39 protein-coding genes and 1 tRNA gene (1 of these 40 running past the window's edge) are annotated in these 57,671 nt (G+C 32.7%); 19 read left to right on the top strand and 21 right to left on the bottom strand.

The features are described 5' to 3' along the window. Positions 1 to 4,017, bottom strand: partial view of a DNA polymerase III subunit alpha gene (gene dnaE, locus MK851_RS08700; RefSeq protein WP_320243187.1) — the 5' portion only. 357 nt of this gene lie to the left of the window's left edge; only the first 4,017 of its 4,374 coding nucleotides appear in the window; its start codon is at positions 4,015 to 4,017; the stop codon falls past the left edge of the window. A 240-nt stretch (positions 4,018 to 4,257) separates the two neighbouring features. Between dnaE and MK851_RS08695 the strand changes: the two genes are divergently transcribed. The 3 genes from MK851_RS08695 (at position 4,258) to rimM (ending at position 5,669) form a co-directional block, all read left to right on the top strand. Next, positions 4,258 to 4,449: a cold-shock protein gene (locus tag MK851_RS08695; RefSeq protein WP_028891302.1), complete on the top strand. Its 192-nt coding sequence runs from the start codon at positions 4,258 to 4,260 to the stop codon at positions 4,447 to 4,449. A 171-nt stretch (positions 4,450 to 4,620) separates the two neighbouring features. Then, entirely contained in the window at positions 4,621 to 5,124 is a 504-nt protein-coding gene (locus MK851_RS08690) for a 30S ribosomal protein S16 (protein ID WP_320243183.1), read from the top strand. Between the two features lie 17 nt (positions 5,125 to 5,141). Continuing rightward, entirely contained in the window at positions 5,142 to 5,669 is a 528-nt protein-coding gene (rimM, locus tag MK851_RS08685) for a ribosome maturation factor RimM (protein ID WP_320243283.1), read from the top strand. Here rimM and MK851_RS08680 read toward each other — a convergent pair. Then, the gene (locus MK851_RS08680) at positions 5,666 to 6,169 is read right to left on the bottom strand and encodes a GNAT family N-acetyltransferase (RefSeq protein WP_320243181.1); all 504 of its coding nucleotides are present in this window, start codon (positions 6,167 to 6,169) and stop codon (positions 5,666 to 5,668) included. The two genes, rimM and MK851_RS08680, sit on opposite strands and share 4 nt — an antisense overlap. A gap of 51 nt (positions 6,170 to 6,220) precedes the next feature. Between MK851_RS08680 and MK851_RS08675 the strand changes: the two genes are divergently transcribed. After that, positions 6,221 to 6,811 carry a PhnA domain-containing protein gene (locus tag MK851_RS08675; RefSeq protein ID WP_303507690.1) on the top strand — a complete coding sequence of 197 codons (591 nt, stop codon included), beginning with the start codon at positions 6,221 to 6,223 and terminating at the stop codon, positions 6,809 to 6,811. A gap of 71 nt (positions 6,812 to 6,882) precedes the next feature. Here MK851_RS08675 and MK851_RS08670 read toward each other — a convergent pair whose 3' ends face one another. Together MK851_RS08670 and MK851_RS08665 are read right to left on the bottom strand one after the other, a co-directional pair. Further along, a complete protein-coding gene (locus tag MK851_RS08670; RefSeq protein ID WP_303507688.1) occupies positions 6,883 to 7,938 on the bottom strand; it encodes a nucleoid-associated protein in 1,056 nt (351 codons plus the stop codon). A gap of 33 nt (positions 7,939 to 7,971) precedes the next feature. Further along, positions 7,972 to 8,571: a ribonuclease HII gene (locus MK851_RS08665; RefSeq protein ID WP_320243179.1), complete on the bottom strand. Its 600-nt coding sequence runs from the start codon at positions 8,569 to 8,571 to the stop codon at positions 7,972 to 7,974. A gap of 70 nt (positions 8,572 to 8,641) precedes the next feature. Here MK851_RS08665 and MK851_RS08660 point away from each other — a divergent pair, with 70 nt between their 5' ends. Both MK851_RS08660 and MK851_RS08655 read left to right on the top strand, forming a co-directional pair. Continuing rightward, on the top strand, positions 8,642 to 10,600 hold the full coding sequence (locus MK851_RS08660) for a putative porin (protein WP_303507684.1): 1,959 nt from the start codon (positions 8,642 to 8,644) through the stop codon (positions 10,598 to 10,600). 1 nt (position 10,601) lies between these two features. Then, on the top strand, positions 10,602 to 10,838 hold the full coding sequence (locus MK851_RS08655; protein WP_303507682.1) for a hypothetical protein: 237 nt from the start codon (positions 10,602 to 10,604) through the stop codon (positions 10,836 to 10,838). Here the strand turns inward: MK851_RS08655 and MK851_RS08650 are convergent. From MK851_RS08650 to MK851_RS08635, 4 genes are all read right to left on the bottom strand, one after another. Then, on the bottom strand, positions 10,815 to 11,273 hold the full coding sequence (locus MK851_RS08650; RefSeq protein WP_303507681.1) for a GNAT family N-acetyltransferase: 459 nt from the start codon (positions 11,271 to 11,273) through the stop codon (positions 10,815 to 10,817). The two genes, MK851_RS08655 and MK851_RS08650, sit on opposite strands and share 24 nt — an antisense overlap. 37 nt (positions 11,274 to 11,310) lie before the next feature. Continuing rightward, entirely contained in the window at positions 11,311 to 12,798 is a 1,488-nt protein-coding gene (gene nhaC, locus MK851_RS08645; RefSeq protein WP_320243175.1) for a Na+/H+ antiporter NhaC, read from the bottom strand. Positions 12,799 to 12,869: 71 nt separating this feature from the next. Beyond that, the gene (locus tag MK851_RS08640; protein WP_303507677.1) at positions 12,870 to 13,508 is read right to left on the bottom strand and encodes a MarC family protein; all 639 of its coding nucleotides are present in this window, start codon (positions 13,506 to 13,508) and stop codon (positions 12,870 to 12,872) included. Positions 13,509 to 13,517: 9 nt separating this feature from the next. Next, positions 13,518 to 14,717, bottom strand: coding sequence for an aminotransferase class I/II-fold pyridoxal phosphate-dependent enzyme (locus MK851_RS08635; protein ID WP_320243173.1), 1,200 nt, complete (start codon positions 14,715 to 14,717; stop codon positions 13,518 to 13,520). A 163-nt stretch (positions 14,718 to 14,880) separates the two neighbouring features. On the opposite strand from MK851_RS08635, the gene MK851_RS08630 reads away from it, so the two are divergent. Continuing rightward, positions 14,881 to 15,339 (top strand): Lrp/AsnC family transcriptional regulator, encoded by a 459-nt coding sequence (locus tag MK851_RS08630; RefSeq protein WP_303507673.1) that lies wholly within the window; start codon positions 14,881 to 14,883, stop codon positions 15,337 to 15,339. On the opposite strand, the gene MK851_RS08625 is transcribed toward MK851_RS08630, so the two are convergent. Both MK851_RS08625 and MK851_RS08620 read right to left on the bottom strand, forming a co-directional pair. Next, entirely contained in the window at positions 15,334 to 16,434 is a 1,101-nt protein-coding gene (locus tag MK851_RS08625; protein ID WP_320243171.1) for a DUF4407 domain-containing protein, read from the bottom strand. The two genes, MK851_RS08630 and MK851_RS08625, sit on opposite strands and share 6 nt — an antisense overlap. A gap of 312 nt (positions 16,435 to 16,746) precedes the next feature. After that, complete coding sequence (locus MK851_RS08620; protein WP_303507669.1) at positions 16,747 to 18,135, bottom strand: dipeptidase; 1,389 nt, start codon at positions 18,133 to 18,135, stop codon at positions 16,747 to 16,749. Positions 18,136 to 18,236: 101 nt separating this feature from the next. Between MK851_RS08620 and MK851_RS08615 the strand changes: the two genes are divergently transcribed. Further along, positions 18,237 to 18,318: transfer RNA gene (locus MK851_RS08615), tRNA-Leu, on the top strand. Positions 18,319 to 18,468: 150 nt separating this feature from the next. Then, positions 18,469 to 19,911, top strand: a complete 1,443-nt coding sequence (cls, locus tag MK851_RS08610) for a cardiolipin synthase (RefSeq protein WP_320243168.1) — start codon at positions 18,469 to 18,471, stop codon at positions 19,909 to 19,911. Positions 19,912 to 20,002: 91 nt separating this feature from the next. Here cls and MK851_RS08605 read toward each other — a convergent pair whose 3' ends face one another. Genes MK851_RS08605 through MK851_RS08595 form a run of 3 tightly spaced genes read right to left on the bottom strand, consistent with a single transcriptional unit; the run spans position 20,003 to position 30,259 of the window. Further along, positions 20,003 to 21,955, bottom strand: a complete 1,953-nt coding sequence (locus MK851_RS08605) for an OmpA family protein (protein WP_320243166.1) — start codon at positions 21,953 to 21,955, stop codon at positions 20,003 to 20,005. Positions 21,956 to 21,967: 12 nt separating this feature from the next. Next, complete coding sequence (locus MK851_RS08600) at positions 21,968 to 22,903, bottom strand: type IX secretion system membrane protein PorP/SprF (RefSeq protein WP_320243164.1); 936 nt, start codon at positions 22,901 to 22,903, stop codon at positions 21,968 to 21,970. Between the two features lie 15 nt (positions 22,904 to 22,918). Next, a complete protein-coding gene (locus MK851_RS08595; protein ID WP_320243162.1) occupies positions 22,919 to 30,259 on the bottom strand; it encodes a gliding motility-associated C-terminal domain-containing protein in 7,341 nt (2,446 codons plus the stop codon). Between the two features lie 765 nt (positions 30,260 to 31,024). Here MK851_RS08595 and MK851_RS08590 point away from each other — a divergent pair. The 8 genes from MK851_RS08590 to MK851_RS08555 all read left to right on the top strand — a co-directional run bounded on the left by MK851_RS08590 (position 31,025) and on the right by MK851_RS08555 (position 47,492). Further along, entirely contained in the window at positions 31,025 to 31,519 is a 495-nt protein-coding gene (locus tag MK851_RS08590; RefSeq protein WP_115901884.1) for a GbsR/MarR family transcriptional regulator, read from the top strand. Positions 31,520 to 31,535: 16 nt separating this feature from the next. Beyond that, positions 31,536 to 32,660 (top strand): efflux RND transporter periplasmic adaptor subunit, encoded by a 1,125-nt coding sequence (locus MK851_RS08585; protein WP_320243158.1) that lies wholly within the window; start codon positions 31,536 to 31,538, stop codon positions 32,658 to 32,660. An 11-nt stretch (positions 32,661 to 32,671) separates the two neighbouring features. After that, complete coding sequence (locus MK851_RS08580) at positions 32,672 to 35,809, top strand: efflux RND transporter permease subunit (protein ID WP_320243156.1); 3,138 nt, start codon at positions 32,672 to 32,674, stop codon at positions 35,807 to 35,809. A 2-nt stretch (positions 35,810 to 35,811) separates the two neighbouring features. Then, positions 35,812 to 37,212 (top strand): efflux transporter outer membrane subunit, encoded by a 1,401-nt coding sequence (locus MK851_RS08575; RefSeq protein WP_303510828.1) that lies wholly within the window; start codon positions 35,812 to 35,814, stop codon positions 37,210 to 37,212. Positions 37,213 to 37,222: 10 nt separating this feature from the next. Beyond that, positions 37,223 to 37,792, top strand: coding sequence for a TetR/AcrR family transcriptional regulator (locus tag MK851_RS08570; protein WP_320243154.1), 570 nt, complete (start codon positions 37,223 to 37,225; stop codon positions 37,790 to 37,792). Positions 37,793 to 37,938: 146 nt separating this feature from the next. Beyond that, complete coding sequence (locus MK851_RS08565; RefSeq protein ID WP_320243152.1) at positions 37,939 to 39,489, top strand: AraC family transcriptional regulator; 1,551 nt, start codon at positions 37,939 to 37,941, stop codon at positions 39,487 to 39,489. Positions 39,490 to 39,709: 220 nt separating this feature from the next. Then, a complete protein-coding gene (locus MK851_RS08560; protein ID WP_320243150.1) occupies positions 39,710 to 46,573 on the top strand; it encodes a BspA family leucine-rich repeat surface protein in 6,864 nt (2,287 codons plus the stop codon). Position 46,574: 1 nt separating this feature from the next. Next, complete coding sequence (locus MK851_RS08555) at positions 46,575 to 47,492, top strand: PorP/SprF family type IX secretion system membrane protein (protein WP_303510820.1); 918 nt, start codon at positions 46,575 to 46,577, stop codon at positions 47,490 to 47,492. Positions 47,493 to 47,505: 13 nt separating this feature from the next. Here the strand turns inward: MK851_RS08555 and MK851_RS08550 are convergent, their stop codons facing one another. The 5 genes from MK851_RS08550 to MK851_RS08530 are packed head-to-tail and all read right to left on the bottom strand — an operon-like array spanning position 47,506 to position 51,821. Beyond that, positions 47,506 to 48,315 (bottom strand): DNA/RNA non-specific endonuclease, encoded by an 810-nt coding sequence (locus MK851_RS08550; protein WP_303510819.1) that lies wholly within the window; start codon positions 48,313 to 48,315, stop codon positions 47,506 to 47,508. Beyond that, a complete protein-coding gene (locus MK851_RS08545; protein ID WP_320243147.1) occupies positions 48,316 to 48,759 on the bottom strand; it encodes an acyl-CoA thioesterase in 444 nt (147 codons plus the stop codon). A 34-nt stretch (positions 48,760 to 48,793) separates the two neighbouring features. Then, positions 48,794 to 49,861, bottom strand: coding sequence for an ABC transporter permease (locus MK851_RS08540; RefSeq protein WP_320243145.1), 1,068 nt, complete (start codon positions 49,859 to 49,861; stop codon positions 48,794 to 48,796). After that, entirely contained in the window at positions 49,854 to 51,119 is a 1,266-nt protein-coding gene (locus MK851_RS08535; RefSeq protein ID WP_320243144.1) for a mechanosensitive ion channel family protein, read from the bottom strand. The genes MK851_RS08540 and MK851_RS08535 overlap by 8 nt, the downstream gene beginning before the upstream one ends. 12 nt (positions 51,120 to 51,131) lie before the next feature. Continuing rightward, positions 51,132 to 51,821, bottom strand: coding sequence for a queuosine precursor transporter (locus tag MK851_RS08530; protein WP_320243142.1), 690 nt, complete (start codon positions 51,819 to 51,821; stop codon positions 51,132 to 51,134). Between the two features lie 65 nt (positions 51,822 to 51,886). Between MK851_RS08530 and fabD the strand changes: the two genes are divergently transcribed. After that, positions 51,887 to 52,771: an ACP S-malonyltransferase gene (gene fabD, locus MK851_RS08525; RefSeq protein ID WP_320243281.1), complete on the top strand. Its 885-nt coding sequence runs from the start codon at positions 51,887 to 51,889 to the stop codon at positions 52,769 to 52,771. Between the two features lie 79 nt (positions 52,772 to 52,850). Here the strand turns inward: fabD and MK851_RS08520 are convergent, their stop codons facing one another. The 3 genes from MK851_RS08520 to MK851_RS08510 all read right to left on the bottom strand — a co-directional run bounded on the left by MK851_RS08520 (position 52,851) and on the right by MK851_RS08510 (position 54,862). Then, a complete protein-coding gene (locus tag MK851_RS08520) occupies positions 52,851 to 53,045 on the bottom strand; it encodes a hypothetical protein (RefSeq protein ID WP_028891267.1) in 195 nt (64 codons plus the stop codon). A 270-nt stretch (positions 53,046 to 53,315) separates the two neighbouring features. Continuing rightward, positions 53,316 to 53,717: an MFS transporter gene (locus MK851_RS08515; RefSeq protein WP_303510806.1), complete on the bottom strand. Its 402-nt coding sequence runs from the start codon at positions 53,715 to 53,717 to the stop codon at positions 53,316 to 53,318. A 17-nt stretch (positions 53,718 to 53,734) separates the two neighbouring features. Further along, on the bottom strand, positions 53,735 to 54,862 hold the full coding sequence (locus MK851_RS08510) for a DegT/DnrJ/EryC1/StrS family aminotransferase (protein ID WP_303510805.1): 1,128 nt from the start codon (positions 54,860 to 54,862) through the stop codon (positions 53,735 to 53,737). Between the two features lie 157 nt (positions 54,863 to 55,019). On the opposite strand from MK851_RS08510, the gene MK851_RS08505 reads away from it, so the two are divergent. Further along, positions 55,020 to 57,443, top strand: a complete 2,424-nt coding sequence (locus MK851_RS08505; RefSeq protein ID WP_320243137.1) for an ATP-binding protein — start codon at positions 55,020 to 55,022, stop codon at positions 57,441 to 57,443. The last annotated feature ends 228 nt before the right edge of the window (positions 57,444 to 57,671 follow it).

Genomic DNA, 57,671 nt, shown 5'->3' with positions numbered 1-57,671 from the left:
AACTAAAAAGTGTTTAAATTTTAAATAATCTTCTCCAAAAATTCTAAATTCAAAACTTTCGTTATAATCTTCTATGATAAATGAAGCCCAACCTTTTCCTGCTTTTGAAACACGGTGTTGTACATCCGTAACAATTCCTGCAAAAGAAAGCCCTAAACCTTCATACTGCGCAATATTTTTAAAATGAGCTAAGGAAGCGTTACAGAACTTTAGTTCATTTTTAAAATCATCTAATGGATGCGCAGAAATGTACATCCCCACAACTTCTTTTTCACGAGCCAATAATTCCATAGTTCCCCAAGTTTCACATTCAGGAATTAAAGGTTCAGGTAAATCAACTTCCGAAGCTTCTCCAAATAAAGATACTTGAGATGAGTTTTGATTTTCTTGAAACTTATTTCCAAAGCGAATAGCCTTTTCTAAAAAAGTTTGTCCTTTTTCATCTTTCACATAATACTGAGCTCTGTGAGTATCTGTAAAGGAATCAAAACCACCAGCTAATACTAAACCTTCAAAAGCTTTTTTGTTGGCGACACGTAAATCAACACGTTTAGCAACATCAAAAATGGAAGAATAATGCCCATTTTCTTTACGTTCATCAATAATTGCTTTTACAGCAGAACCACCAACACCTTTAATTGCCGCCATACCAAAACGAACAGCACCATCCTTATTTACTGAAAATTTAGCATACGATTCGTTTACATCAGGTCCTAGTACCTCTAACCCCATACGTTTACATTCCTCCATGAAAAACGAAACCGTTTTAATATCGTTCATGTTGTTGGAAAGTACTGCCGCCATGTATTCGGCAGGGTAGTGGGCCTTTAAATAAGCGGTTTGATAAGCAATCCAAGCATAACAAGTAGAGTGCGATTTGTTAAAGGCATAAGATGCGAAAGCTTCCCAGTCTTTCCAAATTTTTTCTAAGGCTTTTTCATCATGACCATTGGCTTTTGCTTGATTTACAAACTTAGGTTTCATTTTAGCTAATACCGCAGCTTGTTTTTTACCCATAGCCTTACGGAGTACATCGGCCTCACCTTTGGTAAAATCAGCTAACTTCTGTGAAAGCAACATTACTTGCTCTTGATATACGGTAATCCCATAGGTTTCTGCTAGATATTCTTCCATAGCAGGAAGATCATATTGAATTTCTTCGTCTCCATGTTTTCTTCGGATAAAAGAAGGGATATATTCTAAAGGACCTGGACGATACAAGGCGTTCATAGCAATTAGATCTGCAAAAACCGTAGGCTTCAATTCACGCATGTATTTTTGCATTCCAGGAGATTCGTACTGGAATATCCCTACAGTTTCTCCACGTTGGAACAGCGCATAAGTTTCTTCATCATCAATAGGGAAATTTTCAGGATCGAGTTCTACACCGTGACGTGCTTTTACAATTTTTACGGTATCTTTAATTAGAGTTAATGTCTTTAATCCTAAAAAATCCATTTTTAGTAATCCTGCACTTTCTACTACCGAGTTGTCAAACTGAGTAACATACATATCAGAATCTTTCGCTAGAGATACAGGTACGAATTTGGTAATATCATCAGGAGTAATAATTACTCCACAGGCGTGAATTCCCGTATTACGAACCGAACCTTCTAAAATTCTGGCTTTGTTAATGGTTTCAGCTTCCAATCCACTACCATTAGCAATGGCTTTTAACTCGTTTACCATTTCAATTTCTTCAGAACGAAGTTTTTCTTTTAACCCTTTCTCATCTAAAGAAAAGATTTTTTTCAACTTCATTCCTGGAATTAGTTTGGCAATTCTATCGGCTTCAAATAGCGGTAAATCTAGTACACGAGCAGTATCACGTACAGATGATTTCGCAGCCATAGTACCGTAGGTAATAATTTGTGCTACTTGGTTGGCTCCGTATTTTTCAATTACATAATCCATTACACGGCTACGACCTTCATCATCAAAATCAATATCGATATCGGGCATCGATACACGTTCAGGATTTAAGAAACGCTCAAAAAGCAAATCGTACTGAATAGGGTCTATATTGGTAATCCATAAACAAAAGGCAACTACTGAACCAGCAGCAGATCCACGTCCGGGACCTACTGATACATCCATGTTTCGGGCTTCTCGAATAAAGTCTTCTACAATCAAGAAATATCCAGGATATCCTGTTTTAGCAATTACATCTAGCTCAAAATCTAAACGTTCACGAATACTATCGGTAATTTCTCCGTAACGTTTTTTGGCTCCTTCATATGTTAGGTGACGTAAAAAATTGTTTTCCCCGCGCTTTCCTCCGTCTTCAAGATCTTTTTCATCTTTAAACTCTTCAGGAATATCAAAGGCAGGTAATAATACATCGCGAGCTAAACCAAAAGGCTCAACTTTATCCACAATTTCCTGAATATTGATGATAGCCTCTGGTAAATCAGCAAAGAGTTTTTTCATCTCTTCGGTAGATTTAAAGTAATACTCGTCGTTAGGTAATCCATAACGGTAACCTCTTCCTCTACCTTTAGGAGTTGCTTGTTTTTCCCCGTCTTTTACACATAATAAGATATCATGTGCATTTGCGTCTTCTTTACCTAAGTAAAAAGTGTTGTTTGTAGCAACAATTTTTACATCATGTTTTTTAGAAAAAGAAATAAGAGTCTCATTTACGACTTTTTCATCTTCTTGTCCGTGACGCATTAATTCAATGTACAAATCGTCACCAAATTGTTGTTTCCACCAAAGTAATGCCTCTTCGGCTTGGGCTTCACCGACATTTAATATTTTACTAGGAACTTCACCATATAAGTTTCCTGTTAATACAATTACGTCTTCTTTGTATTGTTCAATAACTTTTTTGTCAATTCTCGGAACGTAATAAAATCCATCAACAAAGGCTATAGAAGACATTTTAGCTAAGTTGTGGTATCCTTTTTTATTTTTTGCTAGTAAAACAACTTGATATCCGTTGTCTTTTTGACTCTTATTAGTATGATCTTCACAAATATTAAATTCACAACCTACTATAGGTTTTAAAATACTTTGTGTTGGTTCTTCTCCTTTTTCTAAAGCTTCTTTGTTAGCTGCTTCGGCGGCTTTATTATGTCCTATAACTGCTTGTACAAAGTGAAAAGCCGCCATCATATTACCTGTATCAGTCATGGCAACTGCAGACATATTATCGTTAGCAGCAGCATTTACAATGTTACCAATTTGAATGGTAGACTGTAAAACGGAGTATTGTGTGTGGTTATGTAAATGAGCAAACCTTACACCTTCAAGTTCTGCTAGTCCTTCAGCGGTAGAAATTGTATTCGCTTCTTCAGTTTCTGAAGATTTTCTTTTACGGATTTTTTCACTTTCCTTTTTAAGGTTTAAGTGTTTAAGTCCGACTACTTGTATTGGGGTTGGATTAGTTTCTGTATAATGTTGAAAATAATCTGAAGTAACATTTAATTGATCTTCTGTATATTGACGTAAGCGAATTAATTCTAAAAAACAGCGAGTAGTTGCTTCTACATCGGCAGTTGCATTATGTGCTTCTCCAAAACCAGTTCCGAATAAATGTTGGTGTAGTTCGGTAAGGGTAGGAAGTTTGAATTTTCCTCCACGACCACCAGGAATTTGACATAATTGTGCTGTGTGTTCAGTACAGGTGTCTAAAACTGGTAACTCTGTTAAATTATTTTCAACGCCTAAACGGTGAAATTCACAACCCATAATATTGACATCAAAGCCAACATTTTGTCCAACAATAAAGGTTGTTTTTTGTAAAGCATTATTAAATAACTTTAACCCCTCACTTAATTGGATACCTTGCTCAATAGCCAAATCGGTAGATATTCCGTGTATACGTTCAGCATCATATGGAATATTAAATCCGTCAGGTTGAATTAAAAAATCGTTATGTTCAATTAAATTCCCTAATTCGTCATGTAATTGCCATGCAATTTGTATGGCTCTAGGCCAGTTATCGGTATCGGTTATTGGAGCGTTCCAGCTTTTAGGTAATCCAGTAGTTTCGGTATCGAAAATTAAATACATGGGCAAAAATTACTTGTTGAAGCGTTTTGGGTAAAACAAAGTGTAAAAATACGAAGAATTTGCATTGATTAACTGAGAAGTTATTAACGAGTGTTTTAGCTTGATGTAAAGGCTTGAATAGCTGATTGTAATCAAAAAATGATGTTAACTGTAGGTTAAGTTTAAAAGAAAAATAAAAAAAAGTAGTTGATAATCAATTAATAAGATTTATATTTGCACTTTAATATAATATTTTTTACAATGAAAGAAGGAACAGTAAAGTTCTTCAATGAATCTAAAGGTTTTGGATTTATTACAGAGTCAGGATCAAACACAGAACATTTTGTACACGTATCAGGTTTAATCGATGAGATTAGAGAAGGTGATACTGTTGAGTTTGAACTTAAAGAAGGAAAAAAAGGATTAAACGCAGTTAGCGTTAGAGTATTATAATATATCTCAGAATTTATTTTTCTTAAGAGCCTGTTAAACAGGCTCTTTTTTATTTTAATAAAATTAGTTTTTTGCTTTTAAGTAAAAAAGATTTTATAAATTTGCGCCCACTTATCACGAGATGGTAAGATTTATTAATAATCAAGGTCGCGTACCTTAAAAATTAAAATTATGCCTGTAAAAATTAGATTACAAAGACACGGTAAAAAAGGAAAACCATTTTACTGGGTAGTAGCTGCTGATTCTAGAGCTAAAAGAGACGGTCGTTTCTTAGAAAAAATCGGAACGTACAACCCAAACACTAACCCTGCAACTATTGACTTAGATGTTGATGGAGCTGTAAAGTGGTTACAAAATGGTGCTCAACCAACTGATACTGCTAAAGCTATTTTATCATATAAAGGAGCTTTATTGAAAAATCACTTAGCTGGTGGAGTAAAAAAAGGAGCTTTAACTGAAGAGCAAGCAGAAGCTAAATTCAATGCTTGGGTAGAAGAAAAAGCAAATAAAGTAGCTGGTAAAGTTGACGGTTTAGCAAAAGCAGATGCAGATGCTAAAGCAAAAGCTTTAGAAGCTGAGAAAGCTGTAAACGAAGCACGTGTAGCTGCTGCAACTCCTGTTGCGGAAGATAGCGAGGAAGTTGCTGTTGAATTAGGTGCTGATAGCGAAGAATAAAAAACTGTACTACGATGATGCAAAAAGAAGATTGCTTTTATCTTGGCAAAATCGTTAAAAAACATAGTTTTAAGGGCGAGGTAATTATTAAGTTAGATACTGATGAACCCGATCTTTACGAAAATTTGGAATCAGTTTTTGTCGATTTAGGCAATAATCTGATTCCTTTTTTTATAGAGAAGTCTACCTTAAGTAAGGCAACAATGTTTCGAGTAAAGTTTGAAGATGTAAATACAGAGGCTGATGCTGAGGCTATTTTACGTTCAGAAGTTTATTTGCCATTGGATTTGCTACCAAAACTTTCAGGAAACAAATTTTACTATCATGAAGTAATTGGTTTTACAGTTGTTGATACTTCTTTTGGAGAGGTAGGTGAAATTGTAAGTATTAATGACTCTTCTGCCCAACCTTTATTTGAAATTGATAGAGAAGGTAAAGAGATTTTTATCCCTATGATTGATGACTTCATTAAAAAAGTAGATAGAGAGAATAAAACTATAGAAGTTGAAACTCCAGAAGGATTAATTGATTTGTACTTGAGTTAAAAAACATACTCAAACACACAATCTTCTCCATTTTCAAAAACTTGTTGCATTCCAATAAATTCAAAATCTAATTTTTTTAATAGTTTTTGAGATTTTTCATTTTTAGGCATGGTTAAAGCTAGTACTTTTTCTTGTTTAAACTTAGTACGAACGTATTCTATAATTAATTTTGTAGCCTCTGTAGCATAACCTTTACCTCTTCCCTCGGGTAAAAAAGCATAGCCAATATCAATAAAATTTAATTTATCTCTTTGTAGCGCAGTTGAGGCTCCAATAGGTTTGTTAGTTTCTTTTAAGATTACGGTAAAAAAACCTAACCCACCTAATTTCGAATTTTTAAATAAAATATCTTTTAAGTAAACACGAGTTTCTTCAATAGATTTTAAATTTTTATCACCAATAAACTGAATCCAATCAGGATCATTAAATAGTTGGAAGTAAAAATGAGTGTCACTTACTAGGGCTTCTTTAATAATTAATCGTTCGCTTTCTAATAACATAGCCTAAATATAAATTAAAAATGTACTTTTGCGAAGCAAAAAAAGAATAAAATGAGTTTATTACAAGAATTACAAGATAGAAGTGGAAATCAATGCGAATTATGCGGGTCAAAAAGCGATTTGTCAATTTATGAAGTGCCACCAATTTCAACAGGAGGTGTTGACGGTAGTTTGTTGGCTTGTAGTACTTGTATTGAGCAGATTGAAGATGCAGATAAGACAGATGCAAACCATTGGCGTTGTTTGAACGATAGTATGTGGAGTGAGTTTAGAGCAGTAAAAGTTATGGCTTGGAGAATGTTACACCGTGTTAAAAAAGACGGATGGTCACAAGATTTGTTGGATATGATGTATTTAGAAGACGAGGATCTGCGTTTTGCTGAAGCTACAGGTGAACATTTAGATGAGAGTGAAAAAATAATTCATAGAGATGTAAACGGTGCTATTTTACAGGCGGGAGATAGTGTAGTGTTGATTAAAGATTTAAAAGTAAAAGGTTCTAGTATGGTAGCAAAACAGGGAACGGCTGTACGTAGAATTTCGTTAGATCCTGAAAACGCTAAGTATATTGAAGGTAAGGTAGGAGCTACTCAAATCGTGATTATTACCGATTATGTAAAGAAAATGGCTGAAAAGGAATAGATTCAGTTTGAAAGAAGTTGAGTTTTCAAAGTTTCAAAGTTTAAGATTTTACTTTGAAACTTTGAAACTAATTATTTCTCAGTATTATAATATACTTTATAAAACTTCATTTTTTTGTCTTCGTCGTAACCTTGCTCTAAGTATTCAGCAGAAGCATCAGGAGCATCAACATCAATTTTAATTTGGATATTGGTGTCCAGTTTTATTTCTGTTTTAAACTTACTTTTTTCCTTTTTTAAAACCACATCAGAGACTTCGAAGTTATTACGTATTAATACGTCATTTAACTTTTCAAAGTGTTGTTTGTAGTCTTCAAACATGTCTTTATGCTTGTCCTCTTCAAAAATTTCATCTTTAAACCCGTGGTAGTCTACGCTTTCGTGTTCTTTAAAGTAATCAACAGTATTAGCTAAAAAATTACTTTGCTCTTGTTTTCCTAATTCAGGTTTTAGAATTTCTTCAGAAAACTCCTTACACATTTCAAGGTAGTTTTGGGTGTGCAAGTTACGATCATCAGCATATTTTACACTTAAAAAATTCTTTATCCAGTATTGTGCATCGTATTGATTGTTGTCTACTGATAAAACCACAGTTCCTTCTGCATCAGTAGAGTTTAAAATTAAACAACCCTTATCCAATCTTTTGGTTGAAATTCCTTTTTGTACCACTACATCAAAACTATCATCATCTAAATAGGTTTGAAAGAAATCTACTTTACTTTCAATTTTAAAAACTCCAACAGCTTCAGTTAAAACATCTTTATACTCGATACCTTCAAAATAGGCAACAATAACATCTCCTGTTTTAATATTGGCAGAGTTTGATTGTTCGTAAAGGTGATTAACAATATTTTTAGAATGCTCAATAAAAACCTCATTGCTATCATCTTCAAAAATATCAGCAGCGTATTTATTTATTTCGTTTAGTCGAACATCTGCATGATGACTAAAACGGTAACTTTGCGTAACAGCCCCGAAAGGTTTTAATAAAAAAGGAAGTAATAATTCGTAGCTCTCTTCATCAAAACGAACTAAACTTTCAGAAAAAGCATTTTGTCCACTATTATACTTATTCCCTACTTTGTGAATAATACACTTATTAATTTCGGTACGAGTTCTTTTAATCATCTTCTAAAAAATTGGAAGACAAAAATAGAAAAATTAAAGTTCGAATTTTAATTGTTCAGGTAACAATTTAAATGATTTTCGATGATAAGGAGTCGCTCCAAACTGACGAATAGCTTCGCGGTGCTCTTTAGTTGGATATCCTTTGTTTTTTTTCCAGTTATACTGAGGGAATTCTTGATGAATTTTTTCCATATACTCATCACGATACGTTTTTGCAAGTACAGACGCAGCTGCTATACTCATAAATTTAGCATCACCTTTTACAATAGTTTGATGAGGGATTTCTTTAAAAGGTCTAAACTTATTTCCATCAACAATAATAAACTCAGGTTGCATAGCTAATTGTTCTATTGAACGGTGCATTCCTGTAATTGATGCTTGTAATACATTTAGTTCGTCAACCTCTTCTTGATGGATAAATGAGACTCCGAAAGCAAGCGCGTGTTCTTCAATATAAGGTCGAAGTTTTTGTCGTTTTTTTTCAGAAATCTGTTTAGAGTCATTTAATAACTCGTGTTTAAAGTTGTCAGGTAAAATAACGGCAGCAGCTACAACAGGTCCTGATAAACAGCCTCTACCAGCTTCATCTGTTCCTGCTTCAAATTTATGCCCGCTATAATTTAATTGCAACATGCTACAAATTAACAGATTTCAAAGAAATTAATCGTGATTTTTGTCGTTAAATTATTTTACTTTTGTTGCTATGAAGAAAAATATCTTAGTATTTTTTTGTTTGATAAGTGTTCAAGTGATTTTTGCCCAAATAAGACCAATTGATGGGGGTTTTGGAAGAGATAGAGGAGGGCTTAATCAAAATGTGGATTCACTACCTGATAATGAAATAAATGTAAAGCTTAGTGGAAAAACTAAGTATACTGATTATAAAATTATATCACACAAAAATGATACTACCATTGTAGATACCACATTGACAATTCAAAAAGAGTACAAGTTTAATTTCTTAAGAAAGGATAATTTTGAATTACTAGCTTTTCATAATCAAGGGCAAACGTTTAATAACTTAGGATACGATTTTACTAATATTTCACGATTTCCAAATATAGGATTTAGAGCAAAAATGTTCAATTATTTTGATATTGAAGATGTGAATTATTACCATGTTCCTACACCTACAACGGAAATTATGTACCGAACTGGTTTGGAACAGGGACAGGTATTAGATGCGCTTTTTACTACAAACTTTTCCAAGCGATTTAACTTAGCTATAGCCTATAAAGGACTTCGTTCACTGGGTACTTATAGACGTTCTTTGGCTAGTACAGGTAATTTTAGAGTAAGCTTTAGCTATGAGACTCCTAAGGGGCAATATACAATTAGAGGACATGCTGTAAATCAAGATTTTTTTAATCAAGAAAATGGAGGGTTGACAGAGACATCATTAGAAGCGTTTATAGCTGATGACCCTAATTTTAGTGGGAATAGAGGTAGGATGGATGTGAACCTGAATACTGCTGAAAGTAATTTAGATACCAAAAGATTATACTTTGAACATACTTTTAAGTTACTTTCTTCAAAAGATAGTGTAAGTCAAAAAGATTTCTCTAATTTAAAACTAGGACATTCATTTACTAGAGATTCAAAGTTTTATCGTTTTAATCAAGGTACAGCTTCAGATATGTTTGGTGATGCAAATATTTCAAGTAATATAAATAATAAAACTATTTACTTGCTGTATAACAACCAGTTTTTTGTAGATTTTAATTCAAAATATGTCTTGGGAAAATTCCGTGTAAAAACAGAATTATCAAACTACACGTATGGATATGAAAACTTACAAAATAATACGGTTGGAATAACAAAAAATAAGTTGAAGGGAGATGCCATATCTTTTGGAGCTGATTGGAATGGAAGAATTGGGAATTTTCATGTTAATGCTTCAGGTAGCCTAACACCGGGAAGTGGGCGATTATCAGGGAATAACTTTTTTGGAGAAGCTTTTTATAAGAAAGACAGTGTACTGACTGTAAAAGGAAGAATGGGGATTAGTAATAAATCACCTAATTTTAATTTCTTATTGCATCAAAGTAGTTATGATGATTATAACTGGGAAAATAATTTTTCTCAAATAGGAACACGTTCTTTAGGAGGAGTTATTGATTCTAAATGGGGGAATGCTTCGTTAGATATTACCAACATTAGTAATTATACGTATTTTGATGAGAACGGACAACCGCAACAGTTTTCAGGAGATGTTAATTATTTAAAAGCAAAAGTATCTAAAGAATTTGCCTTCGGAAAGTTTGCTTTAGATAATACCTTAATGTATCAAAAAGTAGCAAGTGGAAATAGTGTTTTTAGAGTTCCAGAATTTGTTACTCGTAATACACTTTATTATACTGATGAATGGTTTAAAGGTAAACCTCTGTTAGTACAAATAGGAGCGACGTTCAAGTATTTTTCAAAATATAAAGCGAATTCATATAATCCATTGTTAGCTGAATTCACCTTACAAGATGATACAGAAATAGGATATCCAACGCTAGATTTGTTTTTTAACGCACGGGTTCGTAGAACTCGAATTTATTTTAAAGCAGACAACATAAGTTCTTTTGTGTTAAAAAAGAATTATTTTTCGGCTCCGAATTATCCATATAGAGATTTCGTAATTCGTTTTGGAGTAGTGTGGAACTGGTTTATATAAAATGAAAGAGAAGCTACGACAAAACTGGAAGTTGTTTTTAATAGCAAGTTTAACTTTAGGTTTAGCACCTTTTAGACCACCACATATTGTAGGGAAGTTACAATGGATAGCAGGAGGGAATGCTTTTTCAGGAGAACACGCTATGCAATTTATGGATTGGTTTGATGTATTTTTACATGGAACTCCTTGGATACTTTTAATTGTATCAATTATTTTACATGTTTTCAGGAAAATATAATTCCATTTCAGGTAAAAAACGCCCTTTAATACTGCTTTTACGTTTATCAATTACCTTAAAACCATGTTTTAAATAAAATGATTCTGAGTTAGGATCTGATAAAACATTCAATACGGCACAAGATTCTCTTCTGCAATAGTCTTTAGCATGTTCTAAAAGTTTAGAACCAATACCTTGATTTATGAAATTAGGAGAAATAAATAAAAAATCTAAAAAGCTTGTTCTAATATTAGCTCTGTGTAAAACATAAAATCCGGCTGTAATATCATTAACTTGAAATTTATAAATATTACAGATGGCAAACATTTTAGAGGTAACGGTTAACTCATTCTTCCACTTCTCTATTTGATCTTTAGAGTATCCCCAGTGTGCTTTAGAGCTTAAAGCAATTTCAGTTAATAAATCAGCATCTTGTATTTGAGCTTTTACAATCATAAAAAAAGAACCTCACGAAAGGTGAGGTTTATAAATGTTATTCTTTAGAAGCAAGTTGTTTTATTTTAATTCTAAAAGCAGCAAATAGTAATGTTGTAAATGGGCTTAGCCAATTAAACACTGCATAAAAAGCATAATCTATCACCGGAACTCCTAATACTCCTGAGTGGTAAGCTCCACAAGTATTCCATGGAATTAAAACAGAAGTAACAGTACCTGAATCTTCTAAAGTTCTACTTAAGTTTTCAGGGGCTAAACCTTTGTCTCTATAGGCTTGCGCATACATTTTTCCTGGTACAACAATTGCCAAATATTGGTCAGAAGCTGTAAAGTTTAAACCAATACAAGTGGCAACGGTACTGGCAAACAATCCAAATACTGAATCAAATAAACTTAACATAAAACTACTGATTTTAGCTAAGGCTCCGATAGCATCCATAACCCCACCAAAAACCATTGCTAATAAAATTAACCATACGGTTCCTAGCATCTTTTTCATTCCCCCAGCAGTAAATAAATCCTTTAATACTTCATTATCAGTAGCTACAGAAGTTTCTACGGTTATAGCTTGCATTATTCCTTTGTAAGCAGATTCAAAATCTAACTTTTCAACTTCAGAAATTTGAGCAACTACATGAGGTTGGAAAATCAAAGCGAAAGCACCGCCGAATATAGTTCCAGCTAAAAGAGCTATTAAAGGAGGTGTTTTTTTTATGATAAGGATGATTACAAGTATAGGAACTATAAATAACCACGGAGTAATGTTAAAGGCTTTGTCAATATCGTTTAGCATTAGCTGTGTGTTAGCTTCACCAGTGGTTGTTTGTGTAAAGCCAAGGATAATAAAAAAGATAATGGTTACAATAAATGTAGGTACTGTAGTGTAGGCCATGTATCTTATATGTGTGAATAAATCTGTACCAGCCATAGCAGGAGCTAGGTTTGTGGTATCTGACATTGGTGACATTTTATCTCCAAAATATGCACCAGATAAAACAGCACCAGCTGTCATTCCTAAAGAAATACCTAACGCTTCACCAATTCCTATTAAGGCGATACCAACAGTTGCAGCTGTTGTCCAAGAGCTACCTGTAGCAATAGAGATTACAGCACAAATAATTAAACATGCTACTAAAAATATGGTAGGGTTTAAAATTTGTAAGCCATAATAAATCATTGAAGGTATAATTCCACTTATTAACCAAGTTCCAGCTAAAGAACCTACCATTAAAAGTATTAAAATAGCACCTGCGGTAGATTTTATGTTTTCAGCAACCTCTTCAATCATTCTTTCGTAGGAAACTTTGTTCTTAAAACCTATAATAGCTGCGACTGCACCACCCAATAATAAAATAAACTGATTACTACCACTTAAAGCATCGTCTCCAAATACATACACATTGTACGCTAGCATTACAATCAGAGCAAAAACAGGAATCAAAGCTTCCCAAATATTCAACTCTTTATTTTGAATTATTTTTTGATCTTCTATTTCAATTTCAGATAGGTTTTTGTCGTCTTGCATGTGTGATATTTTTTTAGGCTTGTAATGTTACGACTTTGTAAAGAATTACACAAATGTAATCAGTTGGGAATCTAGTTACTATTTAATATATCAAGTATAATAGGCTTTAACCCACTAAAGAAGAATTCAACCGCAATTACCATAACTATAAGCCCCATTAATCTCATCATAACATTTATACCAGTTTGCCCCAGTATTTTAATGATTTTTGAGGAGCTATATAAAATTAGGTATGTTGCTATAATTACTAAAAAAGCAGCAATGATTAATGCTAGTTTCATTTCAAAGGATTTAGCATATTCCATCATTACAATAGCATTGGTTAAGGCACCTGGACCACAAATCATTGGTATTGCTAATGGAGTAACAGAAATGTCGTTAACATATGTTTTAACTTCAGAGCTACTTAGTTTTACTTTCCCTAATCTTGCTTGAAGCATATCCATACCCATTAAAAAGAAAATTACTCCACCAACAACTCTAAAGCTGTTTACAGAGATTCCAAAAAAGTTAAATAACAATTGACCAGAGAAAGCAAAAATTAAGATAGTTATAAAACTAACTATGGAAGCTTTTTTTGCAGTTTGATTTCTGCTTTCCTTGTCTAAATCAGCTGTCATGGTCATGAAAATCGGCATAGTACCCAACGGGTTAATCAGGGTAAAAAATGAGGTAAAAGATAAAATGCCAAAAGTGATTATTTCGTTCATAGTTCTAGGTTAAAGTATGTCAATTTCTTTCATACAGGTATTTATCATTTGATAAGTGCGTTCTATATCGTTGTCTAATCCAATAGAAAAACGAATCAATCCATCAGTAAGTCCCATTTTTTTCTGCTCATCTAAAGGGATTTCTGATGAGGTTGAAGTACCAGGAGCAGAAAATAAGGTTTTATAAAAACCTAAACTTACGGCCAAGTACCCTAAGTTACGTTCTTGCATCAATTCCATTAAAGTATTTGCGTTATCTAAAGAACCAACATCAATGGTTAGCATTCCTCCAAAACCATATTCTTCATTCATCATTGATTTGAAAGTTTTGTGTGAAGGATGCGATTCCAATCCAGGATACACAGTTTTTAATCCATCAGCATCAAATTTTTCAGCTAAATAACGAGCATTTCTACTGTGTTGTTTTATGCGAATATGTAAGGTTCTCATATTTTTTAAAATAGATGCAGCTCGCATTGAATCCATCGAAGCACCAAGTAGCATACTAGCTCCGTCAATTACACTTTTTTGAGAATTGATAAAATCTGTAGTTCCACAAATAACTCCTCCCATTGTGTCTGATGAACCGTTAATAAATTTAGTTAAACTATGAATTACTATGTTGGCACCTAACTGAGCAGGAGAAATTGATAGAGGAGAGAATGTATTGTCTACAACTAATTGTAAATTATGTTTTTTAGCTAAAACTGATAAGGCTTCGATATCGGCAACTTCTAATAATGGGTTACTTACTGTTTCACAGTATATCATTTTAGTTTTTTTAGTAATCGCTGCTTCAACCACTTCTAATTTTGTAATATCAACAAAAGATGTTTCAATACCCATTCGAGGTGTGAAATTTTTTAAAAATGCATAGGTTCCTCCATAAATAGTTCTACTAGAAACGATATGATCTCCAGATTCACAAATTTGTAAGATGGTGGGAGTAATAGCTCCCATACCTGTAGCTGAAACATTAGCAGATTCTGTACCTTCCATAGCGGCCAAAGCTTCTGATAGGTATAAGTTTGAAGGAGATGAATGACGAGAGTATAAATAACATCCGTCTGTATTTCCTTCAAAAGTATCAAACATAGTTTTTGCTGATAAAAAAGTGTAAGTGGAAGAATCAGATATAGATGGGTTTACACCACCAAATTCTCCAAAGTATTGTAGGTCTTGTATGTTGTTTGCAGGTTTAAATTTCATATCTGTTAAGGTTAATTATTAGTGACAACTAAAATCAGTTTTAATTGTTTAAAAATCAATATAAATCTTGGTTTATAGATTTTTATACTAATTTTGTGTTTGTAATTAGTTTTTTATTAGGTGTTAAGCAAAGAATATATAATAAATACAGATTTTTTTTCATATGAAATTAGATAATATAGACAAGAAGTTATTAGGATTGCTTCAAACAGATAGCAAACAAACTACAAAACAGCTTTCACTACAATTGGGATTGTCTGTAACAGCTGTTTATGAGCGAATTAAGAAGTTAGAAAAAGAAAAAGTTATTAAGCAATATGTTGCTTTGGTTAACAAGAACAAAATTGAAAAATCGTTTTTAGTTTTTTGCCATGTGCAGCTAGAGAAACACAATAAAGATCATATAGCTGTTTTTGAAAAAGAAGTTAATAGGCTAGAAGAAGTAACTGAATGTTTTCATGTAAGTGGGGATTATGATTATATTTTAAAGGTTTATGTAAAGGACATGGACGCATACAGAGACTTTATAGTAAATAAACTCACAGCGTTAAAACATGTAGGCAATACCCGAAGTGTTTTTACAATTGATGAAGTGAAAAATTCGATAGCAATAGCGTTATAAAATATCCTGTTGATTTTTATAAAAAGTATCAGTTTGTAGTTTCATGAGGTTACGAGCCATTTTTTGTTTGTAGTTGTAAAGTTCTTCTTCTGTTTTTAAATCAGAGTATACTTTGTTGTTGAGGTTTATATCTGTTTGTAAAATAACCTCTCTTTGATGGACTTGTTGTTGAATCCAAGTTTTTACTTGAGATTCATGGTTTTCCAATTTATAATCGTATTCACTTTTTGAACTGATAAGTTTAGCAAAAATTGGGGCAGTTTCTATTGCTAAAAATAATAGGAAGATAAAGAAAGAAGGTAGCCAAGGTAGTTTGTTTAGTGCGTTAACTCGAGCCATTAAACCATCAAAGTTAGAAATAATAGGTTGTGTTTTAGATTCAACTTCTTTTTGTTGTTGAATTAGATTTTTAACAGCTTCTTCTTTAGTTTTAATTTTTTCATTGTTTGAAGCTTTTAATTGAGTTAATTCTTGTAAAGCTGTATTATGCTTGTCCCTCTTTTCTTTATAAACAGGTCCCTTTCCGATTAGTTTTGTGCCTTTTCTTCCTTCAGCCTCTGCAATATAAGTTTCATATAGTGTGTTGATTTCTTGTTCTTTAGTAGTTGTTTCATTTTTCAGTGAAGTAATTTCACTATTAATTTTCTCTATTTCAGGTGAGAATTGTTGCGCAATTTGAGTTTTGTTATCTAGTGTCATTTGGTTTTTCTCAGTTAACAAAACTTGGTTGATTTCCTTTTCAAAAATCTTTAATTCTAAAGGTTTAGAAATTACGATTGCAATAATCATCGCAAGTAATAATCTTGGTAGAACTTGTATAATTTCTTTTCGCTTTGACTCTCTTTTTTTTATGGTTGAAACAATAAATCGATCTAAATTAAAAATGAGAAGTCCCCAAATGATTCCGAAGAAAATGGAAGTATATATATTGTCAAAAACAGTATACAAGGCGTAAGCAGAGGCAATAGTTGCCATAAATGCAGTGAAGAAAACTGTAGCGCCAATACCCGCATATTTATTTTGCTCTCCATTAGCACATTTTTCGAGTAAATCTAAATCAGCACCAGAACAAAGAAGGAAAAATCGTTTTAACATAAAATAAGCTTATAGTTTAATAACGAGTGATTTAGGGTTTTGTTACAAAAAAAAGCCTCATTTAAGAGGCTTTTAACAGAATTAGTTTTTTACAACCACAGGTTTGTCTGAAAATTTAAATATTGTTTTCCATTTTTACCCAACTTCGTAAGTTTATAGAGTTATTGGCTTCTAAAAGTTTTAAATCTTTTTGATAATTACATTGCTAAAAAAATTAGAATTAATTTTACAAATGTAGAGGGTGTAAAATAATATAAAAAAATAGCCTTGTTTTCTACACAAGGCTATTTTATTGATGTTGTTAAGGATGAATTACTTAGATAATTCCGTAAAATATTGATAAAAATAAGGAATGGTTTCAATTCCTTTTAAGTAATTCCATACACCGAAATGCTCATTTGGTGAATGGATTGCATCAGAATTTAATCCGAATCCCATTAAAATGGTTTTACTCTTTAATTCTTGCTCAAACAAAGCAACGATAGGAATACTTCCCCCGCTTCGTTGCGGAATAGGAGTTACTCCAAACGTTTCTTGATATGCTTTACTTGCAGCTTGGTAACCAATATTATCAATCGGAGTTACATATCCTTGTCCACCATGATGCGGTTTTACTTCTACTTTTACCGATTTTGGAGCAATGCTTTCAAAATGTTTTTTGAACAATTCAGTAATTTCTTCCCATTCTTGCCCAGGAACTAAACGCATTGAAATTTTTGCGTATGCTTTAGAAGCAATCACCGTTTTTGCTCCTTCACCAGTGTATCCACCCCAAATTCCGTTTACATCTAAAGTAGGACGGATAGAGTTACGTTCGTTTGTGGTATAGCCAGCTTCTCCATGAACATCGTTAATATCTAAAGCAGCTTTGTATTCATCTAAAGAGAAAGGCGCTTTAGCCATTTCATCACGTTCTTCACGAGATAATTCTTCTACTTTATCGTAAAAATCAGGAATGGTGATATGATTGTTTTCATCGTGTAATGAAGCAATCATTTGTGTTAGAATATTAATAGGGTTTGCAACAGCTCCCCCGTATAAACCAGAATGTAAGTCTCTATTAGGACCAGTAACTTCTACTTCTACATAACTTAAACCACGTAAACCAGTGGTGATTGAAGGAATGTCATTAGCAATCATTCCTGTATCAGAAATTAAAATTACGTCATTAGCTAACTTTTCTCTATTTCTAGGAACAAACCATGCTAAGCTTTCAGAACCAACTTCTTCTTCACCTTCAATCATAAATTTCACATTACAAGGTAAGTTCCCTGTTTTGGTCATGTATTCTAATGCTTTTACATGCATATACATTTGTCCTTTGTCATCACAAGCACCACGAGCAAAAATAGCTCCTTCAGGGTGTATGTCTGTTTTTTTAATAACTGGCTCAAAAGGAGGAGAGGTCCATAAATCGATAGGGTCTGCAGGTTGTACATCGTAATGACCATAAACTAATACAGTAGGTAAGTTTGGATCTACTATTTTTTCTCCATATACGATAGGATATCCAGGGGTTTCGCAAATCTCTACTTTATCACACCCTGCTTTTTCTAAACTATCTTTAATGGTATCAGCAGTATTTAATACATCTTGATTATAAGCAGGGTCAGCGCTTACTGATGGAATTTTTAATAAATCGATAAGCTCATTAATAAAGCGATCTTTATGTTGAGCTATGTAATCTTTTACGTTTTGCATGTGTTGTATATTAATTAGCATCAAAAATAAGAAAAATAGTATACTTCTTCTTTGTAGTTTACAAGTATTGTTTATATTTGCATCCACAAATTCAGAAGTACGCGGGCGTGGTGGAATTGGTAGACACGCTAGACTTAGGATCTAGTGCCGTGAGGTGTGAGAGTTCGAGTCTCTCCGCCCGTACTTATTTAAAAACAAAAACCTTAATTCGTATAGAGTTAAGGTTTTTTGTTTTTTATGGTTGAGGTTTTTAAGAGTATTATCTAGTTTTTACTGATTTAGTATAAGGTGCTAATATTTTAAATATCTTTAGCAGAAAAAAATATTTTTATTTTGATAACAACACTACTTATAATTCTATACATAGTCATTGTTGCTACGGTTGCGGTTATTATAATTAATACATCAACACCATCTAAGGCAATAGCTTATTTGTTTTTACTTATTCTGTTTCCTGTGGGAGGGGTTATTATTTACTTAATGGTTGGGATAAATCATAGAACCTATAAGTTATACAATAAAAAGCTTGAAGTAGATAAAAACATTTTTTTTGAACTTAAAGAACAGCTAAAAAACTACACCGAAAAAACACTGTCAACTTCTAAAAATAATTTAGGTCACTTTTACAACTTAACTAAGTTTATACATAAAGAAAATGTATTAACAAATAGCAATAAGGTTAGTTTACTCTTGAATGGAGAACGTAAATTTCCAGAAGTTATTGAGGCTTTAAAAGCAGCTAAAAACCATATTCATATTGAGTATTATATTTATCAAAATGATACTATAGGAAATGAAATAGGAGAGGTTTTAAAAGAAAAGGCTAAACAAGGAGTTAAAGTGCGTTTTATTTACGATGATTTTGGAAGTAAAGATATCCGTAAATCGTTTGTGAAATCTTTAATTGATAGTGGAGTCGAAGCATATCCTTTTTATAAAATTAAGTGGTTGTTATTAGCCAATAGAATTAATTATCGAAATCATAGAAAGATTATTGTAATTGATGGGGAAATTGGCTTTGTGGGAGGAGTTAATGTTTCAGAGAGATATATTAACCCAAACAAGTTTAATTGTTATTGGAGAGATACACATATTAAAATAGAAGGGCTTGCTGTTTTGAATTTACAGCGTGTTTTTTTAGCAGATTGGAATTTTTGTGCAGATCAAAATGTTATTGTAGAAGAAGATCTTTTTCCTGTAGGCAACCAAGCAACGACTAGTGAGCATAAGCAATTAGTTCAGGTGATTTCAAGCGGACCAGATTCTGATCATCCAGATATTATGTATGCGCTTATTCAAGCAATACTGTTGTCAAAAAAAGAAATATTAATTACTACACCATACTTTGTCCCCAGAGCTTCTTTTTTAGATGCTCTTAAAATAGCTAGTTTGAGTGGAGTTACTATAAAACTACTGGTGCCTAGTATTTCAGATTCGAAATTAGTTAATGGAGTGTCAAACTCTTTTTATAAAGAAGTTTTAGAGATAGGAGTAGAGGTGTACAGATATAAAAAGGGATTTGTACATGCAAAAACAATGGTGTTTGACGAATTAGTTTGTTCTGTGGGAACAGCAAATTTAGATGAACGTAGCTTTGATCTAAATTTTGAAATTAATGCGTTGATATATGATAAAGATTTTGCTAGTCAGCTGAAAAATGCTTTCTTAGAAGATTTAAAGTACAGTGAGAAAATAGAGATGAAACAATGGAATAGTAGACCTGTTTTAATACGTTTTACAGAAAGAGTAGCTCGTTTATTAGCTCCTATTTTATAGCTAAGTTAAATAAAAAAAGTAACGGTAAAATTTTCTTGTTCTTAAGAGATTTTACCGTTATATATACTACAAAAAAAAGAGCTTTCTTAAGTTAATCTTTAATTATAAACATAGATCTACGATTGAGTTGATGTTCATCTTCAGCACACGCTGTCTTGTTAGTACATTTGTTAATGAGCTTTGACTCTCCGTATCCTTGAGCGGTTAATCTTGTTATATCTATTCCTTTTTTCAGTAGCCAATTTAATGTAGCTTGTGCTCTGTCTTCAGATAGCTTTAAATTATAAGAATCGTTACCTCTTGAATCTGTATGTGATTCAATACTAATTTTCAAAGTAGGGTACTCATTTAAAGCAGCTAAAATTTTAGCCAATTCAATTTCTGCATCTGGACGAATATTAGATTTGTCATAATCAAAGTAAATAGGTTGTAACGTTAATCTACACCCTAAATCATTTGGAGGGCAAGGGTCAGAAAGTTCTAAAGCTAAAGGCATGTTTAGCTTAATAGGCATTTTAATGGTTTTTGGGTTGCTAGGGGTTTCTATAACTTTTTCTTTCGGAAAATACTCCTTTTTCTTTGCTCTTAAGGTATATTGTTCTTGGCAGTCCAATAAGAAAGAAAAAGTAGCATCGTTACCTACAGTCATTGTTTTTACTTCTTTGTTGTTACTATCTATTAAAGTAACTTCGGCATTTGGAATTAATTCACCTGTTTTTTTATCAATTACAGGTCCTTGAATGGTGATTTCACAGCGTTCCCAAATTTGATAAATATCATCACTTTTACTACCTTCTTTACCATCACGATTGGATGTGAAATATCCTATTCTATCCTCTTTTATAATGAACCCAAAATCGTCTTTAGGACTGTTTATGGGGTCTCCAAAAGTAGAAATTTCTCCATGAGAATCTTTTATTAGTTTTGTTACAAAAATATCTAAGCCTCCCATGCCTGATGAATGCCCATCACTAGAAAAATACAAATCGTTATCGTCACTTACAAACGGAAAAGTTTCTCTTTCAACAGTGTTAATCTTGTTGCCAAGGTTTATAGGATTTGTATAAATGCCTTCTCCTAAAATTTTAACATACCAAATATCGGACATTCCTAAGCTACCAGGCATATCTGATGAAAAGTAGAGTTTGTCTTCTTCAGGGTTAAGAGCTGGGTGTCCAACAGAGTAGTTATCGTTGTTAAAAGGAAGTTCTTGTATATTTCCCCAAGTATTTCCTTTTTTAGTGGCTTTATATATTTTGAGCCTAACAACATGATTTTTGTCTTTTTTCTTTTTACCATTTAAATAATTATTTCTAGTAAAATACATGGTGTTTCCATCTTTTGTAAAAATAGCGGTAGATTCATGGTAAGGTGAATTAATACTTCTGTCAAAAGCTTTTACTTGCCCAAAATTCATGTCTTTATCTAAAGGAACTTGATATAAGTTAAGGAAAGGTTGATTGTCCCACCCAGCAAGTTTAGTAGATTGTTCTTTTGATAAATTTGGGTTTTTTCTACTTGAGGCAAAAACAATATTGTTACCATAAAAGGCTGGGCCAAAATCTGAATACTCTGTATTTACAGGAACTTTTTCTATTTCAAAAAGTTTATCCTGCACACCTTTTTTGAATAAAGTGTCAGCAACATTTTTATAGGATTTTAAGGAGGTAACTTTTCCTCCTTTAAATCTGTAAACTTCCATAAGTTTTTCAGCTTCTTCGGGTTGATTAATGCTTTTTAAACATTGAGCTGCTCTAAAATAATCAACTGTAAGGGCTTCATTTGGGAACCGATCTATTAAATTGTAATACCATTTTGCAGCACTTGAATAGTTGCTGTTAAAATAGTATGTATTTCCCAGTTTTCTATAAATTTCAGCTGATCCATAGTCTTCTTCAACGACTTTTAAATAGATTTTTTGTGCATCTATAAAATCATACGTATTGTACTTGGTATTTGCCTTTTCAACTAGTGCAATTTGAGTGAAAGCAGAAGTACTTGTTAAGGCAACAAAAAAATAAAATATTAAATAATGCTTTTTCATGATATTAAGAGTTTAAAAGAATCTAGGTGTTAGTATGCGTTCGGGGTTATTAAAGATGTCAAACCTTAAAAAGAACTCGTAAGTACCATTACTATGGTCTTCGATGTCTGTAGTTTGGAAATCATATCCCATTCCTAAGAATAACTGATTAGTTATTTGAAATCCTGCCATGGCGCTAATTGCAGCGTCCCATCGATATGAGGCTCCGAGGGTGAATTTATTATTGAACAGGAAGTTTGCAGATAAATCAGCCTGTAAAGGAGATCCGTTAACCCATTTAAACATTGTTGTAGGTTTAAACTTAAGGTTTTCACTAATATCAAAAACATAACCAGCTATTAAGAAGTAATGTAAACGTTCTATAGCTATAGCGTTTTCGTCACTGTTATTGGTGCTATCTGAATTATAGTGTTTTGAATTGAAAAAATTAGGTACTGATAATCCAAGGTAGAGTCTGTCGTTGTTATAGTAAATACCTGCACCTATTTGAGGTTGTACTTTTTTATCAATGTTTTCTGCAAACTGCCAATCATTATTATCATATATGTTTAGTTTAGAATAATCTACATCAAGTATGCTTAGACCACCTTTAATTCCAAAGGATATTCTTGAATTTCCTGATAACAATAAAGAGTATGCATAATCTATCGTAATGCCTGTTTCGTTTGAAGGACCTATTTTATCATTAATAATAGAGAGTCCTATTGCATTTCGTTTGAGTGTGCCTAAAGGGGTATTAAAGGTGAAAGTACCAGTATTTGGAGCTCCTTCAAATCCTGCCCATTGCGTTCTATATAACAATCCTAAACCAAGAGTAGTTTTAGAACCAATATAACCTGGGTTTACAACTTGAGTATTGTACATGTATTGTGTATACTGTGGGTCTTGTTGAGAAAAACACACATTTGAACTAATAAATAGTAGTAGTAATAAATAATAATGTTTCATTAGGTTTTGTGTTTTTTAATTTCTTTTTAGGTATAAATACCCTTTGTTAGTCATAGCTTCTTGGTTAGCGTTCCACCGTGTTAGTATATAGAAATAAGTACCTGTAGGTAACTTTTGATCTTTACTAACTGTTGCTCGTCCCTCAGAAATTCCCTTAAATAAGTTTCCATTAGTTCCATAGGCATCAGTTTGGTAAACTAAAACGCCCCATCTATTAAAAACCTTAAGGTTGTTGTTAGGGTAATTTTCTATACCGTTAATGCGTAAGAAATCATTAGCCCCATCTCCATCAGGGGAAACAGCATTAAAAACTTCAAAAGGAACTTCTTCTATGGGTAAAACTGTCATTGTTGGGTCATCTGGGTCACCGTCATTGTCAGCATCAATATCATCTAAGTTATTAGGGTCGTCAGAAGTGTCAGTTATTGAGTTTCCAGAGGAGTCTTCAGCGGTGATTATGGCTTGATTAGTGACGAATTTGTTAATTAAGTCTTGCTCAGTTATACTGTAAGTAGCAGTAAAGGTTGTGTTATCTATTTCCCCCGGTAAAAGTTGAGGAATGGTGCTACCGTTAATTGTAATTCCAGGTAAGTTATCCTGCAAAGTAATATCATATAAAACTGAATCTCCAGTATTGTATATGATAAAACTATATGTTATGGTTTCTCCAATATTAGCATATCCATTTCCATTAGTATCATTAAAAGTGCTTGTTTTTTCAAGAGAAATACTGTTATTAGGTTGACACAAAGTAGTTTGTGTTTGGTCATCTTCAAGTACACTATCGTTGTCTGATAGATCGCTTACATCATTGCCATTGATACTTGTACCCGTAGCAGTGGCTTGATTGGTTACTGAACCAGTATCAATATTGGCCTGAGTAATCGTGTAATCGGCGGTATAACTCCAAGTTTCATTAGCATCTAGTTGATTGTTGTTGTCGGTATCACCTGAAGCTAGCGCAATTGTACCACCCAACATTGGGTCGGTAAGAACAACATTAGCAATACTAGTATTTCCTGTGTTTGTAAGCGTAAAGTTATATGTTATGGTTTCTCCAGCATTGCTACATCCATCTGTGTTTTCGTCATTGAAAGTAGCTGTTTTAATAAGTGCAATACCATCGGATTGACAAAGATTAGTTTGTGTTTGGTCATCTTCAAGTACACTATCGTTGTCTGATAGATCGCTTACATCATTGCCATTGATACTTGTACCCGTAGCAGTGGCTTGATTGGTTACTGAACCAGTATCAATATTGGCCTGAGTAATCGTGTAATCGGCGGTATAACTCCAAGTTTCATTAACATCTAGTTGATTGTTGTTGTCGGTATCACCTGAAGCTAGCGCAATTGTACCACCCAACATTGGGTCGGTAAGAACAACATTAGCAATACTAGTATTTCCTGTGTTTGTAAGCGTAAAGTTATATGTTATGGTTTCTCCAGCATTGCTACATCCATCTGTGTTTTCGTCATTGAAAGTAGCTGTTTTAATAAGTGCAATACCATCGGATTGACAAAGATTAGTTTGCGTTTGGTCATCTTCAAGAATACTATCGTTATCAGATAGATCACTTACATTGTTACTGCTAATACTTGTACCTGTAACAGTTGCTTGATTGGTTACTGAACCAGTATCAATATTGGTTTGAGTAATTATGTAGTTAGCAGTATAGCTCCAAGTTTCATTAACATCAAGTTGACTGTCGTTATCGATATCACCTGAATCTAGCGCAATTGTACCACCCAACATTGAATCGGTAAGAACTACATTAGTAATACTAGTGTTTCCTGTGTTTGTAAGCGTAAAGTTGTAGGTTATAGTTTCTCCAAGATTGCTACATCCGTCAGTGTTTTCGTCATTGAAAGTAGCTGTTTTAATAAGTGCAATACCATCGGATTGACAAAGATTAGTTTGCGTTTGGTCATCTTCAAGAATACTATCGTTATCAGATAGATCACTTACATTGTTACCGCTAATACTTGTACCTGTAACAGTTGCTTGATTGGTTACTGAACCAGTGTCAATATTGGCTTGAGTAATGGTGTAATTGGCAGTATAACTCCAAGTTTCATTAACATCAAGTTGACTGTCGTTATCGGTATCACCTGAAGCCAGCGCAATTGTACCACCCAACATTGAATCGGTAAGAACTACATTAGTAATACTAGTGTTTCCTGTGTTTGTAAGCGTAAAGTTGTAGGTTATTGTTTCTTCAACATTGCTACATCCATCTGTGTTTTCATCATTGAAAGTAGCCGTTTTAATAAGTGCAATACCATCGGATTGACAAAGGTTAGTTTGAGTTTGGTCGTTTTCAAGTACATTATCATTGTCTGATAAATCATTTACAGTACTACCACCAATACTAGTCCCCGTAACAGTTGCTTGATTGGTTACTGAACCAGTATCAATATTAGCTTGTGTAATCGTGTAGTTAGCAGTATAGCTCCAGGTTTCATTAACATCAAGTTGATTATCGCTATCAGTATCACCTGAAGCAAGAGTAAGTATACCACCTAACATTGGGTCGGTAAGAACTACATTGGTAATGGTAGTGTTTCCTGTGTTTGTAAGAGTAAAACTGTAGGTAATAGTTTCTCCTACATCGCTACATCCATCTGTGTTTTCGTCATTGAAAGTAGCTGTTTTAAGAAGTGCTATACCATCAGATTGACAAAGAGTAGTTTGTGTTTGGTCGTCTTCAAGAACACTGTTGTCATCAGATAAATCTGTAACAACAACTCCAAGTGATGATTCACCACTTGCTGTAGCTTGATTTGCAACTGAACCAGTATCAATATTGTTTTGAGTTAGAATGTAGTTAGCAGTATAAATCCATACCTCACCTACGTCAAGGGTGTTGTTGGTGTTTATATCTCCTGAGTCTAGTGCAACCACTCCGCCTAGCAAAGGGTCGTTAACAGTAACATTTATTAAGCCAGTGTTCCCTTGGTTTGTAACTGTTATTGTGTAGGTTAATGTTTCTCCAGCATTGCTACATCCGTCAGAGTTTTCGTCATTAAAGGTTGCTGTTTTAACAACGGCTATGTCTGGTGCTTGACATAAATCAACAGATGTTACGTCATCTTCTAAAGCACTGTTGTCATCTGATAAATCATTTACTGTGCCTCCCGAAACAGTACTTGCTTGTACTGTGGCTTGATTTTGAACAAATGTATTTGTAATATCAACTGGAGTAATACTGTAGGATCCTGTATATATCCAAGTTTCATCAACATCTAGTTCATTATCTGAATCGGTATCTCCTGAAGTATAAGAAACTGTTATTAAAGGGTCAGTTACGACTATTGAGTTTAAAGTTGTATTTCCGGTATTTATTACAGAAAGGATAAAGGTTATTGTTTCTCCATTGTCGCTACAACCATCACCATTTTCATCATTAATGGTTCCTTGTTTGATAAGCGCAATATCTTCAGTTTGACATAAATTGATTACAGTTGGGTCGTCTTCTAAAGTGCTGTTGTCATCAGATAAATCATTTACGTTAGTTCCTCCTGTGCTAATTCCTGTTACAGTTGCTTGACCAGTAACCGAACCATTGTCAATGTCATCTTGAGTGATAATATAGTCTAATGAGTATATCCATGTTTCATCAACATCTAGCTCATTATCGCCATCTGTATCACCAGAATTTAATGTTAAAGGAAAAGGAGATATAGGGTCGGTTAACTCAACATTGGTAATACTAACATTACCTGTATTTGTTACGGTATATGTGTAAGTAATTGTTTCGTTAGGATTTGCGCACCCGTCATTGTCTATATCATTAAAAACACCTTGTTTTAATAAGGCAATGTCTGCTTGCTGACAAAAAGAAGTGTTAGTCGCATCAATATATCCACCATAAACTTCAATTGAGTTTACTGCGGCAACTAATGAGGCTATAGTTAATTGGATTTCGTCAAAAGCTGTGCTAGTATCAAAAGCTACAGCGTAAAAGCTATCTGTGCTAGTTGGAGTAATATTTACTAAACCTAGAGCTTCAAGAGCAAGTAGGTTACTTGCTGTTTGTTGTTCTTGTTGAACGCCGTCAAGATAAGTTGTAATTGTGAGTGTATTCAATAAATCTGCTTGAAGTAAGTCGTTTGTATCTCTAATTACAAAACCTGCTTGTGTGCCAGATGGATAGTCAACAAGTACATCTTGAACAGATATAGATGCGCTTCCAGCTACACCTGCTACAATGTTTATAAGTGCATAATCAGAATTGTCTTCAGATATAACATTTACAGCATTGTCAACTTCACAAGCGATACAAGCAACACCTTCAGTTCCAGTGTTATCATTATTAATAATCACTGAGTTACTAGGGTTTGATAGTACATAAGGTTCATCACAGTTAATCGTTCCTGGACAGAAAGATTGAAGTACCATTCCATAAACTCTGGTACTACCTAGGTTTAAAGAAAGAGTTTGTGTCATAGAAAGTTGTACTTCATCAAAAGGAGCTGTAGTAATAAATCCTAGTCGTACAGATTCACTTCCCGTTAATAATAAACCAGAATAAATTGGGAGCAATTCGGTTGTGCCTGTTTTAGATTCAACAAGTGTTCCGTCTAAATAAGTTGAAATGGTTATAGCATCAAACAATTGAGTGTTTAAAAGTGTAGTATTTTCAATATCAAAACCAGCAAAAGTATTTGCGGTGTAATCGGTAATTTCATTTTTATAGGCTATAGTAGCTGTACCTGCAACACCTGCTAATAAATTTATAGAAGCGTAGTTCGAGGTATCAGAGTCAATAGCATTATTAATATTGTTTACACTCCCTAATGTTAAAAGACCACCGTTTCCAGTATGTTCCTCTACTGCTCTAACTGGAAAGTTTGGCTTAATTAGTTGTGTAGCGGTGTTACAGGCTAATTCAGACCCTTCACAAAACCTATTTGTTACAGCAGCGTAAACGTTTGTTGTGGATGCAATTCCAGCCAAACTAGCAATTGAAATTTCAATAGCATCATAATTCATTGAAGTGTAAAAACCAACATAGAACTGATCAGTGCCTAAGATAGGACTGTCTAAAGCAAGTAAAGAAGTGCTAGTATTCGTTTCTTGCTGTGCTCCATCAAGGTAGGTTGTTATGGTAATAGCATTTAAAAGGTCAGCTTGAAGCACAGATGTATTCTCTATCAAGAAACCAGCATAACCACCTGACTCATTAAATTCACCAGCAGTGTTGTCAGTAATAGTTAAAGTATGTGTTACTCCCAAACCGATAAGTGTAGATACGGAAGCAAAGCTAGATGGGTCAGTATCTATAATATTACTAGCATTTGAAATACCACAACCTACTACACAGAGTCCAGAAGTGTTTTCATCTACTGTTAAGTCTGTATAATTATCATTTGTTATTGCTACAGGGTTTTCTGTATTACAAGGAATAGGGGATTGTACGCCGTCTGTATAAATAATATATTCTGCTGTAGATTGACATCCATTAGAATCTGTTACAGTCACAGTATAATTTCCTTGGGTTAATCCTGAAATAGAAGATGATGTTTCACTACCAGGGCTCCATAAATAAGTGTAAGGAGGAGTTCCTCCAGATACGGATAAAGAAATACTTCCATCTGAAGCTCCGATAGAAGTTTCTTTTATTGTGTTACCTGATATTTTTATGGAATTGTCTACATAACTACCATAAACCTCAATGCTGTTAATAGTAGCAGCGAGTGAACTAACTGTAAGTTGAATTTCATCATATTCAAGTGTGGTAGGGAATCCTACTAAATAATATCCATTAGTTGTAGATGGAGTTATATTTATTAACCCTAATGCTTCAAGAGCTAATAAATTATTCCCAGTTTGTGTTTCTTGTACAGAGCCATCTAAGTAGGTCGTTATAGTTAGAGAATTTAAAAGGTCTAGTTCTAGTAAGTCATTTGTGTCTCTAATAACAAATCCAGCAGTACTTCCAGAAGGAAAATTACTTAAAACGTTTTCAACAGAAATAGAAGCTGTGCTAGCAACACCAGTTGTTACATTTATCATAGCAAAGTCAGATTCACTTTCACTAATAACATTTGTTGCATTATCTACTTCACAGGCTACACAAGCCACCCCATTTATACCATTATTTGTGTTGTTAATTATAACAGGTTGAGAAGGGTTGTTTAGTAATGTAGCAGTATCACAGTTTAAATCACCTTCACTAAAAGCTTCTAATATGAGACCATAAACTCGAGTGCTCCCTAGATCTAAAGAAAGAGTCTGTTGAATTGATAGCTGAACTTCATCAAAAGGTAATGAAGTTACAAAACCTACCTGTGATCGTTCTGTACCAGTAAATAGTAAGCCACTATCTATTGATAATAATTCAGAACTACCTGCTTTAACTTCTTGTTGAACACCATCTAAATAAGTTGTTATAGTAATTCCATCGAGTAGTTCAAGGTTTAAAATAGAAGCATTTTCAATATCAAAACCTACATAAGTTTGTGCAGGGTAATTTGTTAATTCGTCTTTTATAGAAATACTTCCAGTAGCTATAACACCTAAAGTGAAATCAATACTAGCGTATGAGTTGTCATTAGAATCTACTGCAGCATTAGTATTGGTTACGGTACCAACATTTAAAACACCTCCCATTCCAGTGTGTTCATCAACGATACGAGCAGGGAAATCAGGTTTATTAATTAGAGTAGGAGTATTGGGTTCTAAATTAGGACCAATGCAAAAACTATTAGTAACAGGATAATAAATATTGGTGCTAGAAGCTATACCAGCTAAACTAGCTGCCGAAATTTCAATACTATCATAGTCTAATGTAGTGTAAAAACCCACGTAAAATTGATCATTATTTAATAAAGAACTACCAAGTGTTACTAACGTAGCTCCTGAATTAGTTTCTTGAGGAACACCGTTTAGGTAGGTTCTTATGGTAATAGCTCCTAGTAAATCTATTTGAGCAACAGAGCCATTTTCTATTAAAAAACCGGCATAGCTTCCTCCTTCAAAAAATTCATCCGTGGTATTATCTGTTACTGTTATTGTATGAGTTACACCTAAACCTAAAAGTGTAGAAATAGTAGTGTAGTTTGAAAGATTTGTGTCTGTCAAATTGTTGAGGTTTGAAATACCGCAACCCAATAAACAAAGTCCATTAGTATTTTCAGTTACAGTCAAATCAGTGAAACTAGTTGAAGTGATAGCAACAGGAGAATCAGTGTTACAAGGAACGGTTATAGGTGGAGAATAATTAATATTGTCATTTAAGTTTCTATTTTTAGAAAATGAAGAAAGAATCAAAAACAAGAAAAATAAAGAAGTGAGTTTAAATTGTATGCAAATTTTTTGCAACGTTAAGTACGTATGGGTAATTCTTTTCATAATAATTGGCTGGTTAGACATTGTAAAGCATTGCCAATTCCTAATAGAGAGGCAACATTACATTAATTAAAATGTTGACAAATAGCTTTTAAATACTTAGGGTTTGATAGCTAATTTTCTAACAAAGTAAAGAAACAGGTTTTATTTTTTCGGGGAGTATAGTTAGTTATAAGACTTCCAAATATTGGTAGTCTATAAAAGCAACTGTGTAGTTATTGGAATAACAGTAGGTTGGTTCTTTAAAATTTGGTTAAAAATAATAGTGTTTAACTATAGCTAACCTTTTTGATGAGGTAAGAGAAAAATAATCATAATGCGAGAGACTTAAAATTTAAAAAACTTAAATGTGTTCCAGTAAAACCAAAAAAGGAATTACCTAGTTTCCAACAGTCAATAACTAGCTATTGACAGTAAATAGTATTTTAACTTTAAGGGGGTGTAAGAGGAGAGAAATCACAATTTTAAACGTTATTTAATTGCAATTAAAATCCTTAATACTTTGTGAATATAATAAAAAAACATTACAAAAACAATGAATAAAATTTTATTTTTTTGGTTTTAATTATTGTTTCTCTGTTTTTTAAAAGTCTTTTTTTGAGTAAGAAGATAGTTTTTCACGATAACTATTTAATGAAATAAGTTATGTAGCTAAGAGAAAGAAAAAGACTTCATATCTTCTTTGTTAAGAAGGTATTAACATTTTTTTAACTTCGTTTAGTTCGGTTTGTTCCGAACTAAACTTATTTTTGCGTCGTAAATTTTTTAATGAAGATGAATCAAGTAGAAAAGAAGAAATGTGAATTGGTTGAGAAGCTAGGGATTTTTTTAGAAAAAAAAGAACAGTTAGCTCCAGTGGCGGCAAGAATATTTTCACATATTATTTTAACAGGAAAACAAGGAACAACCTTTGAAGACTTGGTGTCTGGTCTTTGTGCTAGTAAAAGTACAATTTCAACACACCTTAATCATTTACAAGGATTAAAACAAGTAAGTTACTTTACAAAAACAGGTGATAGAAAAAAATACTTCATTCTTAATAGCGATACAATGCTAAAAGGAATAAGTAATATGGTAGAAGAATGGGAAGGAGAAAAAGAATTACATATAGAAGTTAAAGAGTACAAAGAAGATATTAATAAAACATTGAAAGAAGAAGATAAATTTGATCTTGGTTTTCATGACAGTTTTATTGAATTTTTAGATGGAGCAATAACATCTGTAACCAAACTAAAAGAAAAAATCATAAACCACAAACACTAATTATTATATACATAAAATGAAATATCAACACATATACGGTATTGTTATTCTTAGCATTGTTGCATTATTTTTTACAAGCTGTGAAAAAAAACAACAACAAAACCAACAGCAGATACCTACGCTACCTTTTCCGGTAGTTAAGGTTACTAAAAAAACAATAACTAATTATCAAAGCTACCCTGTAACTATTGAAGGAGAAGTAAATAGTGAAATAAGACCTAAGGTTTCTGGGTATGTAAAAAACGTTTTAGTAAAAGAAGGACAAAAGGTTAAACAAGGACAATTGTTGTTTAAGTTAGAAACACAATCATTAAGTCAAGATGCTGAAGCAGCAAAAGCAGTTGTAAACACAGCACAGGTAGAGGTTAATAAGCTAAAACCATTAGTAGAAAAAAATATTATTAGTCCAGTACAATTAGAAACAGCCAAAGCTAATTTAGCACAGGCTAAAAGTACATATAATAGTGTTATAGCTAATATTAACTACGCAAATATAAAAAGTCCAGTAAACGGATTTGTAGGTTCAATTAATTATAGAAAAGGAGCTTTGGTAAGTGCACAAAGTGCAATGCCACTTACAAAAGTAGCTTCTATAAAAAATGTATATGCATACTTTTCTATGAATGAAAAAGAGTTTTTAAATTTCATTGCTTCCGCTGAAGGAACTACGATGGATGAGAAAATTAAAAAACTACCCCCAGTAAAATTATTATTAGCTAATGGTAAAGAGTATGAGCAAACAGGAACTATTGAAACCATTGCAGGTGATATTAACCAACAGACAGGAACTATTAGTTTTAGAGCGAAGTTCGATAATAAAGCTGGTTTATTACGTAATGGGAGTAGCGGTACAATCCTAATACCTAAAGTACATAACGAGGCATTAGTTATACCTTCAGAATCTACATTTGAACGCCAAGGTAAAGTATACGTTTATACAGTGAACAATGATTCTTTGGCTGAAAAAACTATTGAAGTTGAAGCGCAAGTAGGAAAGCTTTATGTAGTAAAATCAGGATTAAAATCAGAACAAACAATTTTAGCAAAAGGGTTAAATAAAGTTCGATCTGGAGCAAAAATTAAACCTGTTCCAACACCTTTAGATAGCATAGTTAACTCATTTGATACGGTATTTAAATAATAAAGAAAATCATGTTACAAAAATTTATAGAGCGTCCGGTACTCTCTACAGTAATCTCTATTATCATAGTAATATTGGGGGTACTGTCATTAACACAACTACCGGTAACGCAATATCCTGATATAGCACCACCAACGGTGCAGGTTACTGCTTCTTATCCAGGAGCGAGTGCCGAAACAATTTTAGAAAGTGTTATTGTTCCTATAGAAGAACAAATAAACGGGGTAGAAGGAATGACTTATATGACTTCTACTGCAAGTAATACAGGTACAGCAAGTATTCAAGTTTTCTTTGAACAGGGATATGATCCAGATATTGCAGCTGTAAACGTACAAAATAGAGTTGCTAGAGCCAATGCGTTATTACCTTCTGAGGTAACAAGAGCAGGAGTTATTACAGCAAAACAACAAAATTCAGCATTATTATATGCTGCAGTTTATTCTACAAATCCTGAGTATGATGATGTTTTTATTCAAAATTACTTAAATATAAACGTAAAACCAGAATTACAACGTGTTTCTGGAGTGGGAGCAGTAAATGTTTTTGGAGCAAAAGACTATTCGATGCGAGTATGGTTAGATCCAGCAAAAATGGCATCTTATAAGTTAGAACCTAGAGAAGTAATTGCAGCAATTAATGAACAAAGTTTAGAAGCAGCAGCTGGGTCTTTAGGGCAAAATTCAGGAGAATCTTTTGAGTATGTAATTAAATATAAAGGACGATACAAAACAGCAAAAGAATACGAAAATGTTGTTGTAAAGGCTTTAGGAAATGGACAGTTTTTACGTGTTAAAGATGTAGCGAAAGTAGAATTAGATGCGTTTTCTTATTCATCATTATCACGTACAAATGGAAGCCCTGCACTTAACTTCGGAGTTTTTCAAACACCGGGGTCTAATGCACAAGAAATTATTGAAAATATTTATGTGAAATTAGAAGACCTAAAGAAAGATTTTCCAGAAGGACTAGATTACATTATTAATTACGATACCAATAAATTCTTAACAGCATCAGTAAACAAAGTAAAAAGCACCTTAATAGAAGCCTTTTTATTAGTATTTATTGTAGTGTTTATTTTCTTACAAGATTTTAAGTCTACCTTAATACCAGCAATAGCAGTTCCAGTATCAATTATTGGTACGTTCTTTTTCTTAAATTTATTTGGATATTCTATCAACCTATTAACCCTATTCGCTTTAATTTTAGCAATTGGAATTGTGGTAGACGATGCCATTGTGGTTGTAGAAGCAGTACACGCTAAACTGGAAGATGGAGCAGAAAGTGCTAAAAAAGCATCTATTTCTGCCATGAGTGAAATTAGTGGAGCAATTGTTTCTATTACATTGGTAATGATGGCGGTATTTGTGCCAATTACTTTTATACAAGGACCATCAGGAGTATTTTATGAGCAATTTGGGGTAACGCTAATGGTTGCTATCTTAATTTCTGCAGTAAACGCCTTAACATTAACACCTGCTTTAAGTGCATTGTTATTAAAACCACATAACGAAAATCATAAGAAAAAAGGCTTGTTACAACGTTTTTACGATGCCTTCAACGCAGGATTTAATGCAGTAACCAATAAATATACCCAATCGTTAGGCTTTTTAGTAAAGCATAAGTGGGTAACTGCAGGTATTTTAGGAGTAAGTGTTTTAGCAATTGTCTGGGCAAGTAATACGATACCTACAGGTTTTGTACCATCGGAAGATAGAGGGGTAGTCTTTATGAATGCTGAATTACCAGCAGGTTCTTCATTAGATAGATCGTATGAAGTAACAGAAAAACTATACGAGAGTATAAAAGGAATTGAAGGAATAAAAGGGGCATCGTTTATTAGTGGAAGAAACTTTTTCTCAGGAGAAGGAAGTTCGTATGCAATGGGCTTTATTATTTTGGAAGACTGGAGTGAAAGAGAGAGTGATGCAGAGTCAGTGAAAAGTATAGTTGGTCAATTATTTGGTAAAGCAGCAACGATACCAGACGCGAACATCATTTTCTTTACACCACCAAGTGTGCCAGGTTTTGGTAGTGCTGATGGTTTTGAAATGCGATTATTAGATCGTGCAGCAAAACCGCTAACAGAAATGGATGCAACAGCAAAACAATTTGTTGGTTTGTTAAATCAACAGCCAGAAATAGCATTTGCTTCTAACTCTTTTGATACTGGATTCCCTCAGTTAGAATTAGATATCAATGTAGAAAGAGCTAAAGAAGCAGGAGTATCTACGAGTGCTATACTTTCAGCTTTACAAGGATATATTGGAGGTAATTACGCAGCAGATTTTAGTAGATTTGGAAAGCAATTTAGAGTTTTTGTACAGTCGTTACCTGAAGATAGAATAAATGAAGAAAGTTTAAACAGCATGTTTATAAAAACACCAAGTGGGGAAATGACACCAATTTCTCAATTTGTAAGCTTAGAACGTGTATATGGTCCGCAAACGGTAAATAGATTTAACTTATTTAACTCAGTTACTGTAAACGGAGGGGTAACTCCAGGGTATAGTTCAGGAGATGCAATTACCAAAATAAACACATTAGCAGAAAATAATTTACCAGAAGGGTATAGTGTTGCTTACTCAGGAATTACTAGGGAAGAAATAGCATCATCAGGACAATCTACCATCATTTTTATGATTAGTATTTTGTTTGTATATTTCTTATTAGCAGCTCAATATGAGAGTTACCTATTGCCATTATCAGTAATTTTCTCGTTACCAATTGGGGTAGCAGGAGCATATTATACCACTTATTTAGCAGGATTAGAGAACAACATCTATTTCCAAATTGCCTTGATTATGTTATTAGGGCTGCTAGCTAAGAATGCGATTCTTATTGTAGAGTTCGCAATACAACGTCGTAAGCAAGGAAAAAGCTTATACGACTCTGCTATTGAGGGAGCAAAAGTACGTTTAAGACCTATTTTAATGACCTCGTTCGCCTTTATTCTTGGGTTATTGCCATTAGTATTAGCAAAAGGAGTAGGTGCTGAAGGAAATAACTCTATTGGAACTGGTGCTGCGGGAGGATTATTAATTGGTACATTAATAGGGGTATTTGTTATTCCTGTACTATTTGTAGTATTCCAATGGTTACAAGAAAAAGTATCAAGCAAACCAACTGTTGTTGAAATTAAAGAAGATTAATTATGAAATTTATTTTAAATAAAACTTTGGTTGTAGTCGTAATGGCTACAACCCTACAAAGTTGTTTTGTTGCGAAGGATTATGCACGTCCTGAGCTAAAAGAAACAGAACATTTGTATAGAACAGATAATTTGCCACAAGATAGTCTTTCAATGGCAGATGTGTCTTGGAAAGATATGTTTACTGATGCTCATTTAAAAAAATATATTGATGAAGGGCTTCAAAATAACCTTGATATTCGTGTAGCACTACAACAAATGGCAGCTGCTGAAGCTTATATGAAACAAGGTAAAGCAGGATATTTACCAAGTATAGGTGTTGGAGCAAAAGCTACACACCAAGAACTGGCAAAAAACAGTCAATTCGGGTCTTTTTTTAATGGTAGTATAGATCAGTATGAAATTACAGGAAACCTTTCTTGGGAAGCTGATATTTGGGGTAAAATACGTAGCAATAAAAGAGCAGGAAAAGCAGGTTATTTGCAAAGTGTAGCAGCACATCAAGCGGTAAAAACACAATTAGTTTCTGCAATAACTTCAACATATTATCAATTACTAGCTTTAGATGCTCAATTAGAAGTTACCGAACAAACCATTGAAACGAGAGAAAGTAGTGTAAACACGATTAAAGCTCTTAAAGATGCTGGACAAGTAAATCAGGTAGCAGTAGATCAAAATATAGCGCAGTATAATAATGCAAAAGCACTAAAAGTAGATTTAGAAGCAGCTATTTTTAAAACGGAGAATACACTAAATTTATTGTTAGGAAGAACATCGGTAGTTGTTGAAAGAAGCAAACTTTCACAACAACAGTTGGATGAGGTAGTTAAAATAGGAGTTCCAGCGAAATTACTAAGAAACAGACCAGATGTTATGGCTGCTGAATATGGTTTAATTAATGCTTTTGAGATGACTAATGTTGCTAAAAGTAATTTTTATCCGTCTTTAACAGTAACCGCAACAGGTGGGTTTCAAAGTTTGGAACTTGATGAATTATTAAGTGCAAATTCTTTGTTCGCAAACATAATTGGAGGCTTAACACAACCCATTTTCAATCAAAGAAAAATTAAAACACAACATGAGGTAGCTAAAGCACAGCAAGAACAAGCATTATTAAGTTTTAAAAAGACCTTGCTAACCGCTGGAAATGAGGTTTCAAATGCACTTTTCGATTATAATGCGGAAACCGAAAAATTTGAATACAGACAAAATGAGGTTGAAGCTTTACGAAGAGCAGAAATGAACTCAGAAGAGTTGTTAAAAAATGGATATGCCAACTATTTAGACTTATTAACAGCAAGAGAAAGAGCTTTAAATGCTGAGTTAAATGTTATTAACAACAAATTAAATCAGTTGTTAAGTGTTGTAAACTTATATGAAGCATTAGGAGGCGGTTGGAAGTAAATAGATGATAATGGGTAATAGGGCAAAACTTATTAAAGTAGCCAAAGAAAAGTTTATAGCCTTTGGAAGTAAGCATACTACAATGGATGAAATAGCTGAGCTACTCGGAATTTCAAAAAAAACCATTTATGCTTGTTTCTCTTCAAAAGAAGAATTAATAATTGAGAGTATTAGAGAGCTAATAAATGAATTTAAGATTGATATAGACCCTATTCTAAAATCTGAGAGACCAGCATTAAACAAAGTAATAGAAATATATGAAGTAGTTTTTAAGTATGTGGTAAAATTTAAACCCTCATTTATTTTTGGATTAAAAAAGTACTACCCGAATGCTTATAATGCTTACAAAGAAATTACAAAAGATGTTGTTTCTACAGATGTAATGAACCTATTAAAAGAAGCTAAAGAAGAAGGAGAAATAAGGCCTAATGTAGACCTTGAATTATTTAGTAAATTATATTTAAGTGGATTAGAGAGCCGTTTGTTTGACTCTGATAATTTGTTTGGCAATTACTCAAAAGAAGTACTATTAGAGTATATGATTGTTAATAATTTAAACTCTCTAAAACCGACTAAGTAAATACACAAGTTTTTGTGGTTTTTGATAAGAAGTGTCATGTAGTATGTTATCATATCTACAAGACACTTTTTTGTTTTGAAAAAATGATTTATAGTTGGAAAAAGGAAAAATATTTTTGACGTACTTTTGTGAAAAATAAACAGAGATTGTTTAAAAATATAACTACATATTTATTACTTAGTATTGTATCCCAGTTTTATAGTCAAGATAAAACAGATTCACAGCTTTTAAATGCTCAGAAAAAAGCAGAGAGTTATTTAGAAAAATTACAAGAAAACTATACAGAAGGAAATTACAAGCTCCATAAAATTTACAGTGATTCTCTATACAATATCTCTAAAAAGAACAACCTAAAAGCTTTACAAGTAAAAGCAATGGTTAATCAAGCAATAAGCTTAAATATGCAAACAAAATATGTAGAAGGTATCGCATTGTATAAAGAAGCTTTAACTATTGCTAAAACAATACCAGAAAGCAAGCAAGCTGAAACTGTAGTTCTGGTTAACTTAGGGAATATATACAATAATGTAGAGCTTTATGAAAAGAGTATAGAAACCATGAAGAAGGTATTAAAGCAAGCAGCTTATACAAAGAAGCCAAACTTAATAAAAATGGCTGCGTTGAACGGTTTATCAATAAGTTATTCTGCTTTAAATAACGAGGAAAAATCATTATTCTATGCGCAGCAGGTAAAAAAAATAGGAGAAGAAACAGGAAATGAAAGTATTGTTTTAACATCATTAAACCACATTAGCAGTTCGTATTATAAGTTAGAAGAATATGAAAAATCAGTTGAAGTAGCTAATAGAGCTAGAAAGTATAAGGCTTTTGAAAAAAATACTAGAGTAAAAGCATGGATTTTTGTCAATTTAGGAGTCGCAAATTTAAAGTTAGAACATTATAATAAAGCGGAAGAGTATTTAAAACAGGCGCTCAAAATAGCTTCTGAAAAAAACATAGAAGAAATAGAAATGATATGTTATGAGAACCTTACCATAATATATCAAAAGCAAAACAAAACAACAGCTTACTTAAGCGCAGAAAAGAAATATAACGAGAGCCGAATAAGTTTTCTTAAGAATCAAAAAAAAGCTATTACAGAAGAGTTAAAAGCAGAAATTGGAGCAAGAGAAGAAACAGTTTTAGCACAAGAAAATACAAAAGCATTACTTTCAGAACAACAAAAAAGTTTATTGTGGTTTAGTGTGTTTTGTGTAATTGGTTTAGGAGGGGTATTTTGGATTTACATAAAAAAGAATGAAGATAAAAGTGTTATAAAAGAAACAAATAAAATAACGGAAAAGATAAAAGAAACTTCTGAGAAATATAAAAACTCCTCATTGTCAAAAGAAGATAGAGTTTCTTACCAGCAAAAAATATTAAAAGTAATAGAAGAAGAAAAGATATACTTAAATCACGATTTAACTCAAGCAAACTTTGCAAAAAAACTATCATTAAGTAGTCATCATTTATCCGAAGTATTTTCGTTTGAATTTGATAAAAACTTCTACCAACTTATCAATTCATATCGAATAAGAGAAGCCAAGAAAATGTTACAATTATCTACAAGCAAAGATTACAAAATACTTGCTGTTGCTTACGATTCTGGTTTCAAAAGCAAAACTACTTTTAACCGTGTGTTTAAAGAACAAACGGGTTATACTCCATCAGAGTACCGAAAAAAACTAATAAATTAGGTTCCACTCTTTAGAATGATACTTCTATAACATCAAACGGTTATATCTTGCGCCCTATTACTTAATATAAACGATATTATTAAGTAGTACTTAGCTATTATTTTTTATACATGAAGATTCAGTTTGAGTTGGTAATATTATCAAACAAACAAAAACATATTAAACCATTATGTAATGGTTGGGTAGTTTTTACTTCATGTGATATATAAAAAAAAGATGCTTGATTAAAATAGAAGGGTTAAAAATTATATTAAAAAGAATGAAGGAATTTATGTGTAAACTTTTAAGAAGTAGTTTAGTAGTACTTTTTTTTATTTTAAGCAGTCAGTTGTTTTCGCAGTCGTTCACATCTTTGTGGAACACAGCAAATATTAGTGCAGGATCTTCTGGAGCTAATGAGATAAGAATACCAACCAATTCAGCTTATACGTATTCTTATACCGTTGATTGGGGTGATGGAAATATCGATTCAAACGTAACAGGAGACATTACACATACTTATGCGACACAAGGAACTTACACTGTTAAAATAGAGGGTACATTTCCAGCAATTTATTTCAACAATACTGGAGACGTCAATAAAATTATCGAAATCTTGTCCTGGGGTACTATTCAATGGCAAAGTATGGAAAATGCATTCTATGGATGTTCAAATCTAAATTTTGATGCTATTACTCCACCAGATTTAAGTCAAGCTACTAGCTTACAAAATGCTTTTAGAGATTGTTCATTATTTAATGGTATTATGAACAATTGGGATGTAAGCACCATAACTAATATTTCAGGGTTATTTATGAATTGCGAAATTTTTAATAGACCTTTAGATCAGTGGGATACATCTAGTATAATAGATATGTCTTACACTTTTTATAATGCAAGAGAATTCAACGAACCATTAGATAACTGGAATACATCAGCAGTAACTACTTTAGAAAACTTTTTATATAGAGCCCGTAAGTTCAATCAAAATATTAATAATTGGAATGTAGCTAATGTTATTAATATGGAAGGGGCCTTTTACGATACAAGTGTTTATAATCAACCAATGAATAATTGGAATGTTGGTAATATTACCAATATGAATAACACATTTAAAGGTTCTAATTTTAATAGCTCAATAGACAACTGGAATGTAAGTAGTGTTACAACAATGGAGGGAATGTTTAGTCAAGCTAAATTCAACCAACCTATAAATACATGGAATGTTAGTAATGTAACAAATATGTCTAAGCTATTTTTTAGAAACAGAACCTTTAATCAACCTTTAAATAATTGGGATGTTAGTAATGTTACAAACATGTCAGGTATGTTTGATGGATGGGCTTGGGGAGCAGTTTTTAATCAACCTATAGGCAATTGGGATGTAAGTAATGTTACTGATATGAGCTATATGTTTCGAGATAACTCAGGCTTTAATCAAGGTATAGGAACTTGGAATGTAAGTAATGTTGTTACCATGAGAGGAATGTTTGAAGGCGCTATTGCTTTTAATCGAGATATTAGTTTGTGGAATGTTAGCAAGGTTACCAATGTAGAAAGTATGTTTGAAAGAACAGAAGCTTTCAATCAGTCATTGAATACTTGGGATGTCAGCAATATTACTAATATGCGTAATATATTTCAACGAGCAGAAGCTTTTAACCAACCTTTAAATACTTGGGATGTAAGTAATATCACTGATTTTCAATATATGTTTGATAGAGCTACGTCCTTTAACCAAGATATAAGCAGTTGGCAAACAGGAAATGCTAGAAACATGTCTTATATGTTTAATCAGGCTACTTCATTTAACCAAAACATAGGAGTCTGGGATATATCTAGTGTTACAAACATGACAAACATGTTATCGAATAGCGGTATTTCTCAAGAAAACTATGATAATATTCTTATAGCTTGGAATGCTCAAACAGTTCAAAATAATGTTGATTTAGGGGCGACGAATCTAAATTATTGTGATGCTTTAAGCCAAAGACAAAACTTAATAGATACCAACGGGTGGACTATATCAGGAGATATTGTAAACTGTTCTTATGTATTATGTACTCAAATAACCATGCCGCAAGATGGAGATACACAAGTGCCAGCAAATAGTGATATTCGTTGGAAACCAGCACCTAACGCTACAGGATATAGAATTAGTGTGAGAAGAGAAAATGGAGCGACTTCACAGGTTATATATAATAATGAAGACGTAGGAAATGTTGTAGGAGTCGATTTTACCAATGAATTTATAGCAGGAGATACTGTATATGTAACAGTTGTTCCGTATAACGATGAAGGACTAGCTACAGGTTGCCAAGAAATTAGTTTTACAGTAATAGAAAGTTGGGTAAATAGCCCAGATGCATTCAAACTTACTTATGACACAAGCATACAAGTATTAAGTTATACTAGTCCTACGAATCAATTAGAAATAGAAACAAATTCAGGCTACCCAAACTACCTTACTTATAACTATTCTATAGATTGGGGAGATGGACAGTACGATCATAATGTAACAGGGAATATTACACACACATATCTTACCCCAGGTATTTATACCGTAAGTATTATTGGCGTTTTTCCTTCCCCTAAACATGAATATGTAGGAGATTCTCATAAATTATTATCTATAGATCAATGGGGTAATCAAATTTGGGAAAGTATGAACGAAGCTTTTTATGGTTGTGCAAATATGGAGTACAATGCTACAGATATTCCTAATCTTAGTAATGTAATAGATATGGAAAGAATGTTTAGCTCATGTAGAAAATTTAATGGAAACATAAATAATTGGAATGTAGGTAGTGTAACTAACATGCGTAGTATGTTTAGTGGAACTTCAATTTACAACCAACCGCTTAATAATTGGGATGTAAGTAATGTTACTGATATGAATTATATGTTTGGTGGAGCTGTAGAGTTTAATCAAGACATAGGAAATTGGAACACAGAAAATGTTACAGATATGGAAGGCATGTTTCAAAACGCAAAAGTATTTAATCAGAATCTAAATAATTGGAATGTAAGTAGTGTTACTAATATGAGTAGCATGTTTGAAAGAGCAGAAGCATTTAACCAACCCCTTAATAATTGGGATGTAAGTAATGTTACCAATATGTCTGAAATGTTTAATGGTTTTGTTTTAAACATGGCTTTTAACCAAAATATTGATAATTGGAATGTAAGTAGTGTTATAAATATGTCTGAAATGTTCCAGAGATGTGTTGATTTTAATCAACCTTTAAACTCTTGGAATGTAGGTGCTGTAACAAACATGATTTCGATGTTTGAAAGCGCCTCTTCTTTTAATCAAGACCTGAGTAATTGGAATGTTTCTTCAGTAACCAACATGCAGAGCATGTTTCAGAGTGCTAGAGCTTTTAATCAAAATATAAACTCTTGGAATGTAACAAACGTAACGAACATGAGTTACATGTTTTACAATGCTCAAATGTTTAACAAGCCGTTAAATTCTTGGGATGTAAACTCAGTAGTTAATATGTCAGGAATGTTCCGAAGAGCAGAAGCATTTAATCGGCCATTAAACTCTTGGGATGTAAGTGCTGTTGCTAATATGAGCCAAATGTTTCAACAAGCCACAGTTTTCAATCAACCATTAAATTCTTGGAATGTAAGCTCAGTAACGTTAATGCCTTCAATGTTTGAAGAAGCTATTGCTTTTGATAATCCATTGGAAAACTGGAATGTTTCAGTAGTTACAAACTTTGAATCAATGTTTAAAGGTGCAGAAATGTTTAACCAACCTTTAGGAAATTGGAATACAGGCGAAGCACAAACGATGGCTGAAATGTTTTATGGAGCATCTGCATTTAATCAAGATGTTAATAATTGGAATGTTTCTTTTGTAAACACCATGCAAGAAATGTTTCGAGGAGCAACGTCTTTTAATAGACCGTTAGACTCTTGGAATGTAGCATCGGTAACTAATATGCAAGGCATGTTTCAAACAGCAACAGCCTTTGATGGTGCTATTGGAAGTTGGAATATCAGGAGAGTAACCACCATGCAAGATATGTTTAATGGTGCAACAAACTTTAATCAACCAATGAATAATTGGAGGCCTACAGCAGTAACAAACATGGATAGAATGTTTCAAGGAGCAAGTTTGTTTAATCAACCTTTAAACCAATGGTTATTAAATACGGTATCGATGAATGCTATGTTTAATAACGCTACAGTTTTTAATCAAGATTTAGGTGATTGGAATATTAGTGGTGTAACTAACATGCAGAATATGTTAGATAATACAGCTCTTACTAGAGTGAATTACGACAATACGCTTATTGCATGGTCTGAACAAACACTAACACCTGGAATAAATTTAGGAGCTAATACTCTTCCCTATTGTGATGCTGTAGAAGAAAGACAATCAATGATAGATAATTTTGGATGGTCTTTTACGGGTGATGTGTTAGATTGTCCTATTCCAGAGTGTACACAGTTAACAGCTCCTTTACATGGAGAAACTGATGTTCCTGTAAACACAAATCTTATTTGGGAACCTGTTTTATACGCACGCAAATATGCTTTAACAATTAGAATTGAACCTTCAGGAACCATAATAAACGAAACTGTTGTAAATGCTACCACTTATGAATTTGCTACAGATTTTTCAGGAGGAGAAACAGTTTATGTTACTATTGTGCCTTCAAACGAAAATGGAGATGCAGTAGGACCTTGTGTAGAAGAAAGCTTTACGGTGTCTACAACTCCATCAACAGTACCAAATTGTACTAATTTAACCTTACCACTTGCTGGTAGTACAGATATGTTTGTTAGTACGGATTTAGAATGGAATGTTATAAGCAATGCAGATGGGTACAGACTTACAGTAGGAACTACTTCAGGTGGAACAGATATTCTTAATAGTTTTGATGTAGGTAACAGTACAACATATGATTTACCTATAGATTTACCAGAAGACACTGATGTTTTTGTAACTATAGTTCCTTATAACGATGAAGGTGATGCAACAAGTTGTGGAGAAGAATCTTTTAAAACAGAGTTTATTCCAGTAGTACCTAGTTGTACAAGTTTAGTGAATCCTATAAATGGATCAACGAACGTTCCGTTGAATACTGATATTTCTTGGAATACAATTGCAGAAGCAACCGGGTATTTAGTAAGTGTGGGAACTACTCAAGGTGGGATAGAAGTTGTAAATAGTATTGATGTAGGAAATACTACTTCGTATAGTTTTACTCAAAACTTACAAGCAAATAGAATACATTATGTTCGCATAACCCCATATAATGCCGTGGGAGACGCTACAGGTTGTGTAGAAGAAAGTTTTACTACAGGAGATGCAGTTGTAAATGTACCCAACTGTACCACAATCACAGTTCCAAGCAACGGAGTAACGAATGTTAGTGTTAGTACTGGAATTGGTTGGGATACAGTGGCAGATGCCGATGGATATTATATATCAATTGGAACAACTTCAGGCGGAATCGATATTGTAAACAATGAATCGGTAACAGGAACAACATACAATCCTACGAGCGATTTTCCAGAGAATAGGACAATTTACGTGTCTGTGATACCTTACAATTCAGTGGGGAATGCGACAGGGTGTTCAGAGATTAGTTTCACTACAGAAATAGTACCAACTGCACCAAATTGTACCACAATCACAGTTCCAAGCAACGGAGCAACGAATGTTAGTGTTAGTAAAGGAATTAGTTGGGATGCAGTAGCTGACGCCGATGGATATTATGTATCAATCGGAACAACTTCAAACGGAACAGATATTATAAACAATGAAGTAGTAACGGGAACGAGTTATACTTTAGCTAGTGATTTACCAGAGAACACAACAATTTATGTATCGGTAATTCCATACAATTCGGTAGGAAGTGCTACAGGGTGTTCTGAAATTAGTTTTACTACAGAAATAGTACCAACCGCACCCAACTGTACCACAATCACAGTTCCAAGCAACGGAGCAACGAATGTAAGCGTTAATACAGAAATTAGTTGGGACACTGTTTCTGACGCCGATGGATATTATATATCAATCGGAACAATTTCAGGTGGAACCGATATTGTCAACAACGAATCAGTGGTAGGAACAAGTTATACTTTAGCTAGTGATTTACCAGAGAACACAACAATTTATACATCGGTAATTCCGTACAATTTGGTAGGAAGTGCTACGGGATGTTCAGAAATTAGTTTTACTACGGAAATAGTACCAACCGCACCAAATTGTACCACAATCACAGTTCCAAGTGATGGAGGAACTAATGTAGCAGTCGATACAAACATTACTTGGGATACTGTTTCTGACGCCGATGGATATTACGTGTCAATTGGAACAACTTCAAGCGGAACAGATATTATAAACAATGAAGTAGTAACGGGAACGAGTTATACTTTAGCTAGTGATTTACCAGAGAACACAACAATTTATGTATCGGTAACTCCGTACAATTCGGTAGGAAGTGCTACAGGGTGTTCTGAAATTAGCTTTACTACAGAAATAGTACCAACCGCACCGAATTGTACCACAATCACAGTTCCAAGCAACGAAGCAACGAATGTTAGCGTTAGTACAGGAATTAGTTGGGACACTGTTTCTGACGCCGATGGATATTATGTATCAATCGGAACAACTTTAAACGGAACAGATATTGTAAACAATGAATCAGTAGTAGGAACGAGCTATACTTTAGCTATTAATTTACCAGAGGACACCATAATTTATGTGTCAGTGATACCCTACAATACAGTTGGCGAAGCTGTGGGGTGTTCAGAGATTAGTTTTAGAACAGAAGGAGGTTTAGTAGGAGAAACTAAATATGGTTTTTCTCCGAATGGTGATGGAGTAAATGACTTTTGGGAAATAAAAGGAATTGAAGAATATCCTAACAATTCAGTAACTGTTTTTAATAGGTGGGGAGATATGGTGTTCCAGATAAAAGGATATGATAACCAGTTTAATGTTTTTAGAGGTGTTGCCAATAAGCTAACAAGTATGGGAGGTGATAAATTGCCAGTAGGAACATACTTTTTCAATATAAAAATTTCAAAAGGGGGAAATTCAACAGAAAAGAAAGGGTTTTTAGTTTTAAAAAGATAAGATGAAAGAGATAAGAAACTATATTTTACCATTAATTTTTATAATGGTATTTCAGAATAATTGGGGACAACAGACGGCTTTGTATCCAGAGTATAATTACAATCCGTTTATTATAAACTCAGCGTATGCAGGAATGTCTGATGGAGCAGAAATTACACTTAGTAATTATGGTTATATAAATAGTATTGAAGGAAGTCCAAAAACATTGTCATTAAGCTTTCACACTCCCATTGCAAGAAAAAAAATGGGAATAGGTGGGGCTATTGTAAGAGATAAAATAGGGGTAAGTACTTATACAAATGCGTATGCTGCATATTCGTATAAAATATTTTTTGACACAGAGATTGATAGACCATATTGGCAGCATTATAACGAACATGTAATATCGTTTGGATTAACAGCAGGGGTACAACAGTTTAATGAGAACCTGTTAGAGTTAGGTATTACAGACGATATAGAATTTTCAGAAAACATGAATGTAACCGTGCCAACCGTAGGTATTGGTTTTTTATATAACCATGCAGATTTTTATGCTGGAGTTTCGTTGCCAAACCTTTTAGGAGATAAATTAGCGTCTAGAGATGATTTAAATATATCAAATCCTGTTTATGGTTATTTCGGGTATCGTTTTTTTACCAATCGATTTGAGGAAGTAATGATTAAACCTAGTGTTTTCTTAAAGTATGAAGGTGGAGCACCTATGCAGATTGACGCAAATGTTGCTGTTAACTATAAAAACAAATTTGAAATAGGTACTGGTTACCGAAGTAGTTCATCAATTAATTTTTTAGCGGGTATTTATGCTCTAAAAAACTTAAAATTTGTGTACTTCTATAATGCAGGATTTAGTGATTCTGTGTTAGGAAATAGCCATGGTATTGTTTTTTCGTATGTCTTTGGAAAAAAACGCAGGTACTAAAGTTAATATAGAGTTATCTAAAACTCCAATTTTTATAATTAGCAGAAGTCTCTAGTTGCTTTTCAATAGTATCAGGTAATTCAGGGAAGAAATCAATACCTGTTTTTTGTTCTAATTTATCAATAGAAACTACAAATTCAGATAGAGGTTTGTTGCTTTCTTTATGAGGAAGTAAAAAAGCGATAGCTTTAATTTCAGGTTGCGTATAATCTAATAAAACTTTATAAAAATAATTAGGAACACTTACTTTTTCCTTTCCTATAGTTTTCAAGTTAGGTTCTAAAACACCACCAGTAACAACATACAAGTGATTATACTTTTTTGCCCAATAACGAGTTTTTTGCTCTAGTTTATTCCAAATACCAGCATTAAATTCATGGTTTTGAGGAGAAATGTTTGAAGTGTAAAAAGTTTCATCATGAGCACTTTTAGAGGCACGTCTATCACCAGCAGGACATAAATGCCCTTTGTCATAACCAGATCTTTTATAATTTCTCCAATCTGCAGATTTTGTCTTCACTTTGGGGTCTACAATAAAAAATGGACGCTTACGATTGGTATAAACTATATCACTTTTATCTAAAGGATAAGCAACCCATTCAGCTTGCTCATGCTTTTCACTATACGATAACTGGTAGCCATTATGCTTTATAATGACTCCAGTTGTTGAGGTAGGAAAGTAATTGAAGTTATTAGCTTTATTACTGGCTGTTTTTGTTGTAGGTTCAGAAGAGTTCTTAGCTTCTTCTTTTTGTTGTAACCAATACCCCACAAGTAAAGCAACAATGGTAATAACAACCTTTATTTTCCTAGAAGTACTCATTTAATTACTTAAAACGATTTCTTTAAAATCTTCAGTTTTTTCAACTTCGTTAAAAATCTCTTGAAATTTAACAGGAGGTACTGTTAGTTTACGCTTAACCAAATCTAACCAAGCACCATAAACAGTGATAATTGCAGAGAGTTTACCTGCTTGATTAAAAACTTCATGTTGAATTTTCCATCGTTCTCCTTTGTTAGATAACCCTGTAACTTTTAGGTTTACAGTAATATCTTCACCCATGTGTATTTCACGTAAAAATTTGGTATTTTCTTCAAATAAAATAGGACCAACTTTTTCCTTAGTAAAATCTTGAACAGTTACATTATGCTCTTTAAAAAAACGTAAACGTAATTCAGCAGCATAATCATTGTATGCGGTATGACGCATGTGTATGTTGGCATCAAAATCTGCCCACCTTGTTTTAAACTCAACACTAAAACTCATATCAAAAAAATTTAAGAAAGCGAATTTACAAATTTTAAGCTTTCACATCCAAAGCATCACGAAGTGTATTTCCAATTAGCATAAATGCCATTACCAAACTCATAATAGCAACTCCAGGAATAAGAGCTAAATAAGGTTTTCCAAGAATAATGTAGTTGTAGTGATTTTTAATCATAGCACCCCAAGAAGGAGTAGGAGGTTGGGCTCCAATACCTAAAAAACTCAATCCGCTTTCAATTAAAATAGCAGCTGCAAAATTTGCGGCAGAAATTACAATGATAGGCGCTAAGATATTTGGTAAAATATGCTTAAAAATAATTCTAAAATCAGAAAAACCTAAAGCTTTGGCAGCTTCTACATATTGTTGTTGTTTGGTGGTGATGACTTGACCTCTAACTACACGTGCAACTTCTACCCACATGGATAGCCCTACAGCAATAAAAACTTGCCAAAAGCCTTTGCCCAAAGCTAAAGTGATGGCAATAACAAGTAAAAGAGTTGGAATAGACCAAGTGATATTGATAATCCACATAATAAAATCATCCATCTTTCCACCAAAATAACCTGCAATAGCTCCAATAGGGATTCCTGTTAAAAGAGAAATAAACACAGCTATAAATCCAATAAAAAATGAAATTCTAGCACCAATCAACAACCTGCTTAATAAATCACGACCATATTTATCAGTTCCTAAATAAAATGTTTTTTGTTGAATGTATTGTTCGTAAGAAGTAGGAAACTCTTTTGGTAAACCATCGGAGTATTTAATAACTTCTAACTGATTGTTTTTAACAGAAAATGATTTTATAGGAATTTCTGTTACTGAATGTTGTTTTCCATTCATAAAAACAGAAAACCAAGATTGTTGGTTTTTTACTTCTGAAGGAATGCTTAATAGTTGCACAGAAAAACCAGGAGGTTTCGAGTGGATTTCTAAATGCATTTGATTGGCAGAATTACTATTGTCAGGAGCTAAAACATAACAAAAAACAGCAATAAAACCGCATAAAATAATATACCCAAAACTAAACATACCTGTTTTACTACGTTTAAATTTTTGGATGGCTATTTGCCATAAAGATGTACCTGTATTATTATTCACTCTTTTGTGTTTCTTTCAAGTTATTGATATCAATACTTGATGGATTTTGAAAAACTTCCAAATCAAAATATTTTACAGAAGCTAAAATATGATCAAAAATGTTCGCCATAACTCGTTCGTAATCAACCCAATTCTTTTCTCTACTAAAGGCATAAATTTCTAATGGAATTCCATTAGGAGTAGGTTCTAACTGACGAGACATTAACAACATATCTTGATTTATTTTTGGATGATTTTCAATGTATTTATCCAAGTAAATTCTAAAAGACCCAAAATTGGTTAAGTTTCTACCGTTTAGAATTACCGATTTATCTACATTGTTTTCTTCGTTGTATTTTTTTACTTCTTTGCTACTTTTTTCAATATAGTCAGAAATTAACTCAATCTTTTTAAAACGCTCAATATCTTCATGGGTAAGAAAGTGAATGCTATTTATTTTAATTAAGATAGATCGTTTTATACGTCTACCACCTGAGGTATTCATTGTTCTCCAGTTCTTAAAAGAATCGGAGGTTAAATAATAAGTAGGAATACTGGATATTGTATTGTCAAAGTTTCTAATGATTACTGATGTAAGGTTGATTTCAACCACATCACCATCGGCACCATATTTTTCCATTGTAATCCAATCTCCAATTCTAACAGTGTCATTTACAGCTACCTGAATACTTGATACAAAGCCAAGAATGGTATCCTTAAAAATTAATAATAAGACTGCTGAAAAAGCTCCTAATGCTGTTAAAAACCGAATTAAAGGCTTTCCTGTTAAAACAGAAAAAGATAAAATAATACCTATAATCCAAAAGACTACCATGAAAATTTGCACGTAACTTTCTAATGGTTTGTCTTTAAAAGCGTCAATAGTTCGTAAAAAATCTTTAATACTAAGTAAAATACTTTTTAAAAACCAAATAATAGAGAATATGATACCAATATTAATAATACGCTCTGCATATAAAAGAAGGTGAGGAAAATCTACTAAAATACCTTTTAGTGAATTAAAAACTATAATAAGAATAACAATTCTTGATAGACTTAAAAAAGCTTTGTTTTTGATAAGCATATCATCAAAACTAGTTGATGTTTTTGCAGCCATTTTATGAATAGTTTTTTTACCAACATATCTGAATATTTTAAATAATATGTAACCTAAAATTCCAAAAATAATCAGATTAGCAAATAAATTAAGATAAATGGCAAGTGTTTCTGAAAGAGAAAAATGCTCTTTAAAAATTCTATAAAAAAACTTGTTTAACATAGTAGTATTAGTTTAAAATTCTGTGATTTCCTCTCCCATTTTTAAGCCGAATTTTTTTCTAAACCAATATACAGCAGCATACAAAACAGGAGTGTCTAAAGCTGCTATAATGACTTTGAATAAAAAACCGCTAAGTAAAAGGCTGCCAAAAATACTCCAAGGAAGTATTTTAAAAGAACTCAATAAAAATAATACGGTAAAAGTATCTATAAATTGTGACAAAAAGGTAGAAAAATTATTACGAAGCCATAAATGTTTTCCTTTCGTTAGTTTTTTCCAAAAATGAAAGATACGAATATCTATAAATTGAGCAGCCAAATAAGCTAACATAGAAGCTAATACTGCCAAAGGAGAAAGACCAAAAACTTTGGTAAAAGTTTCGTCGCCAATAGGAGAGTTGTCAATTGCAGGAGCATAATCAGCAACTAGAATAATTAACATAGAAAAAAAGGAAGCAAAAATACCTGCTACAACAACTTGATTCGCTTTTTTCTTACCGTAAATTTCAGAAAGAATATCGGTAATTAAAAAAGTAATAGGGTAAGGAAGAATTCCAACAGATACTTCAAAACGAAATAAGTTAAAGGGTTCCCAATAAAAAAACTTCTGAAAAATTAGGTTTGAAGTTACCAAAGAGGCTATAAATAACGAAGCTAAAACTAGGTAAATAAGTTGCGCTTGAGATTTTTGTTGTACAGTCATAAAACGAAGATAGTAATTTTAAAAGTTGTATGTTTGCAGGGTTAAATAAAGAACAAAACAAACAAATGAAAGCGTATATTTTTCCAGGTCAAGGAGCACAATTTACAGGGATGGGATTAGACTTATATGAAAATTCTCCATTAGCTCAAGAACTTTTTGAAAAAGCAAATACTATATTAGGATTTAGTATTACCGACGTAATGTTTGAAGGTACTGCTGAAGAATTAAAACAAACCAAAGTAACACAACCAGCTATCTTTTTACATTCAGTAATTTTAGCAAAGGTTTTAGGAGATGATTTTAAACCAGAAATGGTTGCAGGTCATTCTTTAGGAGAATTATCAGCATTAGTAGCGAATGGTGTATTGTCTTTTGAAGATGGATTAAAATTAGTTTCAAAACGTGCTTTAGCAATGCAAAAAGCATGTGAAATTCAACCATCTACCATGGCTGCTGTGTTAGGGTTAGAAGATGCTGTAGTTGAAGATGTTTGTGCTTCAATTGATGGAGTAGTGGTAGCAGCAAATTATAACTGTCCAGGGCAATTAGTGATTTCTGGTGAAGTCGAAGCAGTTGAACAAGCTTGTGAAGTATTAAAGGGAAAAGGTGCGAAGAGAGCGTTACTTTTACCTGTAGGAGGCGCATTTCATTCACCAATGATGGAGCCAGCTCGTGAAGAGTTAGCAGCAGCTATTGAAGAAACTACATTTAACGAACCTACTTGTCCAGTATATCAAAATGTAGTAGCAAAAGCAGTAACGAACCCTGCTGAAATTAAAGAAAACTTGATAGCGCAATTAACAGCTCCAGTAAGATGGACACAATGTGTGCAAGCAATGATTGCTGATGGTGGTACTGAATTTGTTGAAGTAGGTCCTGGTAAAGTATTACAAGGATTAATGCGTAAAATTGATAGAAGTGTAGCTGCTAGTGGCGCTTCTTTAGCATAAATAGTAGATACAAAAAATATAATATAGAAAATCCCGCTCTTTATGGAGCGGGATTTTTGTTTCGTGAAAAAGAGAACTATTATTTAGCTAAGACACAATCCTCGCAGTCTTTAACTTCACCATAATAGGTTTCTCTGTATTTGTGTACCGTTTCTAACGGTATAATGTTTAAAAACATTTTTTTAATGTAAGTAACATTAGTATGTAGCTTACCCATTTTTCTTGAAAATCGTTTTTCTAAACGTGTTTCTCTTTTAATTTTAATCAATTTCATTATTCTAGTATCATTTAATTAGGGTACAAAACTAAAAAGCTTAAAGCGTGATGTCAATTAATAAACGTTAAAACATTAAAAATCAGCTAATAAATGTGTGTTCTTGAATTAGGAGTGTGCTATTTTAAGAATATGATAATAGGAAGTGAAAATAATTCAAAAATTAAAGGTGTGAAAATTCATTTTTTGAGTAAAATGAATAAAAAATCACTCAAAATTGATTGAAAATAATCAAAAATGAGTGATTTTAATGTTTTTTGTAAGAAACGACTAGTTTCTAATATCTAGCGTTTTAAATATTTGTGCTTTTTTTGGAGCTAAAAGAATTAAATAGATTAATAAGATTACTCCTAAGAGCAAAAAGTCTGGTTTTAAAATTAAAATTAAAAAACAAGCACCTTCAATAATAGCCCATCTTACTATAGAAGCAGTTTGATAAATCGCAAATTTTTCCTCATTACTAGCATCTTTTTGTATTTTGTTTAACATGTTTTTAAACATGAAGTTACTAGCAACATAAGCTATTGCAGGAATAAAAGCATACAATAAAGATGAGTTATCAATAACCATGTTGAACATAATCTTGAAATCACCCAAAATTGTAAAAGCAAGAGTAACTCCAGCAACTAAAGCAAGGTGAATAATTTTTAACGTTTTAATTTTTTGATCCATTGAAATTTCAATTCAAATTATTGAATAAAGTTATTTACAGTTTTCGTAATAAACGCTAATTGCTCTTCATCTAACTCTGTATGCATTGGCAATGAAATAACTTCTTCAATTAATTGATTCGTTACAGTAAAATTGTCTTCATTATACCTTTCATCTTGATATGCTTTTTGAGCATGTAACGGAACAGGATAATAAATAGCATTTGGAATTCCGTTATCTAATAAATGTTGGTGTAGTTCATTACGTTTTCCGTTAGTAATTCTCAATGTATATTGATGGAAAACATGCGTAGTAAAATCGCTAATAGTTGGTGTGATAATATTTGGGTTGTTAGCAAATGTAGCAGAATAATATTCCGCAGCTTTTCTACGCGCATCACAATAGCTGTCTAATAAAGGCAATTTAGCCTTTAATACAGCTGCTTGAATAGAGTCTAAACGAGAGTTTACTCCAACAACATCGTGGTAGTAACGTTTGTACATTCCATGGTTAACCATTCCGCGAAGCGTATGAGCTAATTCATCATTATTAGTAAAAATAGCTCCACCATCACCATAGCAACCTAAGTTTTTAGAAGGGAAGAAAGAAGTTGTTCCTACATTTCCAATAGTTCCTGCTTTTTTCTTAGTTCCATTTTTAAAAGTATAATCTGCTCCAATAGCTTGGGCATTATCTTCAATAACAAATAAGTTATGTGCTGCTGCAACCTCTAAAATAGCTTCCATATTAGCACATTGACCAAACAAGTGTACAGGAACAATCGCTTTTGTTTTAGGCGTAATAGCCTTTTTCAAAGCTTCAATGTCAATATTAAAAGTATCTGGTTCAACATCAACTAAAACAGGAGTTAACTTTAATAATCCAATCACTTCAACAGTTGCAGCAAATGTAAAATCAGCAGTAATTACTTCATCTCCTTGTTCCAAACCTAAGCCCATCATGGCTATTTGCAAAGCATCGGTACCATTAGCACATGGAATTACATGCTTAACGCCTAAATAGTTCTCTAAATCAACTTGAAAATCACGAACATAAGGTCCGTTAATATATGCTGAAGAATTTAGAATTTCTTGAATTGAAGTGTCAACTGTATTTTTTATTTTTTGATATTGACCTTGTAAGTCAACCATTTGAATTTTTCTCATTTTGACATGATTTTATAAACATCAAAAATACAAACTATCTTTCATTGTTTCGAGGTCTTTAGGTAAAATAATATATATTAATAATTTTAAAATTTAACAGATATATTTAAAACAAGAAAGATGAAGTATCGTTATTTTTACCAAAGACTATTAATTAATGAAAGAATCTAAACGTAAAATAGCTTTTAAGGTTTTAGTAGGGTATGCTACCCTATCTGTTTTAGCAGTTATTTCAGGAATCTTGTTGTTTTCTGAAATAAAAACATATATAGAAATACAAAAGCAAGGTGTTTCCGATAGAAATAATATTATCCAAACTGGAGGGTTAATTGCTGATATATATGAAAATGAAAATTTAGGGAGAGCTGCTATTCAGTTGAACTCTTATAAACGATATAATGAGTATGTTACTGAGAATAAGTTGTTGCTAAAAAAGATTGATTCACTTAACTTTATAGCAAAAGACGTATCAAAAACATCTATTTTAGATAGTATTAAGTTAGTTTTAAATAAAAAGAGAAAAAACATAACCAGTTTAAGAAGATTAAACCAAAGAAATGCTTCAGAAAAATCAATCAACGAAGCCATAGATAAGTTAGGGTCTATAGATTCACTACTCGGAAAAGGTTCAGTAAAAGACCTTGTTGATAACCCAGAGGTTTTTAATAAAAAAACAGGGTTAAGTTTAGAAAGGTATCTAAAGTTATTTGATAAAGAAGGTGAAGAAAAACCAGTTAATGCTAAAGAACAGAAGCAAATAGATTCTTTAGTTTCTGCTTCTAAAGAAATACTTCAAAAAGCACAAAGAGAAACAAGCACTAAGCGAAGGTTTTTAAGAATAAAAGAAAGGGAACTAATTGAAAATGATATCACAATTTCGAGAAAGTTACGGGAGGTTTTAAGTGTACTAGAAAGAGATGTTATTTTTAACGCGAACCAAGCTCATAAAAAACATGAAGAAACACTTGGACGTAGTAGAAATATAATTCTATTTGCTACAGGGGTTGGCTTTATTATAATTGTACTTTTCTCAATAATAATTTTAAATGACTTTTGGAGAAGTCAACATTACAGGCAAGAATTAGAAAATGCGAATGCAGTTACTTCTTCGCTTTTAAAAAGTAGGGAACAACTAATATCTATGGTGAGTCATGATTTAAGAACTCCCTTAAGCACAATTACTGGTTTTAGCGAGTTATTACAAAAATCAATTGCTAATACAAAAGAGAAAAATTATGTGGTGCATATACAAAACGCCTCAGTATATATGGGGCAGCTTGTCGGCGATCTTTTAGAGTTTTCTAAATTAGAAAATAGTAAAATAACTATTGAAGCTATCCCTTTTGATTTAAAGAGAAATATAGAAGAAGTAGCTAATAGTGCTAAAAACCTTGTTCAGAACAAGCCAGTTTTAGTAAATGTAAATCATGACGAAAAACTAAATTCACTAATTATTAGTGATCCTTTTAGAATAAAACAGATACTATATAATTTAGTAACTAATGCATGTAAGTTTACAAAAGAAGGCTCAATAACAATAAAGAGTAGATTAAGAAGCGCAAAAGAAAAAAAACATATAGAAATCACAGTAATTGATACAGGGGTTGGAATAGGAAAAGATGAACAAGAAAAAGTTTTTAAAGAATTTACGCAAGCACATGAAAAAGAGAACGGACAAAATGGGTTTGGATTAGGTTTGACCATTTCTAGAAGACTAGCAGAGCTTTTAGGTGGATCTTTAACTTTACAAAGTAGTTTAGGAAAAGGTAGTACATTTTCACTGTTTGTACCTATCACTTTTGCTGAAGAGAAATCAAATAAAAAAGGGATAAGCCCACAAAGTGAAAGCCTTAATATTCATGCTGTAGTGGTAGAAGATGACACTTCTTTGAGAGCGCTTTTAAAAAATGTTTTAGAAGGGTTAGGTGTGAAGGTAACCTCTTTTAGTAACGCACAAGAAGCCCTAAATAAAATCAATAATATTACGTATGATTTAGTTTTAACTGATATACAGCTTCCAAAAATGAACGGTATCCATTTTATGGAAACCTTAAAAAAACATAACTCTTATAAAGGTCAGCCTATTATAGCAATGACAGGAAGAGCAAACTTATCGGAAAGTGAATATGTTAAAAATGGTTTTTCAGACGCTTTAATTAAACCGTTTCATCCTAAAAGATTGAAAGAAATTTTACAGCGATTTTTTGATTTTAAAATTCAAGATAAAGATGTAGTTATTACTCACATTGATAATAAAAGAACAAGTAGCTTTGATATTACTTCTTTGAAAACATTCTTGAATAATGACGAGGCAGAGATAAAAAACACATTAGAATCCTTTTTAAAGGATACTGAAGAGAATTTATTGCTATTAAAAGAATTAGTGAATAACAATGATGTACAGGGATTTAATGACGTTAGTCATAAAATGTTGGGAATGTTCAAGCAGTTAAAAGCTACTAAAATAATCGCTTTTTTAGAGAATTTTGAGGTGGATAAAGAAATAAATAAAGCCTCATGGAAAGATTTTGAAAAAGAGTTAGATGTTTTTTTAATTGAAGTGAAAAAATACCTTAATTAATTTTTAAAGACTATAAGAACAACTTAACCAGTAGTAGTCTTTGTTTAGCTAATACTGTTAAGGTTTTTTGTAAAAAGAATTTTAAAAAAAGCAACAATTTATTTACATAAAAATTTGGCAGTAAGAAAACGATAACATATTTTCGTACCACATAAGGCAATATTTGTTATCTTCTTTCTTCTTTATAGAATGGCGCCAAGAAATAAAAAAAGAGAAGGTTTTATATTG

Source organism: Tenacibaculum sp. 1B UA (assembly GCF_033978845.1).
GTDB lineage: Bacteria > Bacteroidota > Bacteroidia > Flavobacteriales > Flavobacteriaceae > Polaribacter.
This window is presented reverse-complemented; position numbering and strand designations above follow the sequence as displayed.

What these genes read in the sequence shown, in the direction of transcription:
- MK851_RS08600 (WP_320243164.1), bottom strand. Translation starts at nt 22,903, where the DNA reads ATGAAACATTATTATTTATTACTACTACTATTTATTAGTTCAAATGTG.
- MK851_RS08545 (WP_320243147.1), bottom strand. Translation starts at nt 48,759, where the DNA reads ATGAGTTTTAGTGTTGAGTTTAAAACAAGGTGGGCAGATTTTGATGCC.
- MK851_RS08630 (WP_303507673.1), top strand. Translation starts at nt 14,881, where the DNA reads ATGAAATTAGATAATATAGACAAGAAGTTATTAGGATTGCTTCAAACA.
- nhaC (WP_320243175.1), bottom strand. Translation starts at nt 12,798, where the DNA reads ATGCAAGACGACAAAAACCTATCTGAAATTGAAATAGAAGATCAAAAA.
- MK851_RS08585 (WP_320243158.1), top strand. Translation starts at nt 31,536, where the DNA reads ATGAAATATCAACACATATACGGTATTGTTATTCTTAGCATTGTTGCA.
- MK851_RS08550 (WP_303510819.1), bottom strand. Translation starts at nt 48,315, where the DNA reads ATGAGTACTTCTAGGAAAATAAAGGTTGTTATTACCATTGTTGCTTTA.
- MK851_RS08590 (WP_115901884.1), top strand. Translation starts at nt 31,025, where the DNA reads ATGAAGATGAATCAAGTAGAAAAGAAGAAATGTGAATTGGTTGAGAAG.
- MK851_RS08635 (WP_320243173.1), bottom strand. Translation starts at nt 14,717, where the DNA reads ATGAAATTTAAACCTGCAAACAACATACAAGACCTACAATACTTTGGA.
- MK851_RS08640 (WP_303507677.1), bottom strand. Translation starts at nt 13,508, where the DNA reads ATGAACGAAATAATCACTTTTGGCATTTTATCTTTTACCTCATTTTTT.
- MK851_RS08695 (WP_028891302.1), top strand. Translation starts at nt 4,258, where the DNA reads ATGAAAGAAGGAACAGTAAAGTTCTTCAATGAATCTAAAGGTTTTGGA.
- MK851_RS08505 (WP_320243137.1), top strand. Translation starts at nt 55,020, where the DNA reads ATGAAAGAATCTAAACGTAAAATAGCTTTTAAGGTTTTAGTAGGGTAT.
- MK851_RS08595 (WP_320243162.1), bottom strand. Translation starts at nt 30,259, where the DNA reads ATGAAAAGAATTACCCATACGTACTTAACGTTGCAAAAAATTTGCATA.
- MK851_RS08515 (WP_303510806.1), bottom strand. Translation starts at nt 53,717, where the DNA reads ATGGATCAAAAAATTAAAACGTTAAAAATTATTCACCTTGCTTTAGTT.
- MK851_RS08675 (WP_303507690.1), top strand. Translation starts at nt 6,221, where the DNA reads ATGAGTTTATTACAAGAATTACAAGATAGAAGTGGAAATCAATGCGAA.
- fabD (WP_320243281.1), top strand. Translation starts at nt 51,887, where the DNA reads ATGAAAGCGTATATTTTTCCAGGTCAAGGAGCACAATTTACAGGGATG.
- MK851_RS08680 (WP_320243181.1), bottom strand. Translation starts at nt 6,169, where the DNA reads ATGTTATTAGAAAGCGAACGATTAATTATTAAAGAAGCCCTAGTAAGT.
- MK851_RS08665 (WP_320243179.1), bottom strand. Translation starts at nt 8,571, where the DNA reads ATGTTGCAATTAAATTATAGCGGGCATAAATTTGAAGCAGGAACAGAT.
- MK851_RS08580 (WP_320243156.1), top strand. Translation starts at nt 32,672, where the DNA reads ATGTTACAAAAATTTATAGAGCGTCCGGTACTCTCTACAGTAATCTCT.
- MK851_RS08625 (WP_320243171.1), bottom strand. Translation starts at nt 16,434, where the DNA reads ATGTTAAAACGATTTTTCCTTCTTTGTTCTGGTGCTGATTTAGATTTA.
- MK851_RS08520 (WP_028891267.1), bottom strand. Translation starts at nt 53,045, where the DNA reads ATGAAATTGATTAAAATTAAAAGAGAAACACGTTTAGAAAAACGATTT.
- MK851_RS08660 (WP_303507684.1), top strand. Translation starts at nt 8,642, where the DNA reads ATGAAGAAAAATATCTTAGTATTTTTTTGTTTGATAAGTGTTCAAGTG.
- MK851_RS08605 (WP_320243166.1), bottom strand. Translation starts at nt 21,955, where the DNA reads ATGAAAAAGCATTATTTAATATTTTATTTTTTTGTTGCCTTAACAAGT.
- MK851_RS08530 (WP_320243142.1), bottom strand. Translation starts at nt 51,821, where the DNA reads ATGACTGTACAACAAAAATCTCAAGCGCAACTTATTTACCTAGTTTTA.
- rimM (WP_320243283.1), top strand. Translation starts at nt 5,142, where the DNA reads ATGCAAAAAGAAGATTGCTTTTATCTTGGCAAAATCGTTAAAAAACAT.
- MK851_RS08575 (WP_303510828.1), top strand. Translation starts at nt 35,812, where the DNA reads ATGAAATTTATTTTAAATAAAACTTTGGTTGTAGTCGTAATGGCTACA.
- MK851_RS08655 (WP_303507682.1), top strand. Translation starts at nt 10,602, where the DNA reads ATGAAAGAGAAGCTACGACAAAACTGGAAGTTGTTTTTAATAGCAAGT.
- MK851_RS08650 (WP_303507681.1), bottom strand. Translation starts at nt 11,273, where the DNA reads ATGATTGTAAAAGCTCAAATACAAGATGCTGATTTATTAACTGAAATT.
- MK851_RS08535 (WP_320243144.1), bottom strand. Translation starts at nt 51,119, where the DNA reads ATGTTAAACAAGTTTTTTTATAGAATTTTTAAAGAGCATTTTTCTCTT.
- MK851_RS08555 (WP_303510820.1), top strand. Translation starts at nt 46,575, where the DNA reads ATGAAAGAGATAAGAAACTATATTTTACCATTAATTTTTATAATGGTA.
- MK851_RS08510 (WP_303510805.1), bottom strand. Translation starts at nt 54,862, where the DNA reads ATGAGAAAAATTCAAATGGTTGACTTACAAGGTCAATATCAAAAAATA.
- MK851_RS08670 (WP_303507688.1), bottom strand. Translation starts at nt 7,938, where the DNA reads ATGATTAAAAGAACTCGTACCGAAATTAATAAGTGTATTATTCACAAA.
- MK851_RS08570 (WP_320243154.1), top strand. Translation starts at nt 37,223, where the DNA reads ATGGGTAATAGGGCAAAACTTATTAAAGTAGCCAAAGAAAAGTTTATA.
- MK851_RS08690 (WP_320243183.1), top strand. Translation starts at nt 4,621, where the DNA reads ATGCCTGTAAAAATTAGATTACAAAGACACGGTAAAAAAGGAAAACCA.
- MK851_RS08620 (WP_303507669.1), bottom strand. Translation starts at nt 18,135, where the DNA reads ATGCAAAACGTAAAAGATTACATAGCTCAACATAAAGATCGCTTTATT.